This is a genomic window from Paenibacillus sp. Soil787, from assembly GCF_001429545.1.
In the GTDB taxonomy this organism is placed as follows: domain Bacteria; phylum Bacillota; class Bacilli; order Paenibacillales; family NBRC-103111; genus Paenibacillus_E.
The window spans coordinates 1-43,008 of record NZ_LMSP01000028.1; the positions used below are offsets into that span (position 1 = coordinate 1).

50 protein-coding genes, 13 tRNA genes and 1 riboswitch are annotated in these 43,008 nt (G+C 44.5%); of the genes, 52 read left to right on the forward strand and 11 right to left on the reverse strand.

From position 1 onward, the window contains the following. The first annotated feature begins 20 nt into the window (after positions 1-20). The 9 genes from ASG93_RS22665 (at position 21) to ASG93_RS22710 (ending at position 1,205) form a co-directional block, all read left to right on the forward strand. Positions 21-96: transfer RNA gene (locus ASG93_RS22665), tRNA-Asn, on the forward strand. Between the two features lie 28 nt (positions 97-124). Next, positions 125-216, forward strand: a tRNA-Ser gene (locus ASG93_RS22670). Positions 217-252: 36 nt separating this feature from the next. Further along, positions 253-327, forward strand: a tRNA-Glu gene (locus ASG93_RS22675). A gap of 23 nt (positions 328-350) precedes the next feature. Then, positions 351-426 (forward strand) — tRNA-Val (locus ASG93_RS22680). A gap of 211 nt (positions 427-637) precedes the next feature. Next, positions 638-713 (forward strand) — tRNA-Val (locus ASG93_RS22690). Positions 714-795: 82 nt separating this feature from the next. Beyond that, positions 796-872, forward strand: a tRNA-Met gene (locus tag ASG93_RS22695). Between the two features lie 31 nt (positions 873-903). Continuing rightward, a tRNA-Asp gene (locus ASG93_RS22700) sits at positions 904-980 on the forward strand. A gap of 20 nt (positions 981-1,000) precedes the next feature. Beyond that, positions 1,001-1,073 (forward strand) — tRNA-Lys (locus tag ASG93_RS22705). A gap of 47 nt (positions 1,074-1,120) precedes the next feature. Beyond that, positions 1,121-1,205, forward strand: a tRNA-Leu gene (locus tag ASG93_RS22710). Between the two features lie 554 nt (positions 1,206-1,759). Here ASG93_RS22710 and ASG93_RS22715 read toward each other — a convergent pair. Both ASG93_RS22715 and ASG93_RS22720 read right to left on the reverse strand, forming a co-directional pair. Further along, positions 1,760-2,149, reverse strand: coding sequence for a retroviral-like aspartic protease family protein (locus ASG93_RS22715; RefSeq protein WP_056835577.1), 390 nt, complete (start codon positions 2,147-2,149; stop codon positions 1,760-1,762). Continuing rightward, positions 2,130-2,390 (reverse strand): hypothetical protein, encoded by a 261-nt coding sequence (locus ASG93_RS22720; protein WP_056835579.1) that lies wholly within the window; start codon positions 2,388-2,390, stop codon positions 2,130-2,132. The genes ASG93_RS22715 and ASG93_RS22720 overlap by 20 nt, the downstream gene beginning before the upstream one ends. A 586-nt stretch (positions 2,391-2,976) precedes the next feature. Between ASG93_RS22720 and ASG93_RS22725 the strand changes: the two genes are divergently transcribed. The 12 genes from ASG93_RS22725 (at position 2,977) to ASG93_RS22780 (ending at position 9,199) form a co-directional block, all read left to right on the forward strand. Then, on the forward strand, positions 2,977-3,228 hold the full coding sequence (locus ASG93_RS22725) for a DUF1450 domain-containing protein (protein WP_056835581.1): 252 nt from the start codon (positions 2,977-2,979) through the stop codon (positions 3,226-3,228). Between the two features lie 113 nt (positions 3,229-3,341). Next, entirely contained in the window at positions 3,342-3,851 is a 510-nt protein-coding gene (locus ASG93_RS22730; RefSeq protein WP_056835583.1) for a ferritin, read from the forward strand. A 113-nt stretch (positions 3,852-3,964) separates the two neighbouring features. Next, entirely contained in the window at positions 3,965-4,228 is a 264-nt protein-coding gene (locus ASG93_RS35335) for a hypothetical protein (protein WP_156411009.1), read from the forward strand. A gap of 54 nt (positions 4,229-4,282) precedes the next feature. After that, a complete protein-coding gene (locus tag ASG93_RS22735) occupies positions 4,283-4,738 on the forward strand; it encodes a hypothetical protein (protein ID WP_056835585.1) in 456 nt (151 codons plus the stop codon). A gap of 27 nt (positions 4,739-4,765) precedes the next feature. After that, positions 4,766-5,464: an AIM24 family protein gene (locus tag ASG93_RS22740; protein ID WP_056835587.1), complete on the forward strand. Its 699-nt coding sequence runs from the start codon at positions 4,766-4,768 to the stop codon at positions 5,462-5,464. Between the two features lie 102 nt (positions 5,465-5,566). Next, a tRNA-Gly gene (locus ASG93_RS22745) sits at positions 5,567-5,641 on the forward strand. A gap of 6 nt (positions 5,642-5,647) precedes the next feature. Then, positions 5,648-5,724, forward strand: a tRNA-Arg gene (locus ASG93_RS22750). A gap of 17 nt (positions 5,725-5,741) precedes the next feature. Continuing rightward, positions 5,742-5,818, forward strand: a tRNA-Pro gene (locus ASG93_RS22755). 18 nt (positions 5,819-5,836) lie between these two features. Then, positions 5,837-5,907 (forward strand) — tRNA-Gly (locus tag ASG93_RS22760). Between the two features lie 734 nt (positions 5,908-6,641). After that, on the forward strand, positions 6,642-7,238 hold the full coding sequence (locus ASG93_RS22770) for a hypothetical protein (RefSeq protein WP_056835591.1): 597 nt from the start codon (positions 6,642-6,644) through the stop codon (positions 7,236-7,238). A 65-nt stretch (positions 7,239-7,303) separates the two neighbouring features. Further along, positions 7,304-7,463: riboswitch (cyclic di-AMP (ydaO/yuaA leader) on the forward strand. A 2-nt stretch (positions 7,464-7,465) separates the two neighbouring features. Beyond that, positions 7,466-8,356, forward strand: a complete 891-nt coding sequence (locus ASG93_RS22775) for an NlpC/P60 family protein (RefSeq protein ID WP_235550944.1) — start codon at positions 7,466-7,468, stop codon at positions 8,354-8,356. A gap of 183 nt (positions 8,357-8,539) precedes the next feature. After that, positions 8,540-9,199, forward strand: a complete 660-nt coding sequence (locus tag ASG93_RS22780; protein ID WP_056835594.1) for a hypothetical protein — start codon at positions 8,540-8,542, stop codon at positions 9,197-9,199. On the opposite strand, the gene ASG93_RS22785 is transcribed toward ASG93_RS22780, so the two are convergent. Together ASG93_RS22785 and ASG93_RS22790 are read right to left on the reverse strand one after the other, a co-directional pair. Then, positions 9,196-10,650, reverse strand: a complete 1,455-nt coding sequence (locus ASG93_RS22785) for a stalk domain-containing protein (RefSeq protein ID WP_056835596.1) — start codon at positions 10,648-10,650, stop codon at positions 9,196-9,198. The genes ASG93_RS22780 and ASG93_RS22785 overlap by 4 nt on opposite strands. 23 nt (positions 10,651-10,673) lie before the next feature. Further along, positions 10,674-11,843, reverse strand: a complete 1,170-nt coding sequence (locus ASG93_RS22790) for a glycosyltransferase (RefSeq protein ID WP_056835598.1) — start codon at positions 11,841-11,843, stop codon at positions 10,674-10,676. A 138-nt stretch (positions 11,844-11,981) separates the two neighbouring features. On the opposite strand from ASG93_RS22790, the gene yyaC reads away from it, so the two are divergent. The 7 genes from yyaC to ASG93_RS34400 all read left to right on the forward strand — a co-directional run bounded on the left by yyaC (position 11,982) and on the right by ASG93_RS34400 (position 17,660). Then, a complete protein-coding gene (gene yyaC / locus ASG93_RS22795; protein ID WP_056835600.1) occupies positions 11,982-12,515 on the forward strand; it encodes a spore protease YyaC in 534 nt (177 codons plus the stop codon). Between the two features lie 48 nt (positions 12,516-12,563). Beyond that, a complete protein-coding gene (locus tag ASG93_RS22800; RefSeq protein WP_056835672.1) occupies positions 12,564-14,348 on the forward strand; it encodes an ABC transporter ATP-binding protein in 1,785 nt (594 codons plus the stop codon). Positions 14,349-14,802: 454 nt separating this feature from the next. After that, on the forward strand, positions 14,803-15,102 hold the full coding sequence (locus tag ASG93_RS22805) for a hypothetical protein (protein WP_056835602.1): 300 nt from the start codon (positions 14,803-14,805) through the stop codon (positions 15,100-15,102). Positions 15,103-15,189: 87 nt separating this feature from the next. After that, on the forward strand, positions 15,190-15,498 hold the full coding sequence (locus ASG93_RS22810) for a hypothetical protein (protein WP_056835604.1): 309 nt from the start codon (positions 15,190-15,192) through the stop codon (positions 15,496-15,498). Positions 15,499-16,760: 1,262 nt separating this feature from the next. Next, a complete protein-coding gene (locus ASG93_RS22820; RefSeq protein WP_056835608.1) occupies positions 16,761-16,943 on the forward strand; it encodes a hypothetical protein in 183 nt (60 codons plus the stop codon). Positions 16,944-16,974: 31 nt separating this feature from the next. Beyond that, complete coding sequence (locus ASG93_RS22825) at positions 16,975-17,409, forward strand: HIT family protein (RefSeq protein ID WP_056835610.1); 435 nt, start codon at positions 16,975-16,977, stop codon at positions 17,407-17,409. 107 nt (positions 17,410-17,516) lie between these two features. Further along, entirely contained in the window at positions 17,517-17,660 is a 144-nt protein-coding gene (locus tag ASG93_RS34400) for a DUF4275 family protein (RefSeq protein WP_082615037.1), read from the forward strand. 77 nt (positions 17,661-17,737) lie between these two features. Here the strand turns inward: ASG93_RS34400 and ASG93_RS22830 are convergent, their stop codons facing one another. Further along, positions 17,738-18,463 (reverse strand): MBL fold metallo-hydrolase, encoded by a 726-nt coding sequence (locus tag ASG93_RS22830; RefSeq protein WP_056835611.1) that lies wholly within the window; start codon positions 18,461-18,463, stop codon positions 17,738-17,740. Positions 18,464-18,615: 152 nt separating this feature from the next. Here ASG93_RS22830 and ASG93_RS22835 point away from each other — a divergent pair, with 152 nt between their 5' ends. From ASG93_RS22835 to ASG93_RS22840, 3 genes are all read left to right on the forward strand, one after another. Next, complete coding sequence (locus ASG93_RS22835; RefSeq protein ID WP_056835613.1) at positions 18,616-19,209, forward strand: TetR/AcrR family transcriptional regulator; 594 nt, start codon at positions 18,616-18,618, stop codon at positions 19,207-19,209. Between the two features lie 187 nt (positions 19,210-19,396). Then, positions 19,397-19,570, forward strand: coding sequence for a hypothetical protein (locus ASG93_RS35340; RefSeq protein WP_156411010.1), 174 nt, complete (start codon positions 19,397-19,399; stop codon positions 19,568-19,570). Positions 19,571-19,759: 189 nt separating this feature from the next. Next, on the forward strand, positions 19,760-20,194 hold the full coding sequence (locus ASG93_RS22840) for a DUF441 domain-containing protein (RefSeq protein WP_414858883.1): 435 nt from the start codon (positions 19,760-19,762) through the stop codon (positions 20,192-20,194). Positions 20,195-20,213: 19 nt separating this feature from the next. Here the strand turns inward: ASG93_RS22840 and ASG93_RS22845 are convergent, their stop codons facing one another. Together ASG93_RS22845 and ASG93_RS22850 are read right to left on the reverse strand one after the other, a co-directional pair. After that, a complete protein-coding gene (locus tag ASG93_RS22845; RefSeq protein WP_056835616.1) occupies positions 20,214-20,726 on the reverse strand; it encodes a CBO0543 family protein in 513 nt (170 codons plus the stop codon). Between the two features lie 125 nt (positions 20,727-20,851). Further along, positions 20,852-21,424: a hypothetical protein gene (locus ASG93_RS22850; protein ID WP_056835618.1), complete on the reverse strand. Its 573-nt coding sequence runs from the start codon at positions 21,422-21,424 to the stop codon at positions 20,852-20,854. Between the two features lie 159 nt (positions 21,425-21,583). Between ASG93_RS22850 and ASG93_RS22855 the strand changes: the two genes are divergently transcribed. The 4 genes from ASG93_RS22855 (at position 21,584) to ASG93_RS22870 (ending at position 23,575) form a co-directional block, all read left to right on the forward strand. Continuing rightward, complete coding sequence (locus ASG93_RS22855) at positions 21,584-21,880, forward strand: hypothetical protein (protein ID WP_056835620.1); 297 nt, start codon at positions 21,584-21,586, stop codon at positions 21,878-21,880. Next, positions 21,874-22,509, forward strand: coding sequence for an HAD hydrolase-like protein (locus tag ASG93_RS22860; protein WP_056835622.1), 636 nt, complete (start codon positions 21,874-21,876; stop codon positions 22,507-22,509). Before ASG93_RS22855 ends, ASG93_RS22860 begins: the two co-directional genes overlap by 7 nt. A gap of 156 nt (positions 22,510-22,665) precedes the next feature. Beyond that, positions 22,666-23,142 carry a signal peptidase II gene (gene lspA / locus ASG93_RS22865; protein WP_056835624.1) on the forward strand — a complete coding sequence of 159 codons (477 nt, stop codon included), beginning with the start codon at positions 22,666-22,668 and terminating at the stop codon, positions 23,140-23,142. Between the two features lie 97 nt (positions 23,143-23,239). Further along, positions 23,240-23,575 (forward strand): hypothetical protein, encoded by a 336-nt coding sequence (locus tag ASG93_RS22870; protein WP_056835626.1) that lies wholly within the window; start codon positions 23,240-23,242, stop codon positions 23,573-23,575. Positions 23,576-23,710: 135 nt separating this feature from the next. On the opposite strand, the gene ASG93_RS22875 is transcribed toward ASG93_RS22870, so the two are convergent. Beyond that, positions 23,711-23,905, reverse strand: a complete 195-nt coding sequence (locus ASG93_RS22875; protein ID WP_056835628.1) for a DUF2892 domain-containing protein — start codon at positions 23,903-23,905, stop codon at positions 23,711-23,713. A 314-nt stretch (positions 23,906-24,219) separates the two neighbouring features. Between ASG93_RS22875 and ASG93_RS22880 the strand changes: the two genes are divergently transcribed. The 7 genes from ASG93_RS22880 (at position 24,220) to ASG93_RS22910 (ending at position 28,499) form a co-directional block, all read left to right on the forward strand. Further along, positions 24,220-24,999, forward strand: a complete 780-nt coding sequence (locus ASG93_RS22880; RefSeq protein WP_056835630.1) for a sulfite exporter TauE/SafE family protein — start codon at positions 24,220-24,222, stop codon at positions 24,997-24,999. Positions 25,000-25,035: 36 nt separating this feature from the next. Further along, on the forward strand, positions 25,036-26,190 hold the full coding sequence (locus ASG93_RS22885) for an MBL fold metallo-hydrolase (protein WP_056835632.1): 1,155 nt from the start codon (positions 25,036-25,038) through the stop codon (positions 26,188-26,190). Positions 26,191-26,318: 128 nt separating this feature from the next. After that, positions 26,319-26,891, forward strand: coding sequence for a sulfurtransferase TusA family protein (locus ASG93_RS22890; protein WP_056835634.1), 573 nt, complete (start codon positions 26,319-26,321; stop codon positions 26,889-26,891). 32 nt (positions 26,892-26,923) lie between these two features. Next, positions 26,924-27,151: a sulfurtransferase TusA family protein gene (locus tag ASG93_RS22895; RefSeq protein ID WP_056835636.1), complete on the forward strand. Its 228-nt coding sequence runs from the start codon at positions 26,924-26,926 to the stop codon at positions 27,149-27,151. Between the two features lie 106 nt (positions 27,152-27,257). Beyond that, positions 27,258-27,740: a DsrE/DsrF/DrsH-like family protein gene (locus ASG93_RS22900; protein WP_056835637.1), complete on the forward strand. Its 483-nt coding sequence runs from the start codon at positions 27,258-27,260 to the stop codon at positions 27,738-27,740. An 88-nt stretch (positions 27,741-27,828) separates the two neighbouring features. Next, complete coding sequence (locus tag ASG93_RS22905) at positions 27,829-28,089, forward strand: metal-sensitive transcriptional regulator (RefSeq protein ID WP_056835640.1); 261 nt, start codon at positions 27,829-27,831, stop codon at positions 28,087-28,089. A gap of 23 nt (positions 28,090-28,112) precedes the next feature. Beyond that, a complete protein-coding gene (locus ASG93_RS22910) occupies positions 28,113-28,499 on the forward strand; it encodes a rhodanese-like domain-containing protein (protein WP_056835642.1) in 387 nt (128 codons plus the stop codon). A gap of 25 nt (positions 28,500-28,524) precedes the next feature. Here the strand turns inward: ASG93_RS22910 and lgt are convergent, their stop codons facing one another. Further along, positions 28,525-29,313, reverse strand: a complete 789-nt coding sequence (gene lgt / locus ASG93_RS22915; protein WP_056835644.1) for a prolipoprotein diacylglyceryl transferase — start codon at positions 29,311-29,313, stop codon at positions 28,525-28,527. 172 nt (positions 29,314-29,485) lie between these two features. Between lgt and ASG93_RS22920 the strand changes: the two genes are divergently transcribed. Then, positions 29,486-29,962, forward strand: a complete 477-nt coding sequence (locus tag ASG93_RS22920; RefSeq protein ID WP_056835646.1) for a ferritin-like domain-containing protein — start codon at positions 29,486-29,488, stop codon at positions 29,960-29,962. 212 nt (positions 29,963-30,174) lie between these two features. Here the strand turns inward: ASG93_RS22920 and ASG93_RS22925 are convergent, their stop codons facing one another. Beyond that, positions 30,175-32,322, reverse strand: coding sequence for a DNA topoisomerase III (locus ASG93_RS22925; protein ID WP_056835648.1), 2,148 nt, complete (start codon positions 32,320-32,322; stop codon positions 30,175-30,177). Between the two features lie 200 nt (positions 32,323-32,522). Between ASG93_RS22925 and ASG93_RS22930 the strand changes: the two genes are divergently transcribed. The 6 genes from ASG93_RS22930 (at position 32,523) to ASG93_RS22955 (ending at position 39,498) form a co-directional block, all read left to right on the forward strand. Continuing rightward, a complete protein-coding gene (locus ASG93_RS22930; protein ID WP_056835650.1) occupies positions 32,523-34,130 on the forward strand; it encodes a diguanylate cyclase in 1,608 nt (535 codons plus the stop codon). A gap of 107 nt (positions 34,131-34,237) precedes the next feature. Continuing rightward, positions 34,238-35,296, forward strand: coding sequence for a hypothetical protein (locus ASG93_RS22935; protein WP_056835652.1), 1,059 nt, complete (start codon positions 34,238-34,240; stop codon positions 35,294-35,296). Further along, complete coding sequence (locus ASG93_RS22940) at positions 35,289-35,942, forward strand: DUF4129 domain-containing protein (protein ID WP_056835654.1); 654 nt, start codon at positions 35,289-35,291, stop codon at positions 35,940-35,942. The genes ASG93_RS22935 and ASG93_RS22940 overlap by 8 nt, the downstream gene beginning before the upstream one ends. Beyond that, positions 35,926-37,248 (forward strand): DUF4350 domain-containing protein, encoded by a 1,323-nt coding sequence (locus ASG93_RS22945; protein ID WP_056835656.1) that lies wholly within the window; start codon positions 35,926-35,928, stop codon positions 37,246-37,248. Before ASG93_RS22940 ends, ASG93_RS22945 begins: the two co-directional genes overlap by 17 nt. 5 nt (positions 37,249-37,253) lie before the next feature. Then, entirely contained in the window at positions 37,254-38,174 is a 921-nt protein-coding gene (locus ASG93_RS22950; RefSeq protein ID WP_056835658.1) for an AAA family ATPase, read from the forward strand. Next, complete coding sequence (locus ASG93_RS22955; protein ID WP_056835660.1) at positions 38,125-39,498, forward strand: DUF58 domain-containing protein; 1,374 nt, start codon at positions 38,125-38,127, stop codon at positions 39,496-39,498. The genes ASG93_RS22950 and ASG93_RS22955 overlap by 50 nt, the downstream gene beginning before the upstream one ends. On the opposite strand, the gene ASG93_RS22960 is transcribed toward ASG93_RS22955, so the two are convergent. Continuing rightward, positions 39,493-40,464: a stage II sporulation protein M gene (locus ASG93_RS22960; RefSeq protein ID WP_056835662.1), complete on the reverse strand. Its 972-nt coding sequence runs from the start codon at positions 40,462-40,464 to the stop codon at positions 39,493-39,495. The genes ASG93_RS22955 and ASG93_RS22960 overlap by 6 nt on opposite strands. Before the next feature lie 206 nt (positions 40,465-40,670). Here ASG93_RS22960 and ASG93_RS22965 point away from each other — a divergent pair, with 206 nt between their 5' ends. From ASG93_RS22965 to ASG93_RS36845, 3 genes are all read left to right on the forward strand, one after another. Then, the gene (locus tag ASG93_RS22965) at positions 40,671-41,468 is read left to right on the forward strand and encodes an RDD family protein (RefSeq protein WP_056835664.1); all 798 of its coding nucleotides are present in this window, start codon (positions 40,671-40,673) and stop codon (positions 41,466-41,468) included. 14 nt (positions 41,469-41,482) lie between these two features. Beyond that, positions 41,483-42,163 carry an NAD(P)H-binding protein gene (locus tag ASG93_RS22970; RefSeq protein WP_056835666.1) on the forward strand — a complete coding sequence of 227 codons (681 nt, stop codon included), beginning with the start codon at positions 41,483-41,485 and terminating at the stop codon, positions 42,161-42,163. A gap of 295 nt (positions 42,164-42,458) precedes the next feature. Continuing rightward, on the forward strand, positions 42,459-42,590 hold the full coding sequence (locus ASG93_RS36845) for a hypothetical protein (protein WP_268796046.1): 132 nt from the start codon (positions 42,459-42,461) through the stop codon (positions 42,588-42,590). Positions 42,591-43,008 lie beyond the last annotated feature (418 nt).

Here is a 43,008-nt window from a genome sequence, read left to right on the forward strand (position 1 = left end):
AGAACGTTGCCAAGCAGTTTTCCCTGATAGCTCAGTTGGTAGAGCACTCGACTGTTAATCGAGTTGTCACAGGTTCGAGTCCTGTTCGGGGAGCCATTTTTTTATAACATACCAGGCTTTTCATGGAGAGGTGTCCGAGCTGGCCGAAGGAGCACGATTGGAAATCGTGTAGGCGTCACAAGCGTCTCGAGGGTTCGAATCCCTCTCTCTCCGCCACCTATAAACTTATACATAAGAAAAGCCTGTTTACGAGGCCCGTTGGTCAAGTGGTTAAGACACCTCCCTTTCACGGAGGTAACAGGGGTTCGAGTCCCCTACGGGTCACCATTAATTTTCTAATTCTATCCCATGGAGGCTTAGCTCAGCTGGGAGAGCATCTGCCTTACAAGCAGAGGGTCGGCGGTTCGATCCCGTCAGCCTCCACCATAGTACCCAAAAAAGNGGGCGGATGTCGTGTCAGCAAGGCTTTGCAGAGCGGATGGATGCGAGAGTTGGTCAAGTGGTTAAGACACCTCCCTTTCACGGAGGTAACAGGGGTTCGAGTCCCCTACGGGTCACCAAAAATCCCCACAAAGTGACGTAAAGCCACGAAGCTTAATCCGAATACTTTGCGTGGGCCCAAAATTCATCATCCCATGGAGGCTTAGCTCAGCTGGGAGAGCATCTGCCTTACAAGCAGAGGGTCGGCGGTTCGATCCCGTCAGCCTCCACCATAGTACCCAAAAAAGTGAAGTGAAGCTTTGCAGCAACGCCGAATACTTTTTCGGGGCCCATAAAAGAAGTATACTTTAATGTCGCGGGGTGGAGCAGCCCGGTAGCTCGTCGGGCTCATAACCCGAAGGCCGCAGGTTCAAATCCTGCCCCCGCAACCAAACTCTTTCAGAGAGTTGTTTTACATAGTGTGGAGCTGTGGTGTAGTGGCCCAACATGCCTGCCTGTCACGCAGGAGACCGCGGGTTCGAATCCCGTCAGCTCCGCCATTTTTTTATTTCTGGAACATGAGTCATTAGCTCAGTTGGTAGAGCACCTGACTTTTAATCAGGGTGTCGTAGGTTCGAATCCTACATGACTCAGTATGTAAAGGGATCTTTAGACTTATGTCTAAAGTATCTCTCATTTTGCGGTCATGGCGGAATTGGCAGACGCGCACGGTTCAGGTCCGTGTGGGCTAACCCCCCGTGGAGGTTCGAGTCCTCTTGACCGCATCATATACCTAAAGTGATGCCCTTCAGATAACTCTGGAGGTTTTTTTATTTTTTTAGGCGTTTAAATTTGAATGATGCGACAGGAAGATCCAAACATTTAGTCGAAATGTACCCCTTGAGATTTATGAAATGCAGGATAAAGTCGAACATATTTTGACAAAGTCAGAGGAAAATCAGCTTCGTAAATATGAGGAAGAGAAGAAACGGTATTCTTGGGCCTCGAAACCGAATTTTCGCAAGTATGATTATATTTTTAACGGGCGTATATGAATTTGCATAAATCAAAATAAAAGATTGCGTGACACGAAGTCCTCCAAAGTGGAAGACCAACTAGGAGACCTTTTGATCGAGATGTATGAAGCATCTGAGATTGTGTGCGAAAAGAGCGAGAAGCACGAGTAGAAGAACGTCGTAAACGTGAAGAAGAGGAGAGATTGCGAGAAGAACGCTGAAACCGATATAAAATTGAAATCGAGAGCACGATTGCATTGACAAATTTGGCTCATCGAGGTGTTGTTTTTTTATTGTTTATGTCGATGCTTTATTCGACATCTTTATTTCTCTAATGTTAAGGCCAGTTTCTTTAAATCAATCATAGCATGTAACTTCATAAGAATATCAAGCCCTAAAAGGCCATTAATGTAACCTTGGGGATCGATAACTCCAAAATCCAACTTCACTTTGTTAAGGCTCACTGACCCAAGATTTATCCCTTCAACCTGCTTGGAGAAAAAGTTGTGCAAGCTCCCGCCTACGCCATAAAAGGAATGTACATAATCGTCAAGCTCAGCAAAAATACCAATCTCCTCAACAATATCAGTGGAAATGATCGTTTCTGCGGCTCCTGTATCAACAACAATATTTTCAATCTGAATTGATTTCCCTCGAAAGAAAATCTCTATTGAAGTGAACAAAAGCCCATCTCTATACTCGATTTTTGTCATATTGACCCCTAAATCCGAATAATTGTTTAATTTGAATTTCGATCTTCTCTTTTCCCGTATGGTATACGAGTACGTCATCCTTCGAGCGAACCAACTCTCTGGTTGCTTCCTTCTCGTCATCAAAAGCCTGGATCACGGCCATATCGTCAATATATCGTACCTGGTTTTCAATGTGGGATTTTAAGATATGGAGTTTCACGAAACGGTCAGGGTATAGTTTTCGGACTTCATTCCAGTTCATCGTGCATACCTCCCAATGAAGAGCTTATGAACTAATATTACCATTAACATTGCGGATGTGCCATTTTAAGCTTTGGACAACTGATTGTCGACGCGGAACTAACATGGCTTGCACTTGATCTTCTGTGAAAGTAAAGATGGCTTGATTGACGCGCGTTATGAGTTTTAGCTCCGAGACGATGTTTGGTGCGGAAAAGGATTAGCGCGAAATAAAGCCATTTGGCGCGGTAAACAATTAGTTTGATGTTCACGCTAAACACTTGCAAATTTTCGGGAAAAGCGGCTTGTCCGAAAAATTTCTCTGACCGAAAAATCCTTATGTATTATCTATGTATTAAGGTTTTTCGAGTTTTTTTGGAAAAAGCTTTCACCTCCTAGAACCCGTCAAATTCAGGTCCGTGTGGGCTAACCCCCCGTGGAGGTTCGAGTCCTCTTGACCGCATCCCAAAGAGTTTTCTTTAATCCTTTATGAGGACTAAGGAAAACTCTTTTTTTGTACAAACTCACCCAATTTTAAGTTGACATTGATTATTATTATCACTAATATCAATGATAGTGGTAATATACAATGGCGGGGAGAGATTGAATTGAAAACGATTAAATACTGCTGTAGAAATGAAAAATTCGGATCCAAACAAATATATAAGTCCTTGAAAAATGAGTATCCAGATCTGAAGCAAAAAAAGAAAGATTGCTTGGGTAATTGTAAGCATTGCAAGAAAGAATGTATCGCCATGATCGGTAAAAAGGAACTATTGTGTGCGGCTTCGCCTGACTTACTTTATGCTCAAATCAAACAAATTATTGCTGATTCTAAGGCAGAAAGCGTGATGGTTTGAACTTAGCCCTTCTTAAATTGTTACTTCCGTTTGTATTTGTATGCGGAGTTCTGGTAATCTTGTATGTATGGGGAATACGCAAGAGATAACCATACAGAAAGGTGTGTGCAACTATGTTAAATGATACACTTACAGAAGCGCTCAATGAGCAGATGAACTATGAGTTTTACTCCGCGCACGTCTACTTGGCTATTGCTGGTTATTGTGCTGCGGAAAGCTTAGACGGCTTTTCCAACTTTTTTATTGTACAAGCTGAGGAAGAGAAGTTCCATGCGATGAAAATTTTCAAATTTATAAATGACCGCGGAAAAAAGGTTAGCTTTGCCGGGATGGATACACCTGTCAATGAGTACAAATCGATTTTAGATGCATTTGAACATGCTTATCAACATGAGCAAGAAGTAACAAGACGTATTTATCATCTATCAGATTTGGCTTTGAACGATAGAGAACATGCGACTATGCAGTTCTTAAAATGGTTCATTGATGAGCAGGTAGAGGAAGAAGCGATGTTCGACAGTATTATTAATAAATTGAAACGCATTGATAAAGACAGTAACGCCTTTTACATGTTGGATGCTGAATTTGCTCAGCGTTCGTTCACGCCACCAGCAGCGGAATAATTACATACGACTTTTATAAGCATGAGACTTACCTGGTTCGCGAAATTTGGCGAAGGGTAAGTTTTTTTATTTCCGCTGACATAAGTTATTACACTGTACCCGCGAAACCGCAATTGCTCGAATTTGAGCCTATTAGGTATGTCACGATTCGATACGGCATAGCCTTCTCAAATGCCACTGAAGCGCCTTACACGCTTTCCTACAGCATCAAGGGGATTTATAAGAAAGAGGAGAAATACTTTGCTGTGGCCAAGCTGGAAGGCTTATGGTGGGTGGATGGAAATAGAAAAGCCCTGGACCCGAGAAAAGTAGAGCCTTCAAAAATGAAGACGAGCTTACGGTATCCCATAGCAGCTGCAGAAGTGGTGAAGGGGTGACTTTTGCTGTAAAATGGAAGAATATGTCGATATCAACGTGGGGAGGGACGGCTGATGCAGACACGTTGTTTGGCGGGGGCTACAAAAGTCGTTGGCATACTTGTCATCTTGTTCGGCTTTATGTATCCAGCTTCTGCAGTTCAAGCCTCATGGTTGGATCGGGTGAAAGACATCTATCAATTGCCAGAGAATGTGCAGCAAATTCAGAAAGACTATGAGACTACGAAGCAGCAATTAGAGGATCAGAAGGACAAGCTTTCCGAAGCCATACGGCATTCGCAAGAAACTGAGGAACGGCTTCTAGGGCAAAATGAAACGCTTAAAAGGGAAAATGAACAATTGCAAGAACGCTTGAAGGCCATGGATCAAGTCGCTTTAGATAAAGATAAGCGAAATCGGAAATTAACTTATATGGTTGTGACGGCTGTTTTGCTGATTGTTTTTTATTTTGTGCTTGGCCGTGTGTTTCGATTCATTGTTTGGCGGAGGCAGAAGCGCGGAATGAGATAGATGTAGTCTACGAGGAGGTCGGCGTGTATGGAGGTATCTTTCGAGGAAGTCAGCTCTCATGCAAAGATAGCCACGCTGTGCATCGAACAGGGCGAGAGTGTTCATGTGCTGCATCCGAACCAAATTGTCGCTTTTCAAGGGAAGTCTGAGCAGAGAGAAGATTCTTTCATGAAGCTGCCGAGTATGTATAGGAAGAAGCGTTTTGTCCAGTCAAGGCTGCATGGTCCTGCCAATGTCATGCTAGGGCTGCCTGAAGGGTATAGCATGGCTGTTATACCTATAGGAGCGGATGATGATCTTTTGTATGAATTCCGACATGTTTTGTTTTATACAGAGGGAGTCAGCTACTCTTCTCATCTGCAAAATGTTAAGAATACATTGATTACGCAGGATTTCGTGAAAATGCAATTTAAAGGTCCAGGTAAAATAGGTCTTCTGACGGCAGGACCCATTTATCAAATGGCATTGGATGTTAAGCAGCCTTTATATGTCGATACAAGCTGTCTTGTTGCCTATCCGAGGAACGCTAAGCTGCGTCTGTGTGTGTACGGCAATACACTGGCTAGTCAGCATATGAATTATCATTGGGAAATGACGGGACAAGGCCATGTTCTTATGCAGCCCTGTAAGCCAGATCGCAAATTGGATGAGCATATGAAAAATGACAGTCTATTGCGTCGCATTGCCAAAGAAGTACTGCCGTTTGGCGGTATTTTCATCAAATAAAAAAAGGTAAGAAAAAACATTTGCATTTGCCTTCAATTCCTGATATATTATTCCTTGTCGCCTCCGAGAAACGTTAGCGAGAATGACAGGCAATTACACGATGCGGAAGTGGCTCAGCGGTAGAGCATCGCCTTGCCAAGGCGAGGGTCGCGGGTTCGATCCCCGTCTTCCGCTCCAATATTTGCGCCCTTAGCTCAGCTGGATAGAGTATTTGACTACGAATCAAAAGGTCGGGAGTTCGAATCTCTCAGGGCGCGCCATTTTCTTAAAACGACTTCGGGACGTAGCTCAGCTTGGTAGAGCACCTGCTTTGGGAGCAGGGGGTCGCATGTTCAAATCGTGTCGTCCCGACCATCAATCCCTTTATAGTACGCGGGCGTAGTTTAATGGTAGAACTTCAGCCTTCCAAGCTGATCGCGCGGGTTCGATTCCCGCCGCCCGCTTCACAGCAAGTGATTAAGACCACCTTCGAGTGGTCTTTTTTCTTTTGGGGAAAACGAAGGGATTCCACCCTATTTAACGCGGTTGGGTTCGCTTTATGGTTCATGGTGAAGGGACAGCCCGCTTAGTATGCCTGTATGAGGGGGTTTTCTTGCTTACATATGGGGAAGTTGTACTTCGTGCAACAATTTCCTTGGATTTCTACTCTTTTAGCTAGAGATGTTGTATGCTGTACAACAATTTAGCCTTAATTCGTACTAAAAGGCCACTTTGGGTCTAAATTGTTGCATTTTTGCAACATCTGCAGAGAAAATGCTTGATTTAGTTGTTTGTGCGGGAAGGATGAAAATCCGCAGGGTTCGACCGTCCGTGAAGAGAATAAACCCGAATGGGACGTGCGTCCCGTCCAAAAGAAATCATTCGATTAGTCGGGCTTGTTAAGGATAAGCGGCTATTTTCATTTTCCGAGCACCGCACTTTCTATGCTTTCAAGCAAAATCATAAGCATAATAGTTTTCGCATATGCATGAAATCGAAGCTTGGTTCAGGCTTCTTCTTTGTGTTGGAAAAAACACTTGCCAAAACTAATTATATTAGTTAATATACTAATTAAATTAGCATATGGAAAGGAATGGTGCTCGACATGTCATTTATTGTATTTATGCTCTTATTTACAGTGTTATGTGGATGGCTGGAAAGCCGTGTTCTCAATCGCTCGAAAAGGGAGGGAATGTAAATGTTTGCTGGACATTTTGGGCTTGCTGCAGCAATGAAAGCAAGAACACCGGAGGTGCCGATCTGGGCGCTCATGCTTAGTACTCAGCTGCTTGATGTTGTATTCGTGCCTTTATTTCTTTCTGGTGTTGAAACGATCGATACAAGCATCGGTACGGGATATGGAGAAGGGATTATTCACGCTGACTATACACACTCATTAGTTGGGGCTTTGCTCATTGCTATCTTATCAGGACTATTGGCTTGGAAGTTATGGGGCAAAAGAGGAGGCGCAGCTATAGGGGGGCTTACCTTCAGTCACTGGATACTTGATCTTCTCGTTCATCGTGCAGATATGCCATTCTTGCCTGGGAATGCTGGAGGTCTTCCATTAGTAGGATTTAGTCTGTGGCAGTGGCCGTGGGTAAGTGCTGTACTTGAGATTATTCTCGTGGTTGCAGGGTCTATTCTTTACTTCCGTACACTTCGTAATACCGCTAAACTGTCAAAGCATATAACAATAGACGGTAACTTAATTTGGCGTACACGTCTCGCGGGAGGAGTCATGGCCGTTCTATTGATTGCCTCTTTTATTGTAGATTTTGTCTTGCATTTATAACCCATGGAAACTATTACCACTATGCAAAAGTTGAAACTAACTGTCTAACTATGCTAGTCTAACATAGACAAAAAATGCCGAATCCTGGAGCAGCAAAAGCTCTGGTACGGGGGACTTCTTTACTTGGGGTGAATGAATGCTCAGCTGTTTTAATAAACTGAGCGCGCTAGGGAAACCTCTTCCCGAACCCGTCAACTAACCTCGGAGGCTTCAAGGAGGAACAATTTTTGAAATTTTTCACAAAAAGCTTTATTTGTTCATGCGCACTTGTTTGCGCGGCAGTATCCATGTTGTCCGCTCCCTCGGTTCAAGCAGCATCATCTGTATCCACTGTGAAAGTCCAGGTCAATGATGAGTTGATTCAGTTCCCAGAAGTACAGCCATTTATTGACAACGCAGGAACGCTTCAAGTTCCTCTGCGCGTACTATCTGAGAAATTGGGTTATCAAGTAGGCTGGGCGAAGCAAGAGAACGAAATCGTGGTCACGTTGATGAATAAGCAGCAGACGATTCAACTGACAACTGACGAGAAGCAAGCTATCGTTAACAGCAAGAAGATTAGTCTGGAAAGCAGTCCGACGCTTTATCAAGGCAGTACATATGTACCCCTGCGTTTCATCACTGAAACATTCGGTTCTCCGATTGAGTGGAATGAAGCGAATCGTATCGCGATTGTGAATGTCGATGGCAAGTCGCACAAACCAGCATGGATTGCACCGCCTCCAGCACCAGCTCCTAAGGTAGCAGCGGCTGTTATACCATCCATGTCTGATCAAATCCTGCAAACAGCAAACACGTTTATGGGGACCCCCTATGTTTGGGGAGGCACAACACCCAGAGGGTTTGATTGTTCCGGATTTGTACGCTATTTGTACGAAGCTAAAGGTATTGATCTACCCAGAACTGCGGTCCAAATGTACGATGAAGCAGGAACTAGGGTTATGGATTTGAAGGCTGGAGATCTTGTGTTTTTTGCAGCAGGCAGTGTAAATCATGTTGGTATTTATCTGGGAAATGATCAATTTATTTCGGCGACAACGTCTAGAGGTGTAAGGGTAGATAGTCTCGCCAGTTCATACTGGGGATCCAGATATGTGGGAGCCAAAAGAGTTATATAAGTAAGCCATGTAGTGAAAAAGGATTAAAAACATCGGGCATTTGTGTTCTATGAATCTTTCGAATGAAAGCATAGAAGGCAGATGTTCTTTTTTTACGCGAAATATTGCGATTTTTATCGAAATTTTATGGTTTTTAGCCTATAATGAAGAAATGTTTGGAAGAAAGCAGGTGACACGAACGGCATGCAATTAAGTGTCTGGAAAAGTTGGCTTTATAAAAAAAGACATTCAAATAAAGCAAATAGCATGTATATCGTGGAACAAGGTCCTGCCATACCAGAGGAGATTCGGGGAGTCATTGATCGATTTTTCCTAACGTATAATCATTTCAAAGGGGCAAGAAGTCTACAGACAGATACGTTTATAAAGGAAGTATTTTACGCAACGAAACAGGATCCTAAGGATCAAAGGTCGATTGAAGAGATGGAAGCCTATATTCAGCAGAAAAATGTGCAACGATTGCGATTGAAATCCTACGTTGTCGATGAGTATCTTAGCATAGGCGAGAAGGTTTGCATGATTGGCGTGACGAGGGAATTCAGTAATAATCAGAGAAATCGTGTACTGTATTTTCTAATAAAAGAGGATCAGTCTTGGCGCTTTCATCATATCGCAAGGTCTCACCATGGAAAGGTTCTAGATAAGTTTCAAGTGAATGAGCAAACGGGGTTCGTGGTTGGAAATGATAAAGCCGCTCTCCTCTTTCTGACACACTCCGGGTCTGCCGATGCCTCCACCTTTATATTGGGTGATTATGTGCATGTGGAAGGTTATTTGGAAGTGGAGCTAGAGGTGAGCAGCCAACTATATTACCGAGTTGTACGTATGAATCGCGTGCACTAAAAACGAAGTGAAACCCGGTAAAGCTGTGGATCCCACTGGATCTGTCCGCCTAAGGATTCAATAATGGCCCGTAAGGGCAAATAAATATGACCATCTAGTATGGTAGGAGCTTCAGGGAGTACGACCGATTGCCCATTCACAGTCATTACGGAATGATCTGGCCAAAGCTCAAGATTAGTAGAACCATGATGAACGGTTAATGTACGAGTTGTCCCGTTCCATTCGAATTTGGCACCGACTCTTTCTAGAATGCCGCGAAAGGGTACCATACTTGTTTCTTGCAATAGATAACCTCGGAACTCATGTACGAATTGTCCATTTACCTCTAATTGGATTTGTGGATGATCTAGACGTTCCACGACAAGTGCATTGCTGAGCGCTCGACCCGGACTACGCAGCATGGAGCCGTTAGCATACAGAGATGAACTTGCACCGCCATCCATATTCATCGCATCCGTTAAGCCCAGCTTTAGAAGAACTTGCGCCATATCCGCCATCGTAGCTGTGGAGAGTGTCCCCATGACAAACTGATGGGAAGCGTCCAGCCCAATGAAGCTGCGTACGTTCGCATTAGTTGTGATTTTGGGATCAGTAAAGCCATCCCGTTCGAAGTCCAAATCAACAGCGCCATTGGTAAGCAGATGCGGTCCGGCTCCAATAGCAGCATCAACCGCTGTAAGCATGGAGCTTTCTCCGGTATCTTGATTATGGAGAGATGATGTCAGCTTCACCGAATCGCCCATATGGATATTAGGCAGCACGTAGGTCTTATTGTTGGCACTATTTCCGAGCAGGAATACCTGTCCATCTTCTGGAATATCGACACTTTGCGTAGTAACGGCTGTAACTTTGCCCTCACGAAGGACAACTTTGGTTGCGTTAGGAAAGCCGATCGTCGGCCCGAAAGCGCGGGTGTACCAGACGACTTGATCACTTACGGAATCACCGTAATATTTGTTCACACCCCAAGCTGTGAATGTGTAGGCTTTGCTCTGATGAGTAACGCTTATTCGGTGCTCCGTTTGGATGCGCCCAAAGCTGGCGGTTTTGTCGGCATGAACGAGAAAGGCAGGATTAATGCCTGAATGTATGATTTCGCCGGAGCCGATGAGTAAACCATTGGGGTAGCGTTGGGTATCATCTTTTTCATAGGCGTCAAAAAAAGTCCCATTGATCCCTGCAATCGCATGGTTTCTCGTTAACATGGAGGAGAAGGGCTCATCATGACCAATGCCGTCTTCAGCCGTTACAGGCTTAATGCGCAAGTAGGGATCGGTTAGATCGACTGTGACCCATTGTACAGTAAATGACTTGCCATTATGAGCAATCGTTCGGCTTTGTGTTTGAACAGTGCCTTGTGCTGAAGTAGATGCTGGGAAGATAACGGCTGCTGAGAGCAGACAGCTGAGCATCGCGGTATAAGTACGAGTGCGGAAACGCGCATGAGGCATGGCAGCTATCATCCTTTCGGAATTTACTTCTTTTTTAATTCGCGCAAGGAGTAGAACGTTCCTCTCCAATTGATGCCACCTTTTTTCCAAGTTAGCCAAACGGAGCGAACGATCGTATAGAGGAGCAGGGAGGCGCTTACAGGGAGCAGGAATGCTTCATCCCCGCGCTTGCTCATCAGGCGGAACATTAGCTTGCGGTATAGCCATATTTGTAAAATAACAGCGATAGCATAGGCCGCTCCTCTCCAGTCCCAAAAGAAGATCAGGCCGAGCCAAGGGAATATAAAAAAGATAAGCTGTCCCAGACATGCAAGTAAAGCAATGGTGTAGCTGTAGCGAAAGCCGGAGAAAAGGTTTTTCTCCAGACCGATGATCGCTTCTTTGAGGGAGCGGTACCATTCGACTTGAAGGATGTGTTTGCCGGACAGAACCTTCTGCCTAAATCCAGCTCGTTTGAGGGAGATGCCTAACTGAAGGTCATCATCAGGTCTTAGGGCAATCGCTCTGTGCGTTCCAATTGCTTCATAAGCGCTGCGGCTGACCATGTTAAAGGCACCTATTCCGATACCCGGTTCACGGGCGCTGTCAAGGTTGGCACGCCATGGGCGTACGAATAGGGAAAATGAGAAGAGGAAGAAATGAACGAATCCTCTAAGCAGTGTGCTCCGCGCAATCATATTAGGAGTCAGCGTGAGATGCTGAACGTCATGTTCCTTCATATAAGTAACGCTATCAGAAATCGTTCCTGGTGCAAAAATGATATCGGCATCTGTAAAAAGCAAATATTGGCCTCTGGCTTGCTGATACCCTTGATAGAGGGCATGGTTTTTGCCAAGCCAGCCTTCAGGCAGAGAGGTGATGTGAATGATTTGCAGCGGTGTGTGAATATCTGTTTTGTTCTGTGACCACTTCCGCAGCTCTTCAAGCCGGACGCCGGTAGCGTCCTGAGAGCGGTCATTGACAGCGATGATCTCGAGGCGCGGATAATTTTGTGAGAGAAGATGTCGGACGGTTTCTAAGATGGTACTTTCCTCTTCTTTGGCGGCGATAATGACCGAAACAAGAGGAGGCTTGTCCGGGAGCTTCGTGGATTTGGGCAGTGTATAGAGTAAATGTATGCCTTTATGAACATCAAAAGTGATATAAAGCCAGTAGAGGAGGGTCAGGATCGCGATAATTCCTAGGGTGGACATGGTGTGCCTCCTTAAAGTTTTACTTAAGCAAAACTTGCATCGTAAGCATAATCTTGAAAGAATAGAAGTTGACCGCATTATATCATTCATCAGGAGTGAGGGGAAATTTTGCTGGATGCGTGCTGAAGGGAGGATCTAATGGGGGAAGAAGGGACTAAACCACGGGAGCAGTATTGGAAAAAGATGAATGGCGAACAGTTGGCCATCTTTCTCAAGGCGATTGGAAAAAAGTCGGTGATGAAGCCGGATTCGTTGGCTTTTATATGTATAGGAACAGATCGATCTACAGGTGATGCACTGGGCCCGCTTGTAGGGAGCAGACTTGTGGAACTGGGGTATCCGCATGTGATAGGAACACTGGAAGCGCCTTGTGATGCTAGTAACTTAGCAGCGCGTTTGCAGGAAATTCCACATGGCTGTGTAGTGATAGCGATTGATGCTTGTTTGGGACAAAAGCTGTCTATAGGCATGTATCAGGTGTCTAATCAGCCTTTGGCTCCGGGGAAGTCAGTAGGGAAGGTGCTGCCTGGGGTCGGGGACTATACGATCGCGGCTATCGTCAATGCAGACGGGCCTAGGCAGTACAGTGTTCTACAAACGACATCGCTGTACAGGGTGTTGAAGATGGCAGATGAAGTGACAAAGGCAATCGAGCATGCTTTTCCCATTTAGAAAGCAGCTTAGGGCAGAACGGGGAGATGAATCGTGGGACCAGGTGGTATGGGGCGGCTTTCCGATAGGAATCGGCCTAAAGCGAAGTTAAAGGATGTTTCGGTAAAAAGGATTTTGCGGTTGTTCAAGGGGTATTGGGGACAATTAGTGGCGATTATAGGATTGGCGCTGTTTGCAGCTTTGATTGGTTTAATCCCGCCTCTTGTTATGAAAGAAATTATTGATAAAGCAATCCCGCAGGGGAATATGAAGCTTCTGGCAGGGATGGCGCTGTTAATGATATTTCTGCCTGTCGTAAGCGGTGTGCTTGGTGTGTGGCAAAATCATCTTAATACCAAAGTAACCCAAGGGGTTATTCGGGATTTGGGACAAACCTTGTTTCATAATTTACAGCGACAATCGATGGCTTTCTTTACGGATGCTCGGTCGGGGGAAATTGTTCAGCGGATTACGGGGGACGTACAGGCTGTACAGAGTGTCGTGACGTCGCTAGTTGTATCCTCGATCACTCAAATTGTCATCGTTGTTTCGACGATCGGTATTTTGTTTGCGCTTGATTGGAAGCTTGCCATTATCTCCGTGCTAATTCTTCCGTTATTTGTGTTACCTGTGAAAAAAGTATCCAAGGTTCGGAAGGAGCTGCGTACGGAAACACAAAAGGTTCGTTCCGATATTACTTCACAGCTCAGTGAAAACTTCGGAATCTCCGGTGCCTTGTTGACGCGTATCTTCGGTAGAGAACGGCAGCAGGAGATCGAGTTTACGGCGATGAACCAGAAGGTGATGGATTTGGAGCTGCGGCTCAATCTGGTTGGCCGCTGGTTCGGGATGGCGACGAGCACGCTAGGGCCGTTAGGCACAGCAATTATTTATATGTACGGGGGCTACTCCGTCATTTCCGGCAGCATGACGCTGGGCTCGATCGTCGCCTTCGCGGCGTATCTGGGCCGTTTGTATATGCCTGTAGGTATGCTGCTGAACCTACATGTTGAGGTGGCCACTGCGCTGGGCGTATTCCAGCGTATTTTCGAGTACCAGGACATGGTGCCCGATGTCATGGATGCTGATGGGGCGCGGCCGCTTGGCCTGGTCGAGGGGCGTGTGGCTTATAAGCAGGTTTCCTTCGCTTATAAGCCAGGGCAGTACGCGCTGCGTGACGTCACGTTCGAGGCGCAGCCGGGTGAGATGGTCGCGCTCGTCGGGCCAAGCGGCGCGGGGAAATCGACGCTGATCGGCATGATCGCGCGGCTGTACGACTCGACGTCGGGTGTCGTCGAGGTCGATGGCGTGAACGTCCGCGACGTGGGGCTCGCTTCGCTGCGCGCGCAGATCGCGTACGTGACGCAGGAGTCATTTCTGTTCCACGCGACGATTGGCGACAACCTGCGCTTCGCGCGGGAGGACGCTACGCGTGAGGAGATGGAGGCCGCGTGTCGGCAGGCCTACATCCACGACTTTATCGTGTCGCTTCCCGAAGGGTACGACACGATGGTGGGAGAGCGCGGTCACCGGCTCTCCGGCGGCGAGCGCCAGCGGATCGCGATTGCCCGCGCGATCCTGAAGCGCCCGCGCATCCTCATCCTCGATGAGGCGACGTCGCACTTGGACTCGGAGTCCGAGTCCTATGTGCAGGCGGCGCTCGAGGAGCTGATGCAAGGGCGCACGACGCTCGTGATCGCGCACCGGCTCTCCACGGTGCTGGCCGCCGATCACATTCTGGTGATCGAAGCGGGCAGCGTCGTGGAGCGGGGCACGCACAGCGAGCTGCTTGCGCTCGATGGGCTGTACGCGCGGCTGTACAGCACGCAGTTCGCTCACGCTGCTGAAGAGTAGCTGTCGCGCAACCACGGTTGTTGATCAGTCATGGTAAGAGGCTGCTGTCCTAAGAGTAGATAAATACTTTAGTGGGGCCAGCCTCTTCATGGAAAGGCAGCCATTCTCCAAAAGGCGAGGCTCCACTTAGAGGAACGACGATTCGCTATTTCGTTGATTTTGGCTTCGGATAGCATAATCTTCTTACAATAGAGCACTCACGTTCCGCAAAATTGAAATTTTAGTTCAGTTAATCCAAAATAGCGGATTGTCGTTCCGCGGAAGAAATAACTGGAAGAATAACAGATCTACCTCATGGAAATAAGATTAATAACGGTGCGGTGTCATGGTTCATCTAAGTAAAAGCAGTCTTATTTGAGGACAAGTAAGTGGAAGCTATATTTCGAATATCTTGACAAACCTTTCTGTAACCAATAAAATTACAGTATAAAAATAGGAATAGGGGTCGTCAATCATGAAATGTAAAATCAATCGAAATGCAGCTAAGATCTTAAAAAATATGTTAAGTACAGAAGAAGCAGAAGGGAAGATGATTCGTGTATATATTACACTGAATCATGGAGAACATGCTCATTATGATGTAAAGCTGGATACACCTACTGAACACGATGAGATTGTGGAGACAGACAAAGATATTAAAATTTTACTAGATAAACGAGAAGACCTCTTAGATGGGGTTTGGATTCAATATTTTCATGTACCTGAAGAAGGTTTTTTCATAACGAACCCTTCAACAGGATTTCTTGAAAAATAAGTGCATGCTTGCTTTGGTGAAATCTCAGATTGTTGAGAACCCCCATGTTTCTATTACATGGGTTATTTTTATATTGGAGGTATTTTAATGAGTCAACGCTATCGAATTACTAGAGCATTGCAGGAAAAGGACAATTCGGAGAAAACAATATCTTTGGAAGAGTGCAAACAGTATTTTACGTCCAAAACTGATTTTTCCTATACTTCCGTGTTTACGGTGACAGGCTCCACTAGCATGTCTATTGAGGGGGACTTCTTTATGTGGAGCTATGGCGATACCAAAATCCCATTCCGGCATTATCATGGAGATATTTATGTATCCGGTACCAATGAAGCAGTGATCCCCAAGATGATGGAGGTTGCGGGCGAATTGGGTGCGGATGTGTTGGAAGGGTAAGTTGAGGCAGCCGGTAGACGGCTGCCTTTATATGTTTTTTTGGTTTGGGGCAAGCGAAGCTTATCCCCTCTTTAGCATCGTTAGCGACAGAATTGGCTGATCCGAGTGAAAATATGGATATTTTGACATGAAGACATTTTTCTTAACATTTTATGTTTTGGGTTTGAGCCAGCTTCAACAAGAAGGAGTCACTTTGGTTGTGGAAAGCCTGCAATTGTACATGCTTTTTTTCTTTGAATAGCTCCTATTCATAAAAGCCTGCAATCCTGCAGGCTTTTTGCGGTCTTTTTTAACTTCAGGAGGGAAAGGCTGAAAATTCCTGCATAATAGCAGGCTTTTCCTCTTTTCAAACGATTTTAGCAAAAATATCTGCACTTTCGCAGTTATTTTGAGCCGTTGAATAATAGTTCTCCTCGTGCGTTGGTGAAACCTTAAGGGGATTCAACTGCTGAACGTTAAAGCTCCTTGTACATCGGCCAACAGCAAGTAGTCCCTCACAAAGGAAACTAAAATAATCTACTTCTAAAGCGATTGGAACCCACATCCCTCCCTAGACACTAAATAGGTTTACACCAAGGACCTGAGGCAAAACCTGAGGTTTGTTCTAATTAAATATGGAAGTATAAGTTTTATACTTTTGCTTCGCATCTACCTTGACAAACACGCTCGTCCCTTAAGGACGATGGAGTCGTTTATCCTTGTTTAACCCGCGTCATTATTAACTAAATGAATGGCTCAAGTCTGTCATTTATCAGACAAGATTCTATTTTCACGGCAGCCCTTCGATTCGTGAAAGGTCAGCAATGTGCTTATTAACTTGGAAAAATGTGGTATTATTGAAGTCGGACATCTGTTCTTTTTAAGAAAAAAAGGAAGGGCCTGGGGCTAGATGCTAAAATATTTTAGAGAAAGTAAAAGGAGAGCCGATAAAAGTTGAAGGGGATTTAAACAATGATCTTATTTTAGATATCGCGGCTATTATTGAAAAGACGACGAACGATAAAGAGGCACCTCCTAGATCGCTTTTAGTTGCATTCGGTAATAAGGATCATACTTATACCATCTCTATCATTGCTGACAAAGTAGTTTTAAAGAGCAGAAAAAGAGCTTTTTCTGGTGGAGTTTGGGGAGACCCTTTCGAGAGCCTTATCATAGATAGAGGATCAGTCGTCCTTAACGATTATGGAGGGAGTAACTGGAGATGGTACAACAAATATAGATTTAGGTACCAAGATCATGATTAGTTTTTAATTGGAGCGACGATGGGAACTTATTTTACGGGGACAACAACAAGAGAGAATGCAGATGAGGACGATTATAACTTATTAACCGGTGAATACATGACAAGAAGAACGGATGAACAAGGCAATATAAAAATAACAAAAGGAAACAGAGGAAGAAAAGAACTGGTGAGACTAAAGAATTTTAATATAAATGATATGTAGTTTCGAACTCGATAAAAATGGAGTGATAGGAATGGATTGCCTTGGTTGTCGAATTTCTAACGGGATGGAGCCAAACGTAAATATTGTCTTCGAGAATGAGTTGATAACCTGCGTTCTTGATATCGCTCCATTTAACGAAGGTCATACGCTAATTCTCCCGAAAAAACATTATTGGGACGTTGAAGATATGGATACTGGCACTGCGCACTGCATAATGGAAACATCAATGAAATTATCTAAGATATTAAAACAAATATTTCAGCCAGACGGCATTTCTATATGCCAGAACGGCGGAGTGTTTAACGACTTAACCCATTATCATATGCACATTATTCCAAGATACAAAGGTGACGGATTCACCTGGAGCGAACCGCTATCCCCTAATGTTGCAGACAAACATTTAAGAGCAACTAGAGATAAAATCGTAAATGCACTAAATTCTTATGTAATCGGAAATGAGATTTGAAGAAATACCGTTGATGTACTTTATGGAGGGACCCAATGAATATAGTAGATTTATGTAACAACAAACAAGTGAAGATACAACAAATGCAGTAAAAAGACGAGGCGTACATGGTTGAAAATTTATCGAGGATAACAGCTGATGAGCTCATGGATGAAGCAGATATATATGTTGTAGATAAAGAGTTTAACTGGACATATGTAATAACCCACGAAACTGGCTTATGTGGTCCATACTTTAGCTCTAAGAGTTGAATAACTATAACGAGGCTGCCGAAGGATGATCCTATGGCAGCCTTTGCTCACCAAAGAGATAGCGTTCCGTCGACATTCTACTTTTTTGGCAGCATCATGAGAGTCTGGGCGTGACGATGGATCTCTGAAGCCTTTAATGGACCGCCATGTCCCATGTAGAATTTTTCGACTCCCGAATCAAGCAGGCGGGTTAATTCACGTGCTACTGTGTACGGGTCATCTTCGAATGGTGGACGTATGGCATGACTGGTTCTTACGATACCGCCTAACAAAATTCCTGAAGCGACAAGGTCACCGACCAAAGCTTCATTAGAAGCAAGCTCAATAGAGATAGAGCCAGATGTGTGCCCAGGTGTGTACTTAACTATCCCCGGGATTCCGTATCTGCTCAAGTCAATAACATCATGCTTTGAAAGCAGAATATCCGGTTCAAAACCGACATACGGCTCGAGCATTAGCGGTGTCTTGATAAATAAACGGCCAAACCAACCGGTTGGGCAAAAAGTCATTGGCGTCTCCCGGTTAAAATGTTTAGCATCCCCCTCATGAGCCAATATAGGTGCTCCTGACAGCTCACGAATTAATGCAGCACTTCCGGCATGATCCACGTGTGCATGGGTCACGACGATGAGTTTGATGTCTTTGAAGGTAAGTCTTTCCTTAGCTAAGGCCATTTTAATTTTATTCTCAGACCCGGGCAGTCCCGCATCGACAAGAATGCATCCGTCAGGCCCCGCAAGTAAGTGGGAATTTATCATGTGCATGGGGAGGATTGGAATGCGGATGATTTTTACAGTGTTCATAATTTCATTGTCCTTTCTGGTGACTAATCTTAAGAAAAATACCGGACCGAACCGTTCGGTTCTATTTTATGCTACTCTAATACTTAGTTAAATGCAAGAGAAATGTTACAATATACTTCAAATGCGATTAGGGATGTATGGAGGACTAAAAAATGCGCAGAGATGAAAAAACACGACAACACATTATTATAAAATCAGCTGAATTATTTAATCAAAAGGGGTATGCCGGGTCATCGATACAAGACATCATTGAGGCTACAGGATTAACAAAAGGAGGGATTTATCGAAGATTCTTGAGCAAAGATGAAATCGCTGTGGAAGCTTTTGAATATGCCGGGCAGGTTTTGATGGAGCAAGTATCATCGGCCATTCATAATGCGGATACCGCGATAGACAAAATAATGGCTGTATGTCATGTGCATATTGACCCAGTTAATAATCCTCCAATAAAAGGAGGGTGTCCTCTGTTAAATACGGCAGTTGAAAGCGATGACACCTTTCCTTTACTGCGCGATAAAGCTTTAGCCGCATATGAGGAGATGCTAGGGCTCGTTCAAGGTATTGTAGAACATGGGAAATCTGTTGGAGAATTCCGATCGGATGTAGATGTTGAGTCCCTATCATCATTTATCGTTTCTTCACTTGAAGGTAGCGTGATGGCAAGCAGACTGAGCAGAGACAGTAAACATGTAGGGTTTGTTATTCAACAACTTCGGCTTCTGCTGAACACATATAAAAAGATTTAATTTGAAGAAACGGGGACGCATCGCAGGTTTTAAATCTGATGTGTTGGTAACTGCCTAAATGTCGACAAAATAAGCGTTTCGCTCATCTACAATGTGACAAACATTTATTCAATTCAAGCTTATAATGTATCTATCGGATTCAGAAGTCCTGCTTCTCATTTATAGACATTTGGGAGGGATGGTCAACATGGACAAGCAGTTCATCAAAAGGTTACACACGCTCAATCGTCGCGACGAATTGAGATCAAGACTACTGATTGAAGGTATTAAGCTCACACTCAAACGAAAAAAGAAATTGAGTTTATTTGGCAGGATTTTTAATAATAAAAAGAAATCAGTTATCGCTAAAGGATGGAACTAAAATGAAAAAAACCTCCGGACGTCGGTGAGACGCTTTCGGAGGTTTTTTCGTCAGGATGCGGGCAGCCTATCTTAATAGGGCCAGACCCTAAGGATAAGACATTGATATTGTGAAATGATAAGATCTATAATCAAACTATTCAGCCCTCTACAAAGCGAAAGGAGATTGGTCGGTTTGCCTCAGCTAGATATGCCATCGGTTATGCTGATTCTACTGGCTTTGCTTGGTGTCATCAGCCGTAACAATTCAATCACGATTGCTGCCGTCGTGCTTTTACTTATTCGAGTCGTTAATTTGCACCAAGTCTTCCCGTGGATTGAGAAGAATGGACTTTCGCTTGGTATCATTATCCTGACGATTGGGATTTTATCGCCTCTGGCCAGCGGCTCGATCAGCATCAAGGAGCTTTATCAGTCCTTCATGCACTGGAAATCGATCGCTGCCATCGTCGTTGGCGTGTTAGTAGCTTATCTAGGGGGACGCGGCGCTCTTTTGATGTCCGGCAACCCTACAATCGTGACAAGTCTTGTTGTTGGAACAATAATAGGCGTGGCCTTTCTAAAAGGTGTGCCTGTTGGTCCGTTGATAGCTGCTGGAATATTATCACTGCTGATTGGGAAATGACAGCTTCTTAAAACGAGGTTCATTTCATTTTATCAAAACCTACATTAAAAATAATCATCAATAATCCGGTATAGGGTACCGACATGAGCAAGCCGAATAACGGTTTGCGATAATGAATACGCAGCATGATAAACATGATCATATCGAACAACGAAGACCAAAGTAGGTTCCATCCGTTGTGATACGTGATTGATCCACATTTCACAGATACATATTCAAGCAAAACAAACATACCAGTGAAATAGATGATGTAATAAGCCTGGGAAAGAAGTTTGCGATTTCGCGGGTAGTTCGATAGGTATACCCAAGTCGATATAGGCATGCCTATCAGAATAAGCAGTAGCATTGGAATCGTAGCAACGGGAAGACCATTCGGCTCCATTTGCCAAAGTTGATATTGATAACAGATCAGCTCATAGAGACAATTACTTAACGCAGCAAAGAGGAGTGTTGGATAGTACTGCGCCCAATTTCGATCCGCAAACCGAAGAGCTGCTAGTAACCATAAAACCGAGTATAAAATCGCAACCAATGGATTTCGAACTCCTTTGTTAAGGTTAAGTCCTTATTATTCCAATTTCCCCATCAATCATACAAAGAGCAGTCTAAAACTAGATTTTCTAGTTTTGGACTGCTCTTTGTTTTCTTTTGGAGTAATTACTTAAGCACATTAACGTTTGCCTGTGGACTCGCAAGATCACTTGAATCATCTGAGACCAAAGGTGCTGAACCCAATTTAGCCTCTTCGCGAAGTAGATAACCGAAAAATAAGATGTAGTAAGACACGATGATGAAGAAGACACCTGCGGTCAGGGGATCTTTGGTAAATTGAGCTGGATCTACTGGATTCATGTTTGCTGAGTTGGTTGAAAGATTGATAAAGGCCAAGCGATAGACGATCCGGCCAAGGAATAGCACCAGAACTGTAATTTCGACCCATAAGTGAGTGCGATAGTACCATCCGTCTGTACGATGTTCGAAAAGGGTGTGGCGAATCGCGGTAAGTCCGAGTGCAATACCAGCCGCTAGACCGATGATATAACCAATGAAATGGATGGGGTGGACAAAGCCCAGAAGGAAGATGATGGCTCCGAGGATACTAAAAAGAGTGAGTCGGAATTTGAGATTGCCTCGGGATAACTTTTGAAAACCAATGGTTCGCTTCGCTCTTCGATAAATAAAAAAACCAATGATTAGGAAAGGAATGGCATAATGCATCCAGTTTTGCATGAGATTTCCTCCAAGAGATTGTCTTTTTTCTTATTGTAACAAATTTAGGCAGTTTGTCAGAAAAAATATTATTCCGTTTACAAAAAACAGTCATACACTTAATGATAACGCGATAAACTTACTATTACACACAAAGCAACGCAAGGAGTTGACAGTCAAATGGCTCTAATCACCCATGTTAATGTATGTAATACAGAGAATGAAATTTACTGCTGTCTTCGTAATAAAATTGTGAAGCTTGACGCCCAACAGAAGGAGCAATTTTGTAGCGGATGTAAAATGTTTGCCGGTGATGCCGATGAACATGGAATTGGTGTATCCTGTGTATGGGAAGATGTACGCGTCGTTAGCAATCCGCATATCGCTGTGGATCCGCTGGAGGAGTTTATTCATAATCAAATTCGCCAAGTGCCGCCCGAGGGTCCGGCTTCATTTCTATATACGACAGAATGGTAAAACACATCCTCTTTGATTTTGATGGGACACTGGTCGATTCTAGAGCATTGCTTGTTAAGCTTTATAATGAAATGGCCGTGCAGTATCAATTTCGCAGGATTCGAGATCAAGACCTAGCGCTTCTGAGATCACTTTCGATCTCTGAACGAGTGGATCGCTTAGGTGTTCCAGTACTCCAAATTCCAAAGCTAGTAACGGCCGGAAGACAGCTCTATCAAGAAAATATTCGTACACTACACATTGTACCTGGGATGAAAGAAGTTATTGCCAGAGTGTCCTCACAAGGGATGAAAAGCTCCATACTCTCTTCCAATTCCGAGGTAAATATTCGTCAGATTCTTAAAAATAACAAGCTGGATGGTGCGTTCAAGGAAATCATTTCGGCTAAGCATATCTTTGGCAAGCATCATTCCATTCGCAAAGTGATGAAACAATGGGGAACTTCCCCCTCGCGGATGATCTATGTTGGAGATGAATTAAGGGATATCGAGGCTTGCAGGAAACTAGGCGTTCCTATAGTTGCCGTTACATGGGGCTATGATTCTCAGCAATTATTGCTCAGCGGAAAACCAGATTACTTAGTAAACTCTCCCGGAGAACTGTTAAAAACACTTCTGTCCTTAACCTAATAGGATGGTAAAAGAGGAGCAAATAGCTATCACAGACACAGTCTGAGGTAGTTATTTGTATTTAACTTTTTTAGATAAAAAAGCAACATTCGCAGTCGAGTAGTGTCATCATGTAAAATAGATCTATGAAGTGATATTTGCGGGAGGAGGCGTCTAATGTTATTTTATCTCATCATATTTGTGGTGACAGCCGTGGATCAAATTACGAAGGTGTGGATTCGGTCTATCCTAAAAGTGGGCGAATCTATGCCGTTTTATAAAGACTTGATTTCGTTTACTCATTATCAAAATAGTGGAGCAGCGGGCAGTTCGCTTCAGGGCTCAGCTCGCTATTTAGGAATTCTAGCTGTTGTGATTATTGCTGTTATTTTGTATTACCGGAAAAAAGGAAGCATTCAAGGATTCTTCAAAGAGTGTGGTGCCGCATTTTTCGTGGGCGGGGCGATTGGTAATGGCATCGAACGCTTATTATTTGGCAAAGTAACCGATTTCATCGTGTTTCGTTCTGGCCATGGTGTGATGAATTTGGCTGATTTAGCGATTAATTTGGGTGTGGTGTTTTTTGTAGTGGATATGTTTCTCTCTTATAGGCATAAGCTGTTACCAAAAGGAGAAAAAATTCCAATAAAGTAGGTATATTAAACTATATGGGTAGATCAAAAGTACCATTTGTGATATCCTTCAAGTAGACGGTGTTGATCGAGAATACGTTAAACTGGAGGATGGTCACATGAGGCCTGATAAACAGATATTGATTGATGAATTTTTTGCGATGATTCGAAAATTGACGCGTACGGGCGCTGATATTATGTTAGTGAGGGATTTTTTCTGGAAATCTTCCGAAATCCGTTCATTTATCCCTCCAACGGTAGAATTCATGACGGTTCTTAAAACGTACAACGCAGTCTTGTTTCATGAATTCCGCAAATCACTTGTACCAAATACGGGTATGCACATGCTAGCGAATGTCCACATGGAAGCGGGAGAAGCGCTCATTAGTTTGGGAATTACGAGTTTGGAGCAGCTTCAACTAGCGGTAAAAGGAACTGTAACTGTGAGTAGTTAATAGAGTTAAACCAAGCGATGACGCCAGTCTCGCTTGGTTTTTTTGTTTGGAAAGGGAGGGCAGATTGCTTCATAGCCATTGGGGAGGGCTTCCATCAAAAGAATATAGATACGTTATTTGTGTGAATTATGCTCTTCAGGATTTACCATTAGCTTTGCAATTCGAGATCCCTAAAACAGCATTCATTGGACAATAACGAGTGGTTCCCGTAACAATAGGCGCTATCCCAATTAAGCCCCACCATTTTTTATAATATACCCCTGCAAGAACAATAGCCGATCCAATTGTAATTCTTATAACTTGCTCCGTTTTCCCAACGTTACACTGCATGATATAACCTCCCTAAGCAAGTAGTATTGTTAATGATGTTACATTTGCAGCACACATTGAATATGTTGCCCTTTCTAAGTCAAACAATGAGTCCATTGAGTTTGTAATTTCAGGGTTGACGTAAATGAAAAATTTTATTATATTATTAATATACCCATACGGGTATTGGTATATAAGGGATTGTAAAGGTGGTGTAACAAGGAAATCTACTAAATAGGTATGAGGAAGGAGAATTTTTTTTGCAAATTTATATACCCCTACGGGTATATAAAGAGCCTTAACATGTTCTAATGAAAAAGGAAAGGCAGTGCCTTATGGATTTAGCATGGATCGTAACTATTTTCACAATTGGATTATTAGGCTCGTTTATTTCGGGAATGGTGGGAATCGGCGGTTCCATTATTAACTATCCGATGTTGTTATTTATACCGGTAGCATTAGGATTTGCGACGTTTACCCCGCAGGAAGTATCTGCAATCAGTGCAATTCAGGTGTTCTTCGCGAGTTTAATGGGGATGCTGGTGTTTCGAAAAGGGGGGCTTCTAAATAAATCCTTGGTGCTTTACATGGGTGTCTCAATTATAATTGGCAGCTTTTTGGGTAGTTTTGTATCCAACACATTACCAAGTTCACTAATCAATCTCGTATATGCTATTTTGGCGCTGATTGCTGCCATTATGATGCTTTTACCAAAGAGAGGAAAAGATATCAAAGATGTAAGTAATATTACATTTAATAAGCCTCTAGCGGTTATTTTAGCTTTAATCATCGGGATGGTATCAGGGATCGTAGGCGCGGCGGGTGCTTTTATAACGGTGCCGGTGATGCTGGTCGTTCTTAAGATTCCAACTAGGGTTGCTATCGCATCATCCTTAGCCATAACTTTTATATCTTCCATTGGCTCTACCACAGGAAAGCTACTGGGGGGACATATGCTTCTAGTTCCATCCACTGTGCTTGTTGTTGCAAGTACGATTGCATCACCTATTGGAGCTAAGCTAAGTAAAAAAATCAACACTAAGATGCTTCAGTGGATTTTGGGTGCTTTAATATCGGCGACTGTCATAAAAATTTGGTTCTCTATTTTTCTTTAGAGTAATCTGACCTATTACCTTTGGAGGGGACTATACATGGATGAAAAACAAATACAAGGAATGAATGCCGCTAGTTTAGCGAGAAAGGTTTTGAACCACATACCCATTTTTATTTTAGATGTTCGGAATGAAAGTGACTTCAACGATTGGAAGATCGAAGGCGAGAAAGTTACTATCATCAACGCGCCATATTTTGAGCTTCTGGATGGCGTAGATGAGATCCTTGATCAAATCCCGGATGACCAAGAGGTTTTGGTGGTTTGTGCGAAGGAGGGTTCATCGAAGTTTGTAGCTGAACAGCTGGTCGAAAACGGAAAACAACATATTTCTTATTTGATTGGCGGTATGAAGTCCTGGAGTGAGCATCTTGAGCCTGTGAAAATTGCCGACTTGCAAGATGGAGGTACCCTGTATCAATTTGTACGGTTAGGCAAAGGATGTCTGTCTTACATGGTGATTTCAAACGGTGAAGCCGCCGTTATTGATGCTGTTCGGACTACCGCGGTGTTTGAGGAGTTTGCCAAAGAAAATCATGCCGTCATCCAACATACTCTGGATACTCACCTCCATGCCGATCATATTTCAGGCGGCCGGCAATTAGCTGAGAAAACAGGAGGATCTTACTGGCTACCGCCAAAGGATGCGACAGAGGTTGTGTTCGATTATGAAAAACTGGAAGAAAACAACCATCTTGTCGTTGGGCGAACAGAAATCAACATCCAGCCCATTTATTCTCCTGGTCATACGATTGGAAGCACATCGCTCCTTATTGATAATCAATATTTGCTATCCGGAGATATTTTATTCGTGAAGTCGATTGGCCGCCCTGACCTGGCTGGGAAAGCTGAAGATTGGGTCACTGACCTCAGAACGACATTGTATGAGCGGTATAAGCAGCTATCCGACGATCTAATCGTGCTTCCTGCCCACTTTGGTACAGTTGCGGAATTAGGTAACAGAGGGCAAGTAACTGCACGTCTTGGCGATTTGTATAAAGACAATCCTGGTCTAAACATACACGACGAATCCGAATTCAGACGCACCGTTTCTGAGAATCTGCCGCCACAACCGAATGCCTATCAGGAAATACGCCTAACTAACATGGGGAGAATAAGTCCGACAATGGAAGAACAGCGAGAAATGGAGATTGGACCAAACCGTTGTGCCGTTCATGATGACAAAACAAAATGAATATATGGAGGAAACTAAGTGTAGGCTATCACGCTGGTAATATGTCTGGTGGCATGTCCCAATGGTCTGGCGAAATGAAGTACGGGAAATAAATCAATTCAAATTATAATAATGGAGGTCCATAGCCTATGACTGCATTGCACGTAGATCGTACGCTGGAGTGTGAAGGACTTGCTTGTCCGCTTCCAGTGGTTCGTACCAAAAAGGCGATAGATGATATGAATCCTGGCGAAGTATTAGAAGTTCGTGCGACTGATAAAGGCTCGGTGGCAGACTTAAAGGGCTGGGCAAGTCGTACAGGACATCAATACGTAGGGTTAAAAGAGGAAAATGGTATATATCGGCATTTCATTCGCAAAGCTGAAGCATCTAGAACAAAAGCGGAGATGAAATTTCCTCATACCGCAACGAATGCCGAGATACAAGCTAGAGTAGATGCTGGAGAGAAACTTAATATCCTTGATGTTAGGGAGCCAGCCGAATATGCTTTCGGACGTATTCCGGGGGCAATATCGCTTCCTTTAGGCGAACTCGAAGTGAAGATGACCCAGCTTGATCCAAACAATGAATATTATGTTGTATGTCGTACCGGGAACCGAAGTGATATGGCATGCCAAATGCTAACGGAACAAGGGTTTAAACGTATTAAGAATGTAACGCCAGGTATGTTGCAGTGGGTTCATGACGTTGAAAAAGACTAACTGAATTTTCAAATCAAAAGGAGGAATTTATCATGGTAGATTTGATTGTTGACGCTAAGGGATTGGCATGTCCACTGCCAATTGTCAAAGCAAAAAAGGGGATCGATTCTTTGGAGTCAGGACAGATCATGGAATTGCAAACTACGGACAAAGGGTCGATGAAAGATTTCCAGGCTTGGGTCAATCAAACGAAACACGAACTCATTGATGCAAAAGAAGAAGATGGGATCTTCACATTTACTGTAAAAAAAGGATCATGACCTTATCTAACTGATAAGTGAGTTATCTAAAAATTTGGTGTCTAATTTTTTTGACCATTTTATATACCTATACGCGTACAAGTATATTACAAAAGGATGTGGGAGCATGGAAGATAACAAAGAGAAAACAACAATTGTACTTTTTAGTGGAGAGCTAGATAAAGCTATTGCCGCATTTATTATCGCAAATGGAGCTGCCGCCTATGATCACGAAGTCACGATTTTCTTTACCTTTTGGGGGCTGAACGTACTTCGAAAGGATCAAAAAATTGGGGTGAAAAAGGGATTCCTGGAGAAAATGTTTGGAAAAATGATGCCTCGCGGAGCTGAAAAGCTTGGAATTTCCAAAATGAATTTCGGCGGCGTGGGTCCAAAAATGATTAAGCATGTAATGAAAAAGCATAATGCTTTGTCTCTGCCGGAATTAATTGAATTAGCTCAAGAACAAGGCGTTAAACTGGTTGCTTGTACAATGACAATGGACTTGCTCGGTTTGCAGCAGGAAGAGCTGCTAGATGGCATTGAATATGCAGGGGTTGCCGCGTATTTAGGAGATGCTGCGGATGCTAGAGTAAATTTGTTTATCTAACCTTTTCTTCCCCTTCCTTTATATTGTTTTCGTGAGTCATTTCAGCGATAATATACCTATACGGGTATCAATGAAAGGAAGTCAGAATATGAAATACGATGATGATGTGAAAAAGAGATTAAGGCGTGTTGAAGGACAAATTCGGGGTATTTTAAAGATGATGGAGGAAGAACAGGAATGCAAGGATGTTGTTAGCCAAATTTCAGCAGTCAGGAGCGCTGCGGATAAAGCGATTGCCTACATTGTTGCGGTCAATTTGGAGAAGTGTATCCTTGAGGAGCAGGAAGCTGGGAGAGATTCGAGCAAAATGGTTAAACAGGCTGTTGAGTTGCTAGTGAAAAGCCGCTAAGAGGATCAGGAAAGAGGTAGGGTATGGATTATACATCCATTTTTAATATAATAGCGTTAGCGTTTTTAGTCTGGTTTATTTATTCCAGGTTTGCAAGCGTAAAAGGTCTAAACAATCTATCGCCGGATCAATTTCAGGATGAATTGAAGGGAAACCGTAATTATGTTCTGATTGATGTACGTGAACCCGGAGAAGTCAAGCAGGGCTACATCCCAGGTGCGATCAATATACCATTATCCCAAATGAAACAAAGAGTTGGAGAAATTCAAAAAAATGATCATGTATATCTATATTGTCGGAGTGGAATGAGGAGCAAACAAGCAGCAAGAATTCTAAAAAAGAATGGTTTTAACGAATTATCTCATTTACAGGGCGGAATTATGTCCTGGAAAGGGAAGTTAACCAAATAAACAAAAAATCATTAGCCCTCATGGGTTAATGATTTTTTGAGCGCTTTTTACCATTGTAGTGAAGATATATGCCAGCAACGATACATAATACAATGACACCTACTGCAGTCCATTGTGCAGTTGTCCATTGAAATAAATATTTTGGAGTATCTCCTCTAAGCATTTCCAGCATAAATCGACCGGCATTATAGACTGCGTTTGTGATTAAAAATAAGTATCCTCGTTTCATTTTTCGCTGAAGAAGAATCATGACAAGGGCAAAAATAATAATGTCCATTTGTCCTTCCCATACTTCCGCAGGGTAAAGAGGCTTATCCCCGTAAGTATCTCTTGCAATAGTGCCTTCAGGATAAAGAATCCCCCAGTTTCCACCCGTAGGGTCTCCGAAGGCATCGCCATTCATCAGATTTGCATCTCGTCCAATACTTTGCCCTAATATTAATCCGGGAGCACACAAGTCAGCTAATTCCCAAAAAGATAATTTATGTTTACGAACATACCAAATCCCTACCAACACGGCTCCGACAATTCCCCCTTGAATCGAAAGGCCGCCATGCCAAATAGCAATAATCTCTCCAGGATGCTGGGAATAATAACCCCAATCAAACAAGAAAACTTGCCAAAATCTTGAACCAACAATGGCACCGATCATCATAGGGACTAATAAATTTGAAAGATGATTTGCGAGCTCATGCTTCTTTTGCAATTTAGCCAAAGTAAGAGTTACCCCATAGCCCAATATTATGGCAAGAACAAACAAGATACTGTACGAACGAATCGGAAATGAACCTATGAAACCTAAATATTGAAGCACTTTGATAGCTCCTTTGCTTTTACGGTATTCAATAATTATAACACTATTTATAACCTTGTCCTAAAGTATAGGTATTTCTAATTTCTATTTAACCTTACTTATTTTTGAACGAAATGGTGGTGGGTGAATATTCTAATGTGTAGATTACGCCATAAAGGAGAAGTGTTAAAACATGTATTACACCTTACAAGCGCCCACTTACGTCCCATATCAAGGTTACCTGGGGCATTTCGCACGTAGTGAAGATATGGTGCTGAGTTTAATTCTTCAATCCATTGCTGGAGAAAGAAATGATGAGCTCTTCTATCAAGAGTTGATAAGGCTTGCCCCTACGGAGAAAGAAAAGGAAGTTATTACAGGCATTAGAGATGACGAGAGGAAACATAGACAAATGTTTCGAAATATTTATACACAACTTACGGGTATGGAACCTACCGGAATAGAAGCGACGGAGCCGATTGAACATGTTAGCGATTACTTAAGCGGTATTGAGAATGCATTATTCGGTGAATTAAAGGCGTTTGAAAAGTATCGTACCCTATATTTGAACATTCGACCAGAATACCGCAATATGATCTTTGAAATCATGACCGATGAGATTAAGCATGCTAGTTACTATAACTGGCTATACGCGAAAAACAATAGATAAAGATAGTGGTCTTCGATTCCTCTCATAGCAATATAAATACCCCAGGAGCTTTAATAATGGCGCACTGGGGTATTTTATGTGTCCTGCAATAAAGACTCGGTTTATCAACTTCTCTCGAGCTTTTGAATAAAAAGGACCTCCCCTAATGGCGGAAGTCCTCATGGATACGAATGAGCATCTTCAAGTTAGATACTCCATCGGTTGCATGCACGCTACTCGTCTTTCTTCTGCTGCAGCGCAGCCATCAATTTGTCAGCAAGCGAGCTGCCCAGCTGGGTTTGATCGGAAAACTTCTCGATCAACTGTTGGTTCGCTTTGGCAGAGGCGCGCCGGCCGCCGCCGGTGGATTCGTTGTCTATTTTCTCCACGACGTTGCAAGGACGGCATTGAAAATACTTGCCGGATTTGCCGGTATGGATTTCCATTTTCTTGTGACACTGCGGGCAGCGGTGGTTGGTCAGTTGTCCGTCAGCTTCGCGTTTATAGGAGCATTCGCGGCTGGAACAAACGAGATAACGGCCTCGTTTCCCCTTTACCTCTTGAAGAAACTCCCCGCAATCCGGACATTTGCTCCCCGTTAAATTATGCGGTTTATACGCCGCCGAGCTTTTCTTGACCTCATCAACCAGCTCGGCTGCTTTTTTGCGAATGCCGCTTAGGAATTGCTCCATGCTTCCTTTGCCTTTGGAAATGCGTTCTAGCTCCAGCTCCCAGCGGGCTGTAAGCTCAGGAGAACGCAGCTCCTCTGAAGCGAGCTCTATGAGCTGAGTCCCTTTGCCGGTCGGAACGAGTAAGGAACCTTGACGTTCAATGGTGTCGGAAGAAACAAGTTTCTCGATTATGTCAGCGCGTGTAGCGGGCGTGCCGAGTCCCCATTTTTCCATTTGAGAAAGCAAGGAGGCCTCGTTGTACCTGGCAGGCGGTTTCGTCTGGCGGCTTGATTGACGGGCGTTACGGACGGTTACGGCGTCTTTTTCGGCAGCTTGGGGCAGCAACTGAGCCGAATCCTCATCAGACTCGGTTTCTTCCCGATCTGGATCGGTGAAATCAGTGGCTCCGTACACGTCTTTCCAACCGGCTTGTTTAACTACTTTACCGGATGCAAACAGCTTCTCTCCGGCTATTTCCACAGTCAGCTTGGTCTCATCATAGCGGCAGGGACCAGAGAATAAGGCTAGGAATCTCCGCAAAATGAGATCATAGAGACGTCGTTCATCAGCGCTTAAGGTGGCGAGTGATATGGCTTCTCCAGTAGGAATAATTGCATGGTGGTCGCTGACCTTGGAATCGTCTACAATGCGTTTCGTAATCGTTAACGGTTTGCGTATAAAAGGAGCTGCTAGCGCTGCATAGGGGCCAATTGCTGCGCCCTTGAGCCTGCCGAGCAGGGTCGGTACCATGTCCGAGGTCAAATAACGTGAATCGGTACGCGGATAGGTGACCAACTTGTACTGCTCATACAATCTTTGCAGCACATTCGAAGTCTGCTTGGCTGAGAAACCAAATTTACGGTTCGCATCGCGCTGCAATTCGGTTAGATCATAAGCAAGCGGATGCGGAATCTGCTTCTCAGTTTTTTGCACGTGCAGGATTTTGCCGTTCTGGCCCTGCAGCTTCGCTTTTAAGGCATCAGCGCGATCGCGGTCAAAAATGCGCGTATCACCTGTTTTGGGGTCCCGCCACACCGCGCGGAAAGAGCCCAGATCGGCCTCGATCAACCAATAGTCGACGGAACGGAAATCCCGGATTTCCGTTTCACGGTTGATCATCATAGCTAGCGTAGGCGTCTGCACACGCCCAGCAGACAAGGACGCGCCGAACTTGCTGGTCAGCGCGCGGGTGACATTCAGGCCGATCAGCCAATCGGCCTCGGAACGGCAGACGGCTGCTTGATACAGCCGGTTGTAGTCTGTACCCGGCTTCAGCTGCGCGAAGCCTTCGCGAATCGCCTGATCCGTCTGCGACGAGATCCAAAGCCGTTTGAACGGCTTCTTCCAGCGGATCAGCTCCATAATCCAGCGCGCGACGAGCTCGCCTTCGCGCCCCGCATCCGTCGCAATGACCAGCTCTGCAAGGTCACCCCGGCGGCTGAGCTGTTCGATCGCCCGGTACTGCTGCGATGTTTCCTTCATCACCTTAAGCTTCATGCGCTCAGGGATGATGGGGAGGTCTTCCAGGTTCCAAGTTTTGTACTTGGGATCGTAATCATCGGGCTCGGCAAGGGTAACGAGATGGCCCAGTGCCCAAGTGACGACATATTTGGCACCTTCATAATGGTGTTTTTGCTTTTGGTTGCATCCAAGGACACGGGCAATTTCTTTGGCGACGCTTGGTTTTTCGGTGAGTACAAGAATTTTCATAGGAAAAATGACCTCATTTCTGCTTACAAATTAGCATAAGCGAAAAAAGCACGCTTTTCAATGCGCAGCAGCTCGAAACTGAAGCTCAAATCTATTCGGATGAGAGCTTTTTTATGTTTAAAATAGGAGAAAATTGTCTGTTCTTGTCCTAATATAAGGTATAATGATGAAATAAGGGATGAAGAGGAGCAAACATCAGAATGAGACCCATGTTTTCCCATTTTACAAATCAAACGATAAAAACGAGGTTTCAATTATGGATCGTAGTTGTGATCGTGACACTAGCCTTCTCCATAATTGTCCCTTTTTATTTTATAGAGAAGAAAGATCGCCTAGATGAAGCAGAAAATCAATTAAAGCAAGTGATTGCTTTGCAAAGTATATATATTGAAAGATGGAATCAGGATAAACTGGATGCGATTAAACGATTCGCTATTTCGGATCATGCTAAATTTCATCGTATAGGCGATTTGAAAAGGGAATTTCAAGATTATTCGCGTGTGAATTCTGAATTCTCGTCGATTGCTTACGTGGAAAAAGACGGGTATATTCGCTCGGATGCAGATCCAGCTATTTCGTATTATGTTGGAGATAGGCAGTATTTTAAACAAGCGCTTGAGAAGAAAAGCTTTATCTCCGGTGTTATCATATCCAAAGATTCAGGGAAGCCTGTCATTACGTTCTCAGCCCCTGTGCTTGGCGACCATGATGATTTTAAAGGTGCTGTGCTAGGAATAGTAACACTGGATATGTTGAATAAAATATTGGCGCAGCTAAGTTTTGGTGAAACCGGGGAAGTTTATGTATTGGACTCGGACGGGAATATTGTCACAGCTTCAAATGATATAAGCAAAAGCGAAGAGTTCGCCAATGTCCCAATGAAAACTGAAATTATGCAAAGAGCCAAGACAGGGAGCGCCTCGAGTAATTCCTACATCGGATTTCGCGGTGAAAGGGTATATGGTCAATATAAATGGTCTACGGGAAAAAGCTGGGTCGTCGTAGGTGAGATCACGCAGAGAGAAGTATTTCAAAAATTAAATCAATTAAGTATAGCGATCGTTATCATTTCACTTATCGCACTTATTTTCAGCATCGTTGCTGCTGTTACGATTGCATCTAGAATGGAGAGGCCGATTCGCTACTTGCTTCGCGGTACTAAAATTATTCAGAGCGGGAACTACGACTATCAGATTGATGCGGATAAAATTCGAATGGCACCGATTGAATTGCGGCAGCTGGTCAATACATTCAACCTGATGTCTGATAAGCTCAAGGCGAATATTTCCCTACTGGAGCATTCCGCATTGGTGGATCAACTGACTGAGATTCATAATCGCCGTTATATGATGCAAGAAGGAAATAAACAGCTTCAAGCCTGTATTGCTGCTGGGCAAATGTGCTCTGTTATGATGTTCGATATTGACCATTTTAAGAAAATCAATGATACCTATGGGCATTTGGTGGGTGATCGTGTTCTTCAACATGTTGCTTCTATCCTACAACGATATTCAGGAACCGATACGATTGTTGCACGCTATGGAGGTGAAGAGTTTATCCTGCTTGCTATGCGTAAAAATGCACAAGAAAGTGTAAGCTTGGCAGAGGATCTAAGAAGACAAATCATGGAAGAACCATACACGGATGAGCGGGTTATTGTACAACTAACAGCGAGCATAGGCGTAGCTGAATATTCGTCTACACTGGTATTCGGTACGATGGTACTTGAAGATATGGTTTCTAGAGCCGATCATGCCCTCTATCGCGCGAAATCCGGTGGAAGAAACAGAGTAGAACTAGATCGATGATAGGTATTGATCTAGTTTTTTGTGTAGAATTTGATGGTCAGAAATTTGAGGGTTTGGTGTATAATAGTCAAAGAGTATTTGAATTACCAACATTTAGGGGGTTCTCCATGCAAAACGCATCATTAAGACCAATGGGAATTGGAAGAATATTAGATCGCAGTTTCCAGTTGTACCGTAAGCATTTTGTGACGTTGACATTGATCATGCTGATCTTGTATGGTCCATTTTACTTACTAGAGCAACTGCTTACGTATCAAGAGACGGCGGTTAGTACGTCATCATCCATTCTTGACCAGATCCGCAGCGGAGCATCCATGCAGGATTTGTTTAGATCTGGTTCTTTCATGCAAAATAAACAAACGCCGATAGACGTAGGGAAAGTACTGCTCTTCGTGCTGGTGTTGCTGCCAATCATGATTCTTGGCCTTATGCCAGCTTCGATAGCTTCAGTCTTACATCTGGTTAAAACAAACCTCTTCGGCGAAGAGATACCGGGAGTCGGGGGGCTATTGCGCAAATCGTTCCGCCGATTTTGGCCATTAGCAGGAAGCACGTTTTTGGATGCACTTATCATGTTCGGAATATACATAGCCCTTGCTATAATAATTGTCATTTTTGCTATCGTCTTTGCGTTAGGAGGAAACTTGTCCAATAAAGTAGTAGGTTTTGGTGGAGGCGCGTTAGCATTATCCATCATATTCTTCGTGATCCTTGGTCTCGGGGCGATCTTTACCTTTTCCTATTTTTTCATTCGCTGGTGTTATTATTTGCCTTTTGTCGCGCTGGATGAAGAGTCTATTGGTCTAGGCCGCAGTTGGAAATTGACTCGCAAGAGCTTCTGGCGTTTATTCCTGATGTATTTTGTACTTACGCTCATTTTGTATCTTTTCTTAGCCGTCATTGATTTGATTATTGTTGCAATTTTTGGTTTAGGACTTGGCGGGCAGTTATTGCAAAGTTTAATTTCAATCTTGGTTACACCTCTATGGGTGCTGCCTTATGCAGTTAGCTTCTTCGATCTCAAGGTTCGTAATGAGGGTTTAGGACTAGAATCGTTGATTGAAAGTACCCTGCAAACTTCTTCATCGGAACCAACGGAAGAATTGGAGCCGTTTGATACTTTTGAAGATCATCGTCCGACAGACTTGGATAAAAAGAATGATTAATGCAGTTCTCGCGACTTCTTTGCAAGAGGATAAAGAGCAATTAGAACAAATCTTAAATCAAAGCGAATACACGGCTTATGAGGTCAAAGAGAACGGCTCTATCTGGGCTTGGTTGAAGCCGTTTTTTCGTAAAATAAAGAGCTGGTTGCCAGATTTTCAAGTTTCTGATTCGGTAACGGACTGGCTGACCATTGGTGTTGTCGTTACACTTCTTGGAATTGCAGCATTCGCGATTTATTGGTTCGTGAAGCAAATTATTTGGCAAAAGAGAATCCGCTCTGACGCTTACTTGCCTGTAGGGGAAATAAGCCGTTCTTATCGCTTCTATTGGCAGCAAGCTGCAGAGCTAAGGGGAACCGGTGACTTACGAGAGGGCGTACGATCGGTCTTTCTGTCGTTTTTGTTCTTCATGGAAGCTAAACGAATGATCCGTGTGGAGAAATGGAAGACGAACTGGGAGTATGCGGAGGAGCTGGAAGGTTCAGCGTCTTCCCTAGTCCCCTTGTTCCATGATAGTTCGGTTTTGTTTGAACGTATTTGGTATGGCAAGGAAGTCGTAACAGAGGAGCAGTTCACTTCCATATACGAACAGGTTGCCGTTGTTATCAGAAGGGAGGAGGGGGCTGCACATGAGAGGGCTGAATAAGCTTCATGTGGGACTAGTATTCAGCATCCTGATATTTCTCGTGTTAGGCTACTGGCTTGTGAAGCCAAAGCTCCCAGATCAACCTCCTTATCTGTCCTTCTCGGCGGATATCGACGGCACGAAGGCTTGGAAAGAGCTGCTGAGTACGAAGCAGAAGGCTGTTAAGGAATGGCGTTTGAGCTGGAAGAACCTCCCTAACGGTAAAGCGATGCTGCTGGTTGTCGTACAGCCGTCTGGTGTGACCAAGGCCGATCGAGCGCAGCTGCTCGATTGGGTTCGGAAGGGGAATGATGTTGTTCTGTTTGATCGCAATCCCGAAGGGTGGGAGCCTTGGGGGACTGTGTTGGCGGGGGACAGTGGGACGGGGAGTACGAAAAAGAGTACGGAAAAGAGTACGAAAGAAAGTGCGAAAGATAGTACGAAAGAAAGTGCGAAAGATAGTACGAAAGAAAGTACGAAAGATAGCACGAAAGAAAGTACGAAAGAAAGTGCGAAAGATAGTACGAAAGATAGTACGAAAGAAAGTGCGTCTGTCTCGACGATTAGGGTATCGCCGGATTATTCGTCAGCCGGTGGCTTGCTGACGGGGCGGGTGGATACACGGTACCGGATTAAGCCTGGTGGAATCGGGCGGGTGCTGTTCGAAGATGAACACGGCGTGCTCGCCAGCCGTATAGAAGAAGGTTCGGGCAGCATCACCGTGGTGCTGACCCCGAATTGGATGCAGAATGGGACGATTGATCAGGAGTCCCATTTCGAATTGATCTGGCCGCTGTTCGCGAAGTCCTGGGACGCCGTATGGGTCGATGAGACCCATCACGGCTTCGGGACGAAGCCCGGACTGCTTGCCGTCTATCCCGCGTGGCTCGTACTCGCGAGCGTGCAGCTTGGTCTCGCGCTGCTGCTGTGGCTCTGGCTGCGCGGCAAGCGCTTTGGCCCCGTCTACACGCCGCGGGCGTGGACGGTTCGCCGCGGCGACGAAGGCGTGCACGCCGTCGCCGCTTGGTACGAGCGCCTCGGCTACCAGCACGAGGCGCTTGCGCACCAGCAGCTGTTCCTGCGGCAGCTGCTGCATCAGCGCTGGGGGCTCAGCCCCAGCGCAAGTGCTCTGCAGGCCGCGGAAGCTGCGCGCGGCCGTATGTCTGAGGCGCAGGCGGCGCAGCTCGCGCGTCTGCTGGAGGAGCCGCCTGCTAGCGGCGGCTCAGCTGGGCCCCGCGCTGCGAAGCAGCGGGGCGTGAGTAGTGGGGCGTTCGTGCAGCGAACGCGGGAAATGGGCGAAATGATCGCCTACTTGGAGAAGGAGTGAGCGCAATGAATGAATTAATCCAATCAATGGAGCAGCGCTTGTTCGGCCAAAAGCTGAATATAAGGCTGCTCGTCACCGCCCTATTGGCTGGCGGTCATGTACTGCTTGAAGGTGTGCCGGGTCTAGGAAAGACCAAGATGGCGCGCACCCTTGCAGAATTATCAGGCGGCGATTACCGCCGTATTCAATTTACGCCAGACCTGATGCCCGGTGATATTACGGGCAGCGTCATTTACCATATGCAGGATCATTCATTCACAACGATTCAAGGTCCTATTTTCACGAATGTTCTATTAGCTGATGAAATTAACCGTTCCGGACCGAAGACTCAAGCGGCTTTGCTTGAAGCGATGGAAGAGCGGCAGGTCACGATTCAGGGGAATACGTACAAGCTGCCTAATCCGTTCTTTGTCGTAGCCACTCAAAATCCGGTCGAGTACGAAGGTACCTATCCTCTTCCGGAAGCGCAGCTCGATCGTTTCTTATTCAAGCTGGTGCTTGATTATCCAGGCGAAGAAGCTGAAGTAGAAATTCTTCGCAGCCACGTACCGTTCGGGCAGCATCAAGAGGAGTCACTCGCGGCCATACTGACCTCGGAACGCATCACGGAGCTTCAACGCCGTCTTTCCGATGTAGTTGTGGAGGAATCCTTATACACCTATATTGCCACAATGATTCGCAAAACCCGCGAGTCTAAGCGCGTACAGCTTGGGGCTAGTCCCCGGGCGGGAATTGCCGTGCTGATGGCTAGCAAAGCTTGGGCTTTACTGGATGGACGAACGTATGTGACGCCTGACGATATCAAGCTTGTAGCGCGGCCTGCGCTGCGGCACAGACTGCTGTTAACACCGCAAGCGGAATTGGAGGGCGGAACAAGTGACCACATCATCCAAGAGACGCTCGGCTCTATTCCGGTTCCTCGGTAAATTCCTGCTTCAGGACTTTATCCTGCCAACGAACCGATTCCTTGTACTCGTATTCGTAGGTGCTGTAGTCACATTAATAGCTTCTATTTTTGATGCCGCCTTACCTGTATTCTGGAGCTGGAATGCCCTGCTCTGCGTGCTAAGTGGTGTTGATCTTATGCTGCTTCCTAAACGCAGCAGTTGGGGAATCCGGCGAGATCTTCCAGATCAGATGGATGTCAGAAAAAGCTTTGAGGTGAGTCTTGAGCTTGAATCCGAGAAACAGCCGTCCGTTCACGTTGAATTAATGGATCATTTGCCCCAAACATTCAGTATGGTCCGTAATCATATGAGCGGTGTGTTCCGAGGAACCTCAGCCTCATTCTTTTACACAACGTTGGCTCTCGAAAGAGGGGAATACATCTTCGAACACGTATTTTTGCGCTACTTCGGAGGCATGGGGCTTTGGAAGAAGCAAGTGAGATTGAAACAAGTAGATAAGATTGATATTTATCCTGATTTATCTCAGGTACGAGGTGTACTAGGCGCTGTACAGGATGCATTAATTTTAGAAGGTCAGCGGCTATTCAAAAAGCAGCGCAGCGGCTCGGAGTTTCATTATATCCGTGATTATGTGCAAGGCGATGATATTAGACATATCAATTGCAAAGCGTCTGCTCGTACAACGAAGTTGATGACGAATCTTTTTCAGCCGGAAAAAGGAAAGATTGTGACCCTAGTGCTCGACTGTGGCCGGCAAATGGCTGTCGAGCTGGAGGGACAAGTGAAGCTTGACCGGACACTGGAAGCTGCATTAACACTTGCTGCCGTAGCTCTTAAACAAGGGGATCAAGTAGCGTTAATTGCTTATGCGAGCCAAGTGAAAGTGTACGTGCCAGCTGGAAAAGGACTTCCCCATCTTCAGGCGCTAACGAGGGCAGTTTATGATCTGCGTACGGATTTCGTGGAGTCGAACACACAGATAGCCTTCTCTCATGTGCTTCGTTTTCTGAAAAAACGCTCGCTTGTCGTGCTATTTTCCGATATGGAAAGTTATCTGTATGATCAAGAGATGCTGCCTTATGTGCAGCGGTTGCGCAGAAGTCACCATGTGCTGCTCTTGTCCTTGCAGGATCCGCTGCTTCATCAATGGGTGCGTATTCGCGCTGAGGATAGCCGCCAGGCTTATCGGCAAAGTATTGCCCACCAATTTACGACAGACCGTTACGCCTATGTAACCAAAATGGCCGGCCGAGGCATCCCGGTAATGGATGTCCCTGCCGACCAACTGACACTAAGCGCTGTTAATGCGTATTTGGAGTTGAAATCGCGAGATCGTTTATAGCATTAATTGTTTTTGTTTAGATCGTTTGCTAATGCCATATCCGTAATAGAGTGCGAGCAACAATAAAGTCACTCCGGCTATGAGATATTTAATCTCAAGGGACATCGTGGACGGTGTAATGTAACCTTCAATAATCCCTGCAATTATGAATAAAGGAATTGTGCCGATCAGGAGCAGGGCGGATTCCTTGGCCGACTCCAGAAAGCGCAGCTTATGCGGATAGGGTCCTGGAACGAAGAATCGATACCCCATATACAAACCGGCGCCGCCAGCGATGAAAATAGCGGTAAGCTCAATAATGCCATGCGGCAATATGTAGGCCCAGAATACATAGCTTTTCCCGGATTTCATGAAGACAGCGGCTAAAGCTCCTACAATAAGCCCGTTGCTTATCATTAAATAGATAGTCCCGATCCCAAGCGTTACACCGCTTATGAAGGCGAGAACGGCGACCCGAATGTTGTTCGTCATGATGGCTGTGGATACGAGTGGGGAGTGCAGGTCCCCGCGCGGACCGGCAGTTTTGGAAGGGTCAAAACTATCGGCCATTGCCCCAGGCATGATCATGGATAAATTCAAAGGATCGTTCCATACGGACAGGAAGCCGAGCAGCCCACCAAGCAAAAATAAGAAAAGAGCAAAGCCTACAAAAACACTTCTCGCGCGAATTAGCGATGGAAAGTAGTGGAGGAAGAACTCCTTCATCTGTTTACTGCTTTTGTTATTTTCTTTATACATCGCATTATGGGCTTGTGATACGAGATGATTCAAATATAGGGTTGTTTCATCCGCAGGCATGTGAGTTTGTAAGGTAGCAAGATGAGCGGATGCGACTTTGTAAAGTTCAGTGAATCGATTCACATGGCTGGCCTGCAAGCTGCTCTTTCGCTTATTAAGCTGAATCAGCAGCTGCTCAAGCTCTGTCCATTGCGATTTATGTTCTCGAATAAAGCGCGAGATATTCATGGGGGGCCTCCTAAGAGTTTTCGTAGAAAACTGGCATCGTAAGCATAAGCTAAAAGTTTTGCTTTAGCAAAACTTGCATCGTAAGCATGAGCTTTGAGTTTTCGTAGAAAACTGGCAATCGTAAGCATGAGCTTTGAGTTTTGCTTGTTCATTTTAGCATATCAATGACAGTCGCTACCATAATTTTGAAATCATGAGGAGATGCTATGAACGAGTCTCTGGATAAAGAACTAACCATTGTTACACCTGAGCAGGTGCAATTGCAATTTCAAACCGCAGGCATTGGGAGCAGGGCATTAGCGCATATAATTGATTGTTTGATTTTGCTTGTGATGAATGGCCTTTTATTCGTTTTTGCTATTTTGATAAGCAGGTTATATTCGGGTGATTGGCTGCCTGCTCTTGCAGATTATTTGATCGCGATTGCCCTCATTCTTTGGGTTGTCGTGAACTTAGGCTATTTTGTCTGTACAGAAGCTTTCATGGGGGGGCAAACGCCTGGAAAAAGAATTCTAGGACTCCGCGTGCTCCAAAATAACGGGCAGTCTGCAACCTTATTATCGATTTTGATTCGTAACTTATTTCGTTTGCTGGATATAATGCCAACTTTCTACTTCATTGGTACTCTCAGTATCATCTTTAGTTCAAAAGATAAGCGCATCGGGGATATGGTAGCCGGAACCATTGTTGTGATTGAAGCTCGTTTAGAGCGAATGAAACGTCGGAAACATATTGACAAAGCAATCTCCAAAAAGAATTACCCCATCCTCATTTTGGAGATAGAGGAAGCCAAGAGACAAGAGATCAATGCGATAGACTGGCAGCTTTTACAAGCCTGGGTCGAGCGAATACCGACGATGCATCATGTAAGATTGCAGGAGTTAGCCGTACCAATTGCTCAACATTTTGCTAAGAAGTTAGAACATGACCTAGGGTCTACACTGGATTCTGCCGCATACTTAGTCCACCTTTATGAGAAGCTGAGAAACGATTGGGAAGTTTAATTAGGAGGGTTTCTATGGGAAAGACGGCCATTGTAGCAGGCGGTTCCGGATTAGTTGGTCGTGAGCTGATTAAGCTGCTTCTAGAAGATCAGGCATACACGAAAGTGATTGCACTGGTTCGTAAAAATATGCAAATTAGTCATCTCAGCGGAAAAGAGAAATTGGTTCAAATTGTAACCGATTTTAGCAATCTAGATGCCCTTATTGAACCGTCTATCATGGAACATGCTCATGTATTTTGCACGTTAGGTACGACGATTAAGAAGGCAGGATCTCAAGAGCAGTTTCGAAAAGTAGACTTGGCGTACCCTATGAAATTGGGTCAGATGGCAAGTACAGGAAAGGCAGATGTATTTGCCATTGTAACCGCGATGGGAGCGAATCGAAAATCCTCGATTTTCTACAATCAGGTGAAGGGGGAGGTGGAGGAGGGTCTTAGAGAGCTTAAGCTGCGTGCGCTTTACATGCTTCGTCCTTCACTCATTCTAGGTGATCGAGATGAGACTCGATGGGGTGAGAAATGGGGGAGTGTGGTGTCGCGAGCCATTTCCCCGCTTATGATAGGTAGACTACGTACGTATCGGCCGATCCATGCGAAAACGATAGCTAAGGGATTAATTAAATCCGCAGAGTCAGGCCAGATCGGCGCACATGTGCTGCTTTCAGCTCAGATTGCTGAGCTTGCTTCGAAGTAGAGGACAGTTGGAATGATGTGTATTCCGGCTGTCTATCTTTAACATATAAAAATTTATACGTTGTTGTTTTTAGGGTGAGCGAAGCTTACCCTTTTTTTAAAATATAAAGTATAAGTTTCTGGGCATGAGAGATCCACTTTTCAGCTACCTTCCCTTAGAATACTGTACATTTTCCAATAGGAGTGGATGAAGCCAATTCAGATTCATATTGTTGCAAAGTGTGCGACAACATATAGCCAGTGCGCAAGCTGTAAAGATATATTTCATCGTTACAGATACGATGGGAAGTGGAATCGTGTCTATAACGATATATTTCATCTTTACAGAGGAGAAGATGACGAATTGGTATCAATCCAAGCGAGTGGTAGCAAAGAGAAGTTCGCTCCACCGCAGTAAGGCAGAAAAAGTAGAAGGCAGCACAAAGTAGAACAAAAAGGGAAGGATATGGGGTGGAAAAGTGATAGTGTCCGTATTTGAAATCGTGTCATAACCGCTAAGTAAATTCAAAGAAACACGGTTGGAAAGCTACATCCAATTCCCTCTCCATGCTCAAATGCATGGGTTTAGACAAGGACCTGGTCATCGGCCAGGTTTTTCGTGCGCATAATAGAAAGTATAAGTTTCGAGGTAGAGCATGAGTATACTCCCTTTCTAATTTTTTTGGTAAATTTGGTAGTATGGAGAGAAGGAATACTAGCGCATAAAAATTGTGCGCAAGGTCGTCGGATCTGCCGCGACCGGACGCTAGCGCACAAAACCATCATGACCGAACCGGTCACCGCCATGTATGAAAATGAAAAGATGTTTTCAAAGACGAATTCCATCCAATACTGGATAATGGCAGG

Coding starts and splice junctions, on each gene's coding strand:
- ASG93_RS22890 (WP_056835634.1), top strand. CDS start 26,319: ATGACTGCATTGCACGTAGATCGTACGCTGGAGTGTGAAGGACTTGCT.
- ASG93_RS22945 (WP_056835656.1), top strand. CDS start 35,926: ATGAGAGGGCTGAATAAGCTTCATGTGGGACTAGTATTCAGCATCCTG.
- ASG93_RS22920 (WP_056835646.1), top strand. CDS start 29,486: ATGTATTACACCTTACAAGCGCCCACTTACGTCCCATATCAAGGTTAC.
- yyaC (WP_056835600.1), top strand. CDS start 11,982: ATGGGGGAAGAAGGGACTAAACCACGGGAGCAGTATTGGAAAAAGATG.
- ASG93_RS22855 (WP_056835620.1), top strand. CDS start 21,584: ATGGCTCTAATCACCCATGTTAATGTATGTAATACAGAGAATGAAATT.
- ASG93_RS22715 (WP_056835577.1), bottom strand. CDS start 2,149: ATGACAAAAATCGAGTATAGAGATGGGCTTTTGTTCACTTCAATAGAG.
- ASG93_RS22800 (WP_056835672.1), top strand. CDS start 12,564: ATGGGGCGGCTTTCCGATAGGAATCGGCCTAAAGCGAAGTTAAAGGAT.
- ASG93_RS22930 (WP_056835650.1), top strand. CDS start 32,523: ATGAGACCCATGTTTTCCCATTTTACAAATCAAACGATAAAAACGAGG.
- ASG93_RS22810 (WP_056835604.1), top strand. CDS start 15,190: ATGAGTCAACGCTATCGAATTACTAGAGCATTGCAGGAAAAGGACAAT.
- ASG93_RS22770 (WP_056835591.1), top strand. CDS start 6,642: ATGTTTGCTGGACATTTTGGGCTTGCTGCAGCAATGAAAGCAAGAACA.
- ASG93_RS22720 (WP_056835579.1), bottom strand. CDS start 2,390: ATGAACTGGAATGAAGTCCGAAAACTATACCCTGACCGTTTCGTGAAA.
- ASG93_RS22860 (WP_056835622.1), top strand. CDS start 21,874: ATGGTAAAACACATCCTCTTTGATTTTGATGGGACACTGGTCGATTCT.
- ASG93_RS22935 (WP_056835652.1), top strand. CDS start 34,238: ATGCAAAACGCATCATTAAGACCAATGGGAATTGGAAGAATATTAGAT.
- ASG93_RS22870 (WP_056835626.1), top strand. CDS start 23,240: ATGAGGCCTGATAAACAGATATTGATTGATGAATTTTTTGCGATGATT.
- ASG93_RS22960 (WP_056835662.1), bottom strand. CDS start 40,464: ATGAATATCTCGCGCTTTATTCGAGAACATAAATCGCAATGGACAGAG.
- ASG93_RS22965 (WP_056835664.1), top strand. CDS start 40,671: ATGAACGAGTCTCTGGATAAAGAACTAACCATTGTTACACCTGAGCAG.
- ASG93_RS22835 (WP_056835613.1), top strand. CDS start 18,616: ATGCGCAGAGATGAAAAAACACGACAACACATTATTATAAAATCAGCT.
- ASG93_RS22730 (WP_056835583.1), top strand. CDS start 3,342: ATGTTAAATGATACACTTACAGAAGCGCTCAATGAGCAGATGAACTAT.
- ASG93_RS22790 (WP_056835598.1), bottom strand. CDS start 11,843: ATGTCCACCCTAGGAATTATCGCGATCCTGACCCTCCTCTACTGGCTT.
- ASG93_RS22950 (WP_056835658.1), top strand. CDS start 37,254: ATGAATGAATTAATCCAATCAATGGAGCAGCGCTTGTTCGGCCAAAAG.
- ASG93_RS22905 (WP_056835640.1), top strand. CDS start 27,829: ATGAAATACGATGATGATGTGAAAAAGAGATTAAGGCGTGTTGAAGGA.
- ASG93_RS22885 (WP_056835632.1), top strand. CDS start 25,036: ATGGATGAAAAACAAATACAAGGAATGAATGCCGCTAGTTTAGCGAGA.
- ASG93_RS22820 (WP_056835608.1), top strand. CDS start 16,761: ATGGGAACTTATTTTACGGGGACAACAACAAGAGAGAATGCAGATGAG.
- ASG93_RS35340 (WP_156411010.1), top strand. CDS start 19,397: ATGGACAAGCAGTTCATCAAAAGGTTACACACGCTCAATCGTCGCGAC.
- ASG93_RS22925 (WP_056835648.1), bottom strand. CDS start 32,322: ATGAAAATTCTTGTACTCACCGAAAAACCAAGCGTCGCCAAAGAAATT.
- ASG93_RS22900 (WP_056835637.1), top strand. CDS start 27,258: ATGGAAGATAACAAAGAGAAAACAACAATTGTACTTTTTAGTGGAGAG.
- ASG93_RS22895 (WP_056835636.1), top strand. CDS start 26,924: ATGGTAGATTTGATTGTTGACGCTAAGGGATTGGCATGTCCACTGCCA.
- ASG93_RS22780 (WP_056835594.1), top strand. CDS start 8,540: ATGCAATTAAGTGTCTGGAAAAGTTGGCTTTATAAAAAAAGACATTCA.
- ASG93_RS22940 (WP_056835654.1), top strand. CDS start 35,289: ATGATTAATGCAGTTCTCGCGACTTCTTTGCAAGAGGATAAAGAGCAA.
- ASG93_RS22875 (WP_056835628.1), bottom strand. CDS start 23,905: ATGCAGTGTAACGTTGGGAAAACGGAGCAAGTTATAAGAATTACAATT.
- ASG93_RS22825 (WP_056835610.1), top strand. CDS start 16,975: ATGGATTGCCTTGGTTGTCGAATTTCTAACGGGATGGAGCCAAACGTA.
- ASG93_RS22850 (WP_056835618.1), bottom strand. CDS start 21,424: ATGCAAAACTGGATGCATTATGCCATTCCTTTCCTAATCATTGGTTTT.
- ASG93_RS22840 (WP_414858883.1), top strand. CDS start 19,760: ATGCCATCGGTTATGCTGATTCTACTGGCTTTGCTTGGTGTCATCAGC.
- ASG93_RS22785 (WP_056835596.1), bottom strand. CDS start 10,650: ATGCCTCATGCGCGTTTCCGCACTCGTACTTATACCGCGATGCTCAGC.
- ASG93_RS22740 (WP_056835587.1), top strand. CDS start 4,766: ATGGAGGTATCTTTCGAGGAAGTCAGCTCTCATGCAAAGATAGCCACG.
- ASG93_RS22830 (WP_056835611.1), bottom strand. CDS start 18,463: ATGAACACTGTAAAAATCATCCGCATTCCAATCCTCCCCATGCACATG.
- ASG93_RS22735 (WP_056835585.1), top strand. CDS start 4,283: ATGCAGACACGTTGTTTGGCGGGGGCTACAAAAGTCGTTGGCATACTT.
- ASG93_RS34400 (WP_082615037.1), top strand. CDS start 17,517: ATGGTTGAAAATTTATCGAGGATAACAGCTGATGAGCTCATGGATGAA.
- ASG93_RS22805 (WP_056835602.1), top strand. CDS start 14,803: ATGAAATGTAAAATCAATCGAAATGCAGCTAAGATCTTAAAAAATATG.
- ASG93_RS22970 (WP_056835666.1), top strand. CDS start 41,483: ATGGGAAAGACGGCCATTGTAGCAGGCGGTTCCGGATTAGTTGGTCGT.
- lspA (WP_056835624.1), top strand. CDS start 22,666: ATGTTATTTTATCTCATCATATTTGTGGTGACAGCCGTGGATCAAATT.
- ASG93_RS22880 (WP_056835630.1), top strand. CDS start 24,220: ATGGATTTAGCATGGATCGTAACTATTTTCACAATTGGATTATTAGGC.
- ASG93_RS22910 (WP_056835642.1), top strand. CDS start 28,113: ATGGATTATACATCCATTTTTAATATAATAGCGTTAGCGTTTTTAGTC.